This window comes from Staphylococcus caprae, assembly GCF_002902725.1.
Lineage (GTDB): Bacteria > Bacillota > Bacilli > Staphylococcales > Staphylococcaceae > Staphylococcus > Staphylococcus caprae.
Map to the genome: position 1 here is coordinate 67,152 of NZ_PPRT01000043.1, position 44,477 is coordinate 111,628.

General features: G+C 34.9%; 38 protein-coding genes and 1 pseudogene. 25 read left to right on the top strand and 14 right to left on the bottom strand.

The annotated features are described in order from the left end of the window. Positions 1–51: 51 nt before the first annotated feature. A protein-coding gene (locus CD155_RS09385) for an IS3 family transposase (protein ID WP_103213166.1) occupies positions 52–1,193 on the bottom strand; the annotation gives its coding sequence in 2 pieces (ribosomal slippage) (positions 52–923 and positions 923–1,193; 1,143 coding nt in all). 70 nt (positions 1,194–1,263) lie between these two features. On the opposite strand from CD155_RS09385, the gene CD155_RS09390 reads away from it, so the two are divergent. The 10 genes from CD155_RS09390 (at position 1,264) to galU (ending at position 12,970) form a co-directional block, all read left to right on the top strand. After that, a complete protein-coding gene (locus CD155_RS09390; RefSeq protein ID WP_103213167.1) occupies positions 1,264–2,523 on the top strand; it encodes a pyruvate MFS transporter in 1,260 nt (419 codons plus the stop codon). Between the two features lie 316 nt (positions 2,524–2,839). Further along, a complete protein-coding gene (locus CD155_RS09395; RefSeq protein WP_172605806.1) occupies positions 2,840–4,768 on the top strand; it encodes an FUSC family protein in 1,929 nt (642 codons plus the stop codon). Between the two features lie 75 nt (positions 4,769–4,843). Next, positions 4,844–5,257 (top strand): DUF2188 domain-containing protein, encoded by a 414-nt coding sequence (locus CD155_RS09400; protein ID WP_103213168.1) that lies wholly within the window; start codon positions 4,844–4,846, stop codon positions 5,255–5,257. 152 nt (positions 5,258–5,409) lie between these two features. Then, a complete protein-coding gene (locus tag CD155_RS09405) occupies positions 5,410–6,108 on the top strand; it encodes a GTP pyrophosphokinase (RefSeq protein ID WP_103213169.1) in 699 nt (232 codons plus the stop codon). A gap of 183 nt (positions 6,109–6,291) precedes the next feature. Next, positions 6,292–7,164: an alpha/beta fold hydrolase gene (locus tag CD155_RS09410; protein ID WP_103213170.1), complete on the top strand. Its 873-nt coding sequence runs from the start codon at positions 6,292–6,294 to the stop codon at positions 7,162–7,164. Between the two features lie 97 nt (positions 7,165–7,261). Continuing rightward, positions 7,262–7,990, top strand: a complete 729-nt coding sequence (locus CD155_RS09415; RefSeq protein WP_103213171.1) for a MerR family transcriptional regulator — start codon at positions 7,262–7,264, stop codon at positions 7,988–7,990. A gap of 141 nt (positions 7,991–8,131) precedes the next feature. Next, positions 8,132–8,812: a GntR family transcriptional regulator gene (locus CD155_RS09420; RefSeq protein WP_103213172.1), complete on the top strand. Its 681-nt coding sequence runs from the start codon at positions 8,132–8,134 to the stop codon at positions 8,810–8,812. 26 nt (positions 8,813–8,838) lie between these two features. Continuing rightward, entirely contained in the window at positions 8,839–10,380 is a 1,542-nt protein-coding gene (gene gntK, locus CD155_RS09425; protein WP_103213173.1) for a gluconokinase, read from the top strand. A gap of 64 nt (positions 10,381–10,444) precedes the next feature. Beyond that, positions 10,445–11,803, top strand: coding sequence for a gluconate:H+ symporter (locus CD155_RS09430; RefSeq protein ID WP_103213174.1), 1,359 nt, complete (start codon positions 10,445–10,447; stop codon positions 11,801–11,803). A gap of 297 nt (positions 11,804–12,100) precedes the next feature. Further along, positions 12,101–12,970: a UTP--glucose-1-phosphate uridylyltransferase GalU gene (gene galU / locus CD155_RS09435; protein ID WP_070830190.1), complete on the top strand. Its 870-nt coding sequence runs from the start codon at positions 12,101–12,103 to the stop codon at positions 12,968–12,970. 49 nt (positions 12,971–13,019) lie between these two features. Here galU and CD155_RS09440 read toward each other — a convergent pair whose 3' ends face one another. Next, positions 13,020–14,981 (bottom strand): glycosyltransferase, encoded by a 1,962-nt coding sequence (locus CD155_RS09440; protein WP_172605863.1) that lies wholly within the window; start codon positions 14,979–14,981, stop codon positions 13,020–13,022. 430 nt (positions 14,982–15,411) lie between these two features. Here CD155_RS09440 and CD155_RS09450 point away from each other — a divergent pair, with 430 nt between their 5' ends. Next, positions 15,412–15,603, top strand: a complete 192-nt coding sequence (locus CD155_RS09450) for a hypothetical protein (RefSeq protein WP_037541655.1) — start codon at positions 15,412–15,414, stop codon at positions 15,601–15,603. A 447-nt stretch (positions 15,604–16,050) separates the two neighbouring features. On the opposite strand, the gene CD155_RS09455 is transcribed toward CD155_RS09450, so the two are convergent. After that, a complete protein-coding gene (locus tag CD155_RS09455; protein WP_103213176.1) occupies positions 16,051–16,353 on the bottom strand; it encodes a DUF1413 domain-containing protein in 303 nt (100 codons plus the stop codon). Positions 16,354–16,564: 211 nt separating this feature from the next. On the opposite strand from CD155_RS09455, the gene CD155_RS09460 reads away from it, so the two are divergent. Then, positions 16,565–17,257: an SDR family oxidoreductase gene (locus tag CD155_RS09460; protein ID WP_103213177.1), complete on the top strand. Its 693-nt coding sequence runs from the start codon at positions 16,565–16,567 to the stop codon at positions 17,255–17,257. Between the two features lie 110 nt (positions 17,258–17,367). Further along, on the top strand, positions 17,368–18,600 hold the full coding sequence (locus tag CD155_RS09465; RefSeq protein ID WP_172605807.1) for an acetylornithine deacetylase: 1,233 nt from the start codon (positions 17,368–17,370) through the stop codon (positions 18,598–18,600). A gap of 103 nt (positions 18,601–18,703) precedes the next feature. On the opposite strand, the gene CD155_RS09470 is transcribed toward CD155_RS09465, so the two are convergent. From CD155_RS09470 to CD155_RS09480, 3 genes are all read right to left on the bottom strand, one after another. Continuing rightward, positions 18,704–20,869 carry an RNA degradosome polyphosphate kinase gene (locus tag CD155_RS09470; protein WP_103213179.1) on the bottom strand — a complete coding sequence of 722 codons (2,166 nt, stop codon included), beginning with the start codon at positions 20,867–20,869 and terminating at the stop codon, positions 18,704–18,706. A gap of 63 nt (positions 20,870–20,932) precedes the next feature. Beyond that, positions 20,933–22,465, bottom strand: coding sequence for an exopolyphosphatase (gene ppx, locus CD155_RS09475; RefSeq protein WP_103213180.1), 1,533 nt, complete (start codon positions 22,463–22,465; stop codon positions 20,933–20,935). 338 nt (positions 22,466–22,803) lie between these two features. Further along, positions 22,804–24,339 (bottom strand): AbgT family transporter, encoded by a 1,536-nt coding sequence (locus tag CD155_RS09480; RefSeq protein WP_103213181.1) that lies wholly within the window; start codon positions 24,337–24,339, stop codon positions 22,804–22,806. Between the two features lie 278 nt (positions 24,340–24,617). On the opposite strand from CD155_RS09480, the gene CD155_RS09485 reads away from it, so the two are divergent. Next, entirely contained in the window at positions 24,618–25,436 is an 819-nt protein-coding gene (locus CD155_RS09485) for an SDR family oxidoreductase (protein ID WP_103213182.1), read from the top strand. An 80-nt stretch (positions 25,437–25,516) separates the two neighbouring features. Here the strand turns inward: CD155_RS09485 and CD155_RS09490 are convergent, their stop codons facing one another. Then, positions 25,517–25,705 (bottom strand): hypothetical protein, encoded by a 189-nt coding sequence (locus CD155_RS09490; protein WP_070830201.1) that lies wholly within the window; start codon positions 25,703–25,705, stop codon positions 25,517–25,519. 25 nt (positions 25,706–25,730) lie between these two features. After that, a complete protein-coding gene (locus CD155_RS09495; protein ID WP_103213183.1) occupies positions 25,731–26,807 on the bottom strand; it encodes a M42 family metallopeptidase in 1,077 nt (358 codons plus the stop codon). Positions 26,808–26,987: 180 nt separating this feature from the next. Between CD155_RS09495 and CD155_RS09500 the strand changes: the two genes are divergently transcribed. Then, entirely contained in the window at positions 26,988–27,455 is a 468-nt protein-coding gene (locus tag CD155_RS09500) for a YehR family lipoprotein (protein ID WP_103213184.1), read from the top strand. 68 nt (positions 27,456–27,523) lie between these two features. On the opposite strand, the gene CD155_RS09505 is transcribed toward CD155_RS09500, so the two are convergent. Beyond that, on the bottom strand, positions 27,524–29,101 hold the full coding sequence (locus tag CD155_RS09505; protein ID WP_103213185.1) for an FMN-binding glutamate synthase family protein: 1,578 nt from the start codon (positions 29,099–29,101) through the stop codon (positions 27,524–27,526). 158 nt (positions 29,102–29,259) lie between these two features. Between CD155_RS09505 and lnsB the strand changes: the two genes are divergently transcribed. The 5 genes from lnsB to CD155_RS09530 all read left to right on the top strand — a co-directional run bounded on the left by lnsB (position 29,260) and on the right by CD155_RS09530 (position 33,763). After that, positions 29,260–30,042 (top strand): CPBP family lipoprotein N-acylation protein LnsB, encoded by a 783-nt coding sequence (gene lnsB, locus CD155_RS09510; RefSeq protein WP_103213186.1) that lies wholly within the window; start codon positions 29,260–29,262, stop codon positions 30,040–30,042. A gap of 19 nt (positions 30,043–30,061) precedes the next feature. Beyond that, the gene (locus CD155_RS09515; RefSeq protein ID WP_103213187.1) at positions 30,062–30,853 is read left to right on the top strand and encodes a CPBP family intramembrane glutamic endopeptidase; all 792 of its coding nucleotides are present in this window, start codon (positions 30,062–30,064) and stop codon (positions 30,851–30,853) included. Positions 30,854–30,998: 145 nt separating this feature from the next. Beyond that, a complete protein-coding gene (locus tag CD155_RS09520; RefSeq protein ID WP_172605808.1) occupies positions 30,999–31,661 on the top strand; it encodes an ABC transporter ATP-binding protein in 663 nt (220 codons plus the stop codon). Beyond that, positions 31,654–32,430, top strand: a complete 777-nt coding sequence (locus tag CD155_RS09525; protein ID WP_070830205.1) for an ABC transporter permease — start codon at positions 31,654–31,656, stop codon at positions 32,428–32,430. Before CD155_RS09520 ends, CD155_RS09525 begins: the two co-directional genes overlap by 8 nt. A 166-nt stretch (positions 32,431–32,596) precedes the next feature. Further along, positions 32,597–33,763, top strand: a complete 1,167-nt coding sequence (locus CD155_RS09530; RefSeq protein ID WP_103213189.1) for an MFS transporter — start codon at positions 32,597–32,599, stop codon at positions 33,761–33,763. A gap of 42 nt (positions 33,764–33,805) precedes the next feature. Here CD155_RS09530 and CD155_RS09535 read toward each other — a convergent pair whose 3' ends face one another. Continuing rightward, complete coding sequence (locus tag CD155_RS09535) at positions 33,806–35,164, bottom strand: carboxylesterase family protein (protein ID WP_103213190.1); 1,359 nt, start codon at positions 35,162–35,164, stop codon at positions 33,806–33,808. Between the two features lie 85 nt (positions 35,165–35,249). Beyond that, positions 35,250–36,929 carry an APC family permease gene (locus tag CD155_RS09540; protein WP_002444186.1) on the bottom strand — a complete coding sequence of 560 codons (1,680 nt, stop codon included), beginning with the start codon at positions 36,927–36,929 and terminating at the stop codon, positions 35,250–35,252. 184 nt (positions 36,930–37,113) lie between these two features. Between CD155_RS09540 and CD155_RS09545 the strand changes: the two are divergent. Further along, positions 37,114–37,713: pseudogene (locus CD155_RS09545) on the top strand (YdeI/OmpD-associated family protein). 158 nt (positions 37,714–37,871) lie between these two features. Here CD155_RS09545 and CD155_RS09550 read toward each other — a convergent pair. Further along, the gene (locus CD155_RS09550; protein WP_002444182.1) at positions 37,872–38,924 is read right to left on the bottom strand and encodes a 2,3-butanediol dehydrogenase; all 1,053 of its coding nucleotides are present in this window, start codon (positions 38,922–38,924) and stop codon (positions 37,872–37,874) included. 513 nt (positions 38,925–39,437) lie between these two features. Between CD155_RS09550 and CD155_RS09555 the strand changes: the two genes are divergently transcribed. Genes CD155_RS09555 through CD155_RS09570 form a run of 4 tightly spaced genes read left to right on the top strand, consistent with a single transcriptional unit; the run spans position 39,438 to position 42,996 of the window. Then, positions 39,438–40,709 (top strand): betaine/proline/choline family ABC transporter ATP-binding protein, encoded by a 1,272-nt coding sequence (locus CD155_RS09555; protein WP_103213191.1) that lies wholly within the window; start codon positions 39,438–39,440, stop codon positions 40,707–40,709. Then, a complete protein-coding gene (locus tag CD155_RS09560; RefSeq protein WP_002444179.1) occupies positions 40,709–41,344 on the top strand; it encodes an ABC transporter permease in 636 nt (211 codons plus the stop codon). The genes CD155_RS09555 and CD155_RS09560 overlap by 1 nt, the downstream gene beginning before the upstream one ends. Positions 41,345–41,368: 24 nt before the next feature. Continuing rightward, on the top strand, positions 41,369–42,310 hold the full coding sequence (locus CD155_RS09565) for an osmoprotectant ABC transporter substrate-binding protein (RefSeq protein WP_103213192.1): 942 nt from the start codon (positions 41,369–41,371) through the stop codon (positions 42,308–42,310). Then, the gene (locus CD155_RS09570) at positions 42,310–42,996 is read left to right on the top strand and encodes an ABC transporter permease (RefSeq protein ID WP_002444175.1); all 687 of its coding nucleotides are present in this window, start codon (positions 42,310–42,312) and stop codon (positions 42,994–42,996) included. Before CD155_RS09565 ends, CD155_RS09570 begins: the two co-directional genes overlap by 1 nt. 257 nt (positions 42,997–43,253) lie before the next feature. Here CD155_RS09570 and lrgB read toward each other — a convergent pair whose 3' ends face one another. Together lrgB and lrgA are read right to left on the bottom strand one after the other, a co-directional pair. Continuing rightward, the gene (gene lrgB, locus CD155_RS09575) at positions 43,254–43,955 is read right to left on the bottom strand and encodes an antiholin-like protein LrgB (RefSeq protein ID WP_002444173.1); all 702 of its coding nucleotides are present in this window, start codon (positions 43,953–43,955) and stop codon (positions 43,254–43,256) included. 3 nt (positions 43,956–43,958) lie between these two features. Then, a complete protein-coding gene (gene lrgA / locus CD155_RS09580; RefSeq protein WP_037541652.1) occupies positions 43,959–44,405 on the bottom strand; it encodes an antiholin-like murein hydrolase modulator LrgA in 447 nt (148 codons plus the stop codon). Between the last annotated feature and the right edge of the window lie 72 nt (positions 44,406–44,477).

The following is a 44,477-nucleotide window of genomic DNA, read 5'->3' on the forward strand; positions in this document are numbered from 1 at the left end:
AATGTACGGCACTGAACCCCTAAAATGGGAACTTAATAAAAACACCATGTTCTAGGCTATTAATTCTCTGTATTTTACAGGGGATAAGTAGCCTAGTTTTTGTTGAATTCGATTATTATTATAGTTTTTAATGTACTTTTCGACAATATCTATTACAATATGATTAGAGCGATTAAGCTCATTATTGATGTAAAAAGTTTCAGACTTTAGCGAGGAATGGAAACTTTCTATCGGGGCGTTATCGGCAGGTGTTCCCTTTCGGGACATACTTCTGATAATGCCTTTTTCTTCGCACAATTGATAATAAGCATAAGATGTATAAACGCTGCCTTGATCACTATGTAATATACAACCCTCAGGTATATCGATTTGATTTAATGTATCATTAACTAAACTTTGGTCTTGTTTATCATCTATTTTATACGCCACAATTTCTCCGTTATAAATATCCATTATCGAAGATAAATACAACATAGAATGACCAAATGGTAAATAAGTAATATCGGTTGTTAATACTTCCATTGGACAACTCGCTTTAAATTGTCTTTGTAATAAATTGTCCGTTTTATAATACGGTTTACCTATTCTTGTCGTCTTTTTAGGTCTAACTCGGCAGTTCAAATGATGCTTCTGCATCATTCTCTGTACTCTCTTATGATTAATTGGTGATGTATAACATTGATTAATCAATGCTGTAATCTTACGATAACCGTAGGTATAGTGGTTAGCTTTACATAATTCAATGACTTTTTGTGTTACGGTATCATTTTTATGGGTTTTGTTTTTCCATCGGTAATATGTTGATTTAGGTATGTTTAATACTTCTAGTATCAATTTGATTGAATATTTTACTTTTAATTGATCCACTAAACCTATGACTACTGTTGGTACCACTTCCTTTCCAATGCCTTGTACTTTTTTAAAATATCCAATTCTATATCTTTTCTCTTATTTTCTAATTTTAATTGTTCTACTTCTGTCAACTCTTCTAATCCTTTACCGTAGGTATATTGTTTACCAACTTGTTGTGAAAATCTATAACTTTCCCCATTTCGATACCATCGCCACCAAGTTTTCACTTGTGTTCTATTTCTAATATTTAATTCTTTCATAATTTCTTTTGTTGAAAATCTTGCTGCTTTCATTTCAACTGCTTTATACTTTGTTTCTACTGAATAAGAAACTCTTTTCATAGAAAAAACACCTCCGTATGATTCATTTTAATATGAATTCAACGAAAGTGTTTTTATATAATTCCCACTAATTGGGGTCAGTCTAGTACGTTGGTATTTCGCAATAGGGTTCTTCTTCATTGGCGTTATTGCATATATGGATAGGTCTAATATCTCATATATCGCTGCTCCGATGATGAAAGATTTAGGTTTAACCAAAACACAATTCGGACTACTTGCCTCATTCTTCTCGCTAGGTTACGCATTTATGCAAGTGCCATCAGGGATGTTAGCTGAGAAGTTTGGACCACGTAAGATGATTACGATTGCACTTGTATGGTGGAGTGCTTTCACAATTTTAACGGGAATGATTAAACACCACGGATTATTATACTTTATAAGATTCTTATTTGGCGTAGGGGAAGCTCCAATGTATCCATCTAATGCCGTATTTAACTCTTTCTGGTTTGCTAAAAATGAAAAAGGAAGAGCATCTAGTGCATTATTAGCAGGCTCTTACTTTGGTCCTGTGCTTGCGCCAATCATTACGATTGCTATCGTTAATGCGTTTAACTGGCAAGCGGTATTCTATATCTTCGGTGCGATTGGTATCGTCATGGCTATTCTTTGGGCGATTATTGCTAAAGATTTACCTGAACACCATAAGATGGTTAGTGATGCAGAGAAGAAATATATTTCTGAACATCGTGATACAGTTGCGACTGAAAAGTCTTTACCACCATGGAAACGCTTCTTAAGTCACTTCAGTTTCTATGCCATTGCTTTACAATATTTTGTAGTACAATTCGTTATCGCATTATTCTTAATCTGGTTACCTACATATTTAGCCGAACAGTATCATGTAGATTTCAAAGATATGTCAATCAGCTCTCTGCCATGGTTATTCATGTTCTTTTTAATACTTTCAGCAGGAGCGATATCAGACAAGATTTTGAATTCAGGAAGTTCCCGATTTGTAGCTCGTGGCGTAATTGCTATTGCAGGATTCGTTGTATTCTCTGTATCTATTTTCTTAGCTGTCCACACAGACAACTTATATATGACGATTATTTGGTTATCACTTTGTTTAGGTGGCGTTGGTATTTCAATGGGTATGAGTTGGGCTGCAGCTACAGATTTAGGACGTAACTTCTCAGGTACAGTCTCTGGTTGGATGAACCTATGGGGAAATATCGGCGCATTGATTAGCCCATTACTTGCCGGTATTGTCGTAGATCAACTAGGCTGGTCAATGACATTGCAATTATTAATTGTACCTGCTGTCATTGCTGCTACTTTATGGTTCTTCGTTAAGCCAGATAAGCCACTTGTTGTAGATGAAAAACATTAATTCAATTAATTTCAAAACATACTAAGATTTCCAAACCACTCGTCTTAGTATGTTTTTATTTTTTTAAAAGTTAAAAAGCATTTATAATGAATCTAACATGATTCATTAAAGAGCCAGAGATTAATGTGAGTGAAACAATCGAAAAATAAAATCATTTAGCCCAATATTGAAGATATGAGTGTTATAATTAAATAATTGAATAGATGTATCAACTACAACTATGTTTACGACGAGCGGAACAATATTAGAAACACCTCATTTGTTCCGTTCTTTTTTGTGTTTAATTTGGGGAATGCTTTAGAAAGGAAGGTAAAAAATGAATCAAATCTTGAATTCTTTGATTCGCTTTGATACGTCAAAGATTGATTATTTTAAGGGGATAAGACAAGGTCTACTTATGGTATTACCTGCATTGATAGGTTATCTATGTGGTTTCTCAAGTTTTGGGTTGCTCATTTCCACTGGTACACTTGCCCATATCTATGTCTTCAAAGGGTCTCCGCAGTCTATGCTTAGAACCGTCATCATATGTGTGCTATCGTTTACAGTTTGTATGATATTAGGCACATTGACTGTAACACAGCCTATTTTATTTGGCTTATTACTATTAATTGTGGTTGCGGTGCCTTATTATAGTTTCAATGCACTTAAACTCGCTGGTCCATCATCGACATTCTTTTTAGTAACATTTTGTTTACCTATTAATTTGCCAGTTGCGCCTGATCAAGCGCTCATTCGTGGATTAGCCATCTTTATTGGTGGTGTGTTAGCTACAATTACTGTACTTTTAACCATCTTTTTCACAAAGGAGAAGGCCGAAGATCGAGCGATTAAAGCTGACTTTAAGACACTTCATAATTTATTACATCATTTTAACGATGCAGAACAATTTAAGAGATATGCCCGTAATGCTGTAACGGAATTTAGAACTTCTGAAAAGTTATTAATCACTTCTACATCAGGTGGGAACGGTAATTTAAGTAATAGATTCCAAAAATTGATTTTACTACATATATCAGCACAAGGGATTTATTCAGAGCTATTAGAATTAAATGAGAAAAATATCCGACCATTACCTGAAGATTTAGTAGAAATGATGGATTATATTATTAAAAATGTAAGATACCCACAACAACTTCGACCTTGGACAAAAACAGTTGATGTGGCACCAGAATTCCAAAATCTTATGAATCATATTTTGAAAATAGATGAAATGATTCACGCCAATGAACATCACATTGAATATGAAGCGGATATTCGAAAGCCATTATATAGTAAGCGCATATATCAAAACTTAACGTTTGATTCAATCGTCTTCAGAAACGCCTTACAATATACGGTGATTATGGGGATCGCGATTTTTATAGCACTGGCATTTAATATACAGAAAGCATATTGGGTGCCATTAACAGCGCATACAGTCATGTTAAGTAATATGACTACAATTCGAACACTCGACCGTTCACTTGCAAGAGGACTCGGAACCATAGTTGGTGCCATCGTATTGTCTGGAATACTTGCATTTAACATTAACCCAGTTGTCGCTATATTGATTATGAGTATTTCAGCACTCATGACGGAAGCATTTGTTGCATCAAACTATGCATTTGCAGTTATCTTCATTACAATTCAAGTCATTATGTTAAACGGCTTAGCATCTCAAAACTTAAGTATCGAGATTGCTTACACACGTATTATCGATGTACTTGTAGGTATTATTATTGCAGTTCTAGGTATACTTTTCCTAGCTCGTAGAACAGCGTCATCCATGTTGCCAAATGCAATTGCCGAACTCGTCCGTAAAGAAAGTATTCTATTTCATTATTTATTTTCCGAAAATAAACAAGAAAATAACGACCGCGATAAAGTTGAAAAATTAAATTTATCAGTAAAAATTAGTAATGTGACGCAAATGTATAACTCGGCAAATGGTGAATTGTTCAGTAATAAAGAAGCAGTACGTTATTATTATCCTAGTATCTTCGCATTAGAAGAGATCAGCTTTATGTTAGAACGTGCGATGAATAATAAACATAGACAAACGATAGATGATCAACAAATGGGTGAATATCTCGTCGTATTTGAAAATATTGCTAAGCATTTCCAACTCCAAACGGATTTAAATATGAAAGAGATGAGTCATTTACCTCAATATAATTATATTCGTGCGGCACTGATGAATATCCAACGAAATTGTAGCGAACAACGTAAAGATATTACGCATAGTGAAGAAGGTGCACATTAGTTCTCGTATGTTACTCTGTTTCAATCTTATATTTTAGTGGTAAATATTTACTAAAAAAATTGAGGAGGTATGACGATGCCTTGGACAATGAATGATTATCCGCAAAGTTGGAAGAACTTTGATGAACTTGAACGTAAAAAAGCGATTGATATTGGCAATGCCATGTTGAAAGATGGCTATAAAGAAGGCGACGTAGTTCCAATTGCTACACAACAAGCTGAAAAATGGTACAAAGATGCATCTAAAGAAGAATTAGATGAATTGAAAAACAAACATATTACGGAGCATCAGAAAGATCAATCTGCGAATCCGAAACTTAATGAAGAAAATATCCATGTCTATTTTGAAGATGATGAATGGAAAGTGAAGACTGAAGATGCAAAGCAAGCGTCAGATACTTTCGATAAGAAACAAGATACTGTTCAACGTGCCAATGAAATTGCTGAAAACAAAAATACTAAAGTTATCGAACATAAAAAAGATGAATAAATAAGTGGAATGAATTTAAACCGTATAGGCTGCGTGCTTATACGGTTTTCGTAGTTCTATGGCAATAAAACTAAAGTATGATGGGCTAACGTTTCTCACTTAAAATTAATTTCGATATAATGAGGGTGTATAGAAATCGGAGGTCGAGAAGTATGTACGTAGAAAGAAAACCTTCATTATATGTCGAAGATTTAAAAAATGAATTTAAAAATAGTTTATCTCAATTTCAAGATAGTGATGCTGCTTTCGATACATTAGTAGGATTTGTAGAATTAGATCATTTGTATTCCTCTGCTTTAAAGGAAATTAGTACAAAACTCAGTATTTTAGACGAGAATTTTAATCATCAATATAAACATAACCCGATTCATCACATGGAAAGACGCGTAAAGGAAATGCATAGTTTAGTAAATAAACTGAATCGAAAAGGTTTAGAAGTAAGTGCTCAGAGTGCCAAAGACAATATTATGGATATTGCTGGCATTCGAGTTGTATGTAACTACCTTGATGATATTTATGTCATTGAAAAAATGTTATTAAAACAAGAAGATGTGACATTGTTGAAGCGTAAAGATTATATTGAGCATCCTAAAGAGAATGGCTATCGCAGTTTGCATATTGTTGTATCGATTCCAGTCTTTTTAGCAGATTCTGTAGAAGTCACACCTGTAGAAATTCAAATTCGTACGATAGGTATGGATATGTGGGCAAGTTTAGAACATAAGATTCGATATAAGAATGACGCTGACACTGAAAAATATAAAGGACTACTTGAACAATGCGCAACTGACATTACAAATGTCGAAAGTAAAATGCAGCAAATACACTCTGAAATCTCGAATAAAGATTAAACTGGAGATATAAAGTCGCTTTGATAAATGTTCAAAGTTTATATGATTAAAAGAAGCTCATTTGATGGGCTTCTTTTTTGCGCTTAATTTGAATAAATATTTAATTTATTATTACAATAATTATATGAAAAGAACTTATATGATATTATAATTTTAATTGATATTAGAATAACGAGGTTTTTTATGATTAAAGAGAATTTTACAACTAAGGTTTATCCACTTAAACAATTTAAAGATGAGTATAGTGAAGTCGCATTTGCAGGCAACTCAAAATCCGATGATGTGATTGTGTTCATTCATGGGGCATTATTAACATATAAAATTATGACGATGTTTGAACCTTATTTCAGAGAATATCAATTGATATTCGTCAATTGTCCTAGTAGAGGTAAAAGTTCACAACTAGATAGAGATTCACATACACTTGATGATTATTCGGAACGTATTTATGACGTTTTAACTCAAGTCGTTGAAGAACAACACATTCAAAAATTAAGTTTAGTGGGCTATTCTATGGGTGGAATGATAGCAACGAGGTTGCTTAAATATAATACACTCCCAATCACTCATATGATTTATTTACATAGTGCTGCTAAAATCACTCCTGATGCAAGTATGTTGGCCCGTCTTTTTACAAGAAATAGTAAAAGAGATACATTAAAAGATGAAGTGAAAGCTGTAAAGAATTTGCCTCAATACATATTAGATAAAACAATCTATGCCCATAAGGAAAATGCATTAGATCTTATTCAATTTGTAGCACCAATTAAGACGATTATTACTGATATCATTTACACTATTAATACGGATTATCTACCAGATATTGATGAGATTAGACAGTTTCCTAAGATATTATTTATGTCTGGTAAAGAGGACCAAATTATTCCCTATACAGATTCGCAAGCGACACTTGAAAAGTTTAAACAACTTGGCGGAGAAACGAAAGAAATTATTTATCCTGGCATTGGACATATAGATTTTCCAAGTGTTCTGGAAACCAATTCTCAAGATCAAATTGGCGTAGTAGATCACATTAAGGATTGGATTTCAAATTAATTAAAAAAATAAGACGGTAGGGCGTCTTAAAATTGATAAAAGGTGTTGCTAATGACGTAACGTCATTTAATAAAGTGTAATTAGGAGGTGAAAATCTATGTCAACTTATACAACAGGAGATATAGCTAAAAGATGTCATGTTTCAGTACGAACTGTTCAATATTATGATAGACAAGGAATCTTGAGACCTAGTCAGATGTCAGATGCAAATCGGCGCGTTTACACGGACGAAGAAGTTAAAAAACTTAAACTTATTATTGTACTTAAAGAATTAGGGTGCTCACTCAAAGACATCAAGTTATTATTGAGAAATGAAGAAACACTCAAAACACTTAGTTCTATGTTAAAAGTGAAAGAGGATGAACTACAACAAGACATAAGCAAAAAAGAAAATGTAGTCAAAAGAATTAAAGAAGTTTGTAAATACTTTAACAAGATATCAATTTCTCCAATTACACATTTATATGACATAGATCATATTATGAAAGAATCATTAAATTTAAAAAGTATCAGAAAGAAATTATGGCTAGCCACTGGGATAGTAGGAATCATTCAATACACTGGACTTGTTGCTTCAATTGTAACGAAAGAGAAAGAACCATTCTTATCAGTGACGCCAGTGACAATCGTATATGCGCTCGTATTAACGTATTACTACAAAAACAATGTTTCTTATTTATCCCCTAATTGTCAAAATGTATTTAATCCTAACACTTTAGACTTTATTAAAGCACAACACACGCCTAAAACTAGAAAGCTCACATGCCCAGATTGTCATGAAACACACTTTTGTATCGAAGTTCCTAAAAATGAAGAACAATGTTAATACAAGCCCCAACGTAACTTTGCGTTGGGGTTTTTTATCGTTCATAGTAGCCAAAACTAAAAGAAAGCGCTTGCAATTATAAATTTCGTATATTAACATACTTGTATACAAGTTAAGTCGTTCGACTTTGGGGGTGGAAACATGACTTATGGTTATCCTAAAAAGTGGTTAAAAGGTTTAACAACAGGAGAATCAATTGCAGCCGAAATACGACTTGGTATTATAAGTGGTGCAATTACTACTGACACATTACTTACAGAGAACCAAGTTGCAAAGCAATTTAATGTAAGTCGTTCTCCAGTAAGAGATGCTTTCAAATTACTTCAAACTGATCAGCTGATTCATCTTGAACGTATGGGCGCACAAGTGTTGCCTTTTGGAGAACAAGAAAAGAGAGAAATGTATGACCTTCGATTAATGCTTGAATCTTTCGCATTTTCAAGGTTAAAAGATCATGATACACAATCAATTGCTAAAGAAATGAAGAAGCAACTAGAGATGATGAAAGTCTCTATACAATTTGAGGATGCAGAAGCTTTTACCAAGCATGATTTTGAATTTCATGAAGTCATGATTTTTGCGTCTAATCATCAGTATTTAAAGACATTTTGGAACCACTTAAAGCCAGTCATGGAATCACTCATTTTACTATCAATGAGACATCGAATGGATACAGACAAGCAAGATTTCGAACGTATCCATCGTAATCATCAAGTATTTATAGATGCGATAGAAAATTATGATTCTGAAAAACTAAGAGAAGCGTTTCACTTAAACTTCGATGACGTTGGAAAAGATATTGAAGGCTTTTGGTTACGTTAATGAAATAGAAAAGAGGGGGACCTATAATGAAGTACATGATTGGTGTAGATATTGGTACGACAAGTACGAAATCAGTACTTTACGATGAAAACGGAAAGTTCATAATGAAACATAATATAGGCTATGACTTACATACTCCCAATGTAGATGTCTCAGAAGAGAACCCGGATGAATTATTCGATGCCGTATTAATGACTGTGAAATATATCGTCAGAGAAGCGGGTGTTTCGAAAGAAGATATTAAGTTAATTTCATTTAGTGCTCAAATGCATAGTTTAGTAGCTATGGATGCACAGAATAAGCGTTTAACAGAGAATATCACTTGGGCAGACAATCGTGCGAGTCGTTATGCAGATTTAATTGAAAATGACCACAACGGATTCGATATTTATCATCGAACTGGTACACCGTTACATCCAATGTCACCATTATCAAAAATATTTTGGATGAAACACGAACAACCTGAAATATATAATCAAACAGCAAAATTTGCGGATATAAAGACTTACATTTTCTACCAATTATTTGAAAAATATGTCATCGATTATTCAATGGCATCTGCGACAGGTATGTTTAACCTTGAACAATTAGATTGGGACGAAGAAGCACTAGAATTATTAGGTATTACTAGAGAACAATTACCTGAACTTGTTCCAACTACTCATATTTTAAAAGGAATGAAAAAACGTTATGCCACACTCATGGACATTGACGAAAATACACCAGTCATTGTAGGTGCAAGTGATGGTGTGCTATCAAATTTAGGGGTGAATAGCTATAAAAAGGGAGAAGTAGCAGTCACTATCGGAACATCTGGTGCAATTCGTACGGTTATCGATAAACCACGTACTGATGAGAAAGGTCGTATCTTCTGCTATGTGCTTGATGAAGATCATTACGTAATTGGCGGGCCAGTGAATAACGGTGGCGTTATACTCAGATGGCTTAGAGATGAAATCCTCGCAAGCGAAGTAGAAACTGCCAAACGATTAGGCGTTGACCCATATGATGTTTTAACTCAAATCGCAAGTCGAGTGAAACCGGGAGCAGAAGGGCTTATCTTTCACCCATATCTTGCCGGTGAACGTGCGCCACTATGGAATGCAGACGCAAGAGGTTCATTCTTTGGATTGACCCTTCCCCATAAAAAGGAACACATGATACGCGCAGCATTAGAGGGTGTACTTTATAACTTATACACTGTTTATCTTGCGTTAATCGAAGTGATGAACGAAACACCAAGTACGATCAAAGCGACAGGTGGTTTCGCTAAAAGTGAAATTTGGCGTCAAATGATGGCGGATATCTTTGATACAGATCTTATCGTGCCAGAAAGTTATGAAAGTTCATGTTTAGGTGCATGTGTGCTTGGATTAAAAGCATTAGGCGAGATTGAGGATTTCTCAATAATTGAAGAAATGGTGGGTACAACGAATGCGCATCATCCAGAAAAGGACACAGTTGCTATTTACCAGAAACTCGTAAAAATCTTTATCAACATTAGTCGCTCTATGACAGAAAATTATAGTGAAATTGCGAATTTTCAACGTGAACATATGAATAGTTAATCGCAATGCCAATTAACCATATAACTTGCAACTCAGACATTAAAAGAGAAAGAAGGGGAATGTTATGTTTGGAGAAATTTGGCCACTCATAAGTGTTGTATTAGGAATTGTTATATTACTTACTTTAATTATTTTTATGAAATTATATACCTTTATTTCGCTAATCATTACTTCAATGATTACTGCGTTACTACTTGGTATGCCACTTAACAAGATTATGGAAACCATCGAAAATGGAATGGGGAGTACATTAGGACACATTGCATTAATCTTTGGGTTAGGTGCGATTCTAGGTAAACTACTTGCCGACGGCGGTGGCGCAACACGAATTGCTGACACACTCATCGCAAAGTTTGGACAGAAACACGTGCAATGGGCAATGCTTATTGCTGCCTTTATCGTCGGTATTGCATTGTTCTTTGAAGTGGGATTAGTATTACTTATTCCGCTTGTATTCACAGTAGCTAAACGTGCGAATTTTTCAATCTTGAAACTTGGACTACCAATGGTGACAGCTTTATCAGTGACACATGGTTTCTTACCACCACACCCAGGTCCAGTGGTTATCGCTAAAGAACTTAAAGCAAATATTGGTGAAGTCTTACTTTACGGTATGATCATTGCTATCCCAGTTACACTGATTGCAGGTCCTTTCTTTAACCGCATGGCTCAGAAGATGATACCAAGTGCATATACGCGTGAAGGTGACATTTCATCTCTTGGCACACAAAAAGAATTCAAAGAAGAAGAAATGCCAAGTTTCGGCCTCAGCTTATTAACAGCTATTTTACCAGTGATTCTGATGCTTATTTCAACTATTGTTCAACTTGTCACAGGTCATGAAAAGCCGACAAACTGGTTTGAACAAGTGATTTACCTCATTGGTACAGCTGGAACAGCAATGTTAATCGCAGTTATCTTTGCTATCTTCACAATGGGTATTATGAGGCATCGTAAAATGGAAGACATCATGTCCTCAGTAACCAATGCTATTTATCCAATAGGCATGATGCTCCTTATCATTGGCGGTGGTGGTACATTCAAACAAGTACTTATTGATGGTGGCGTTGGCGATACAATCGCTAAAATGTTCGAAGGCTCACATATGTCACCTATATTACTTGCTTGGATTGTTGCAGCAGTGTTGCGTATTGCACTTGGTTCAGCAACAGTTGCAGCCGTTTCAACTACAGGTATCGTATTACCATTACTCCATCACTCAGATGCGAACGGCGCACTTGTCGTACTCGCTATCGGTGCAGGTAGTGTCATCTTATCTCATGTGAATGACGCAGGCTTCTGGATGTTTAGAGAATACTTTGGCCTTACGATTAAAGAAACATTCTTAACATGGTCACTACTAGAAACTATTATTTCAGTATCAGGTATTATCTTTATCCTGTTTATTAGTTTATTTGTATAAAAACAAGTCGAGGTCGGGACAAAAGTGTTTAGGATTTGAGCAGAACCGAACGATGAGCAAAATTGTTTCTCAAGTTTTGTCGAATTGTGTGTGTTACTGCCGAAAATCCTGCCTTTGGGACGCTGTTAATTGGTTTCCCAGAGCATAAACTATAAAGTTCCCGACCTCGTGTTTTTATATGTTAAATTTCAATATTCTCATTTATTAAACACCACTACAATTACTATGAAAGCATTTTAAATAATGATAAACTTTACAATGAATGCGATACATAACATTGATAAAGGGGTTTGAATATTGAGACAAATTAAAAAAGCAATCATACCTGCTGCTGGGTTAGGTACACGTTTCTTACCAGCAACAAAGGCAATGCCTAAAGAAATGCTTCCAATTTTAGATAAACCAACAATTCAGTACATAGTGGAAGAAGCATCTCGTGCAGGCATCGAGGATATTATTATCGTTACTGGTAAACATAAACGTGCAATCGAAGACCATTTTGACAATCAAAAAGAACTAGAAATGGTACTTGAAGAAAAAGGTAAAACTGAATTACTAGAAAAAGTACAATATTCAACAGAATTAGCTAATATTTTTTATGTACGTCAAAAAGAACAAAAAGGTTTAGGGCATGCAATATACTCAGCACGTCAATTTATTGGTGATGAACCATTTGCGGTTCTTTTAGGTGACGATATTGTTGAATCCGACACACCTGCAATTAAACAGTTAATGGAGGTTTATGAAGAAACAGGCAACTCTGTTATTGGTGTCCAAGAAGTCCCTGAATCCGACACGCATAGATATGGTATTATAGACCCACTTTCAAAAGAAGGGCGACGTTACGAAGTTCAAAAGTTTGTGGAGAAACCTAAACAAGGTACTGCACCATCTAACTTAGCAATTATGGGACGCTATGTATTAACACCTGAAATATTTGATTATCTTAAAACACAGAAAAAAGGCGCAGGTAATGAAATTCAACTTACTGACGCCATCGAACGTATGAACAATGATCATCAAGTATTTGCATATGATTTTATCGGCAACCGATACGATGTTGGTGAGAAATTAGGCTTTGTCAAGACAACTATAGAATACGCACTCAAAGATGAGAGTATGAAAGATGAGCTGAAACGTTTCTTAAAAGAACTAGATAATAAATAACATAAAGAGGCACGCAGAAAATTAACATTCTGCGTGCCTTTGTTATGCGTTAATTTAAAACTTCAACAAAATTAATGTTAGCAATAATGTAGTAGCCGTCTACTGTTTTTAATCTTGGAGTAAAGTTTTTTGTATAATCAATATCAATAATATTTAATTCTTCATTAGGTTGCAACGTTCGAATCGGTTCATTTTTGAAGGTAACATCAGTATACAGTTTACATCTTTTTATTACTTTAATTCTCTTAGGTATTGTTGAAACATACCCATCTTTCTTTTGTAATTCAGTAGGATTTACGAAATTTACATTAGCAGTAATAAAATGATTATCTTTTTTAATTAATCTTGGTGTCCCTTTAGATGTTTGTCCCATTCCAGAAATAGCAACCAAACTACCTTTACTAATTGAATTAAATTCCTCTTTGAAATCTGCATCCATATAACTTTTTATAGATTTTGTAGTAATGACATAATTAGGTGCCTCGCTTAAATATTTATTTACTTTCGTTTCTTTAGTAGACGTATTGGAACCTTTAGTGTCCTTAGACTCTTTATTTTGACTATTTACAAATTCTAATTTAAAGTTTTGACGTTTTAAATTTACTTTGTCGTTGAAGTTTGGATAAGTAGCAAAGACGAGTGCTGATTTATGATGAATAAATTGAACTGCGATATTAAAGTCGTATTTATAAAAGTTAATGTCATCAGACTTTATATAAATGTAGTTGTCTTTAAGTTCATAATTGATTTTCTTAGAATATCTTTCATCGTGAATTTTTATTAGTTCCACATATTCAATTTTGACATCAGCTTTAGCGAACAATTCAATAACTTCATAAAACGTATCATCTATCATTTCTGTTCCTTTATAAACTGGTATACATTCTTCTTGAAGTTGAATTAAATGATTGAATTTATCAGGATACTTTAGATAAACCATCTTATCTTTAATATATTTTTGTTTACTGGAATCATAAATCATATAATGAATATATTCTTGTAATGCTTTTTTATCTGAATGAAAGAGTTGGTAGATATTTTTGTATTTATCAGTAATGAGTAAATCTTCTATATTAAACCCAGCTTCTTTAATAATAGTTTCCACTTTAATAATAGTTTCCACTTTAGAAAATTGATTAAAGAAGAACGCTTTATCCTCAGATTTTAAGAATGTTTTAGACACTAGAAAACGTTGCATGTAGTCTATCTCAACGATACGACTTAAAATTCCTTCCATAGCTATTTTTGGAATTTCCAAATTGACTATTTGACGAAGTACTTCTAAATTGATTTTAGATTTTTCAATAACATCTGTAGATTTTACTAGTGAAACATTGTCTGTATATCTATTGATATGATATACGGCTGAAGTAGTCATTGATGCACTTTTACACTTACTTATCAACTCCGCAAAGAATAATTTATCTTCTCCAAATTTCATATGTTGAAATTTAATATCATTATCTATTACTGTAGAGCGCTTGAATATCTTTCCTGGTGGCCCTACAGCTCGGAATACTTTATTGATTGTATAAGGAACTAAACCATTAGCTTCTTGGAAGGAAGCAAAACGAGCTAGTTTAGAAATCGTGTTATCCGTATGTTTAAAGCATTGACCAAAGCCAAAGTCAGCCTCATGTTCAACCATCTGTAAGACTAACTTTGGAAATCCCTTACTGTCTAACCAGTCGTCGGCATCTAATAATGCAATATACTCTCCATTTGCAACCTCGATACCCACATTACGAGGTTGAGATGGACTGCCTGAATTTTCTTCTAATTGAACACACTTAATGAAATCATATTTCTTCTCGTAATACTGCAGAATTTCATATGAACGATCTGAAGAAAGATCATTTACAAATATAGCTTCAATCTGAGTATGATCCATTTCTAAATCAACTAAAGATTGCACACATCTCTCTATAAACGGTTCCTTATTATAAACAGGAACAACAATTGAAATTAATTTATTAATTTTAATCTCCCCTAAAAAGCAAAAATTTAATATAAAACAATTTTAGAATTACAAAATAGTTATACACTACTAAAAGGCATTTTACAAGAGGTATAATTAGTGAAAGAATAAAAGCGTGCTAAATATTAAATTCTTAAAACTAGAAATTATCGCTAATGAATATAAGATTTTATGCCGAATGGTAATAGTGTAGTAACAATGAATTTATCTTTAGAAACACCAATACGTGATGATATTTATAGATACATTACCTGATAAAATTTAACAATATATTAAGTAAGTACCGATAAAGCTAGATATCCATGATATATTATTAGCTCTATTGGTGCTTTTTAACTAAAATTTACATTAATATAAATAAGTGATGATTTTGTGAAAAGTATCACAAAATACTTTTAATTTACATGAAAAGGTGTAGTATATGAATTGTAAGGAATAAGAAATAAATTTTGGAGTGATGACTATGAGAAATATAATTGAGGATTTAATATTCTCAGATGCAAGTAGTTATGACATTTATGTACACACTGGCGTAAATCAAGGTCTTATTGGTGACCTTAAAGATGGTTATTTAACAATTGACTCAATCCCTTATGTTGACGCCGAAAGATTATATTATTATAGTCTCGAACGTAAATCCCTTGTTACTAGTTAACCTAAGCTATTGATAACTCCCGAAAATGATGAAAACGCGCCTTGCTCTCAAAGAGTAATTGAGGGCAAACATACTCTATATACCCCTAAAATCTAGAATAATGTGTTTGAAGACCACATCTTACTTCCCCGTGAGATGTGGTTTTCACTATGCTTTGTTATTCAATTGAATTTAGATATACAAGGACTTCTACAAATCGAACAAAAAATAAGGTCATCCGACTCCTGTGGGAACAGGACAAGTCGACAACTTGCATAGCAAGGTTGAGACTGTCCCCACGGAAAGCGTGATGACCTAAAAAATGTTTCATCGAAAACCGTTGCGTGACGCTTGGCGGAGAAGGAAGTGAGAGTGACTACAGGCACGAACCTCCCTCGCAAGAAAGCGTCGTAACTAGGTTGAGAGATGTTCATCGAATAATTGAATATACTTATACTAGCATTTAAACTATTGAACTATTCGACCTCTTGGGTTTTCTTTTTTATCGTTTTGTTTAAAGTTCTTTTTAATGCCATTGTAGGCATATGTGATATTGAATAACTTATTCTTCGCAGCATCTCTACTCGCAAATGGTAATCTCACATCACTCATTTTCTCAACTGCGCTTCTAAAAGCCTTTTCCTCTTTTTGTCTTTCTTTCAAAGACATATTTAACCATTCTTCTTCAGTAAACAAATCTTCAAAGTGAAATTCAAATGCAGTACGATGCTTCATTTCTCTTAATTCTAAAACACGATTATGATAAGACATCTCTTACATTACCTCCCTCTATCTTCTTCATATATATATGCCCATATATGTAAGTTACATATCTACTTTATAATGATTATTAAGAACATACAATGAAATTATAACACTTTTTAATATAGGTAATCACTTCAATTTTCTAAAGTAATGAAAAGCGTTAAGATGAACTTAAATACGTTGAAATTCATTTTCAGCAATAAAGGAGTCGAATAAAATGGTAGAGTTAAAAGATAAAGTAGCAGTGATTACAGGCGCAGGTATTGGCATAGGTGAAGCCATCGCGAAGGCCTTAAGCAATAACGGGGTAAGCGTTGCACTTGCCGGACGTAATGAAGATAAATTACAAGCTGTTGCACAACAACTTAACGTCGATACCAAGGTGATTCCAACTGACGTAACGAAGAAAGATAGTGTGGATCAAATGCTACAAGTAGTGAAAGGGCACTTTGGCAAAGTTGATATCGTAGTGAATAGCGCTGGTCAAAGTTTAACTTCAAAGATTACAGATTATGATGTCGAACAGTGGGATACGATGATAGATGTCAATGTGAAAGGTACACTTTATGTGTTACAAGCAGCCTTACCGTACTTATTAAATCAATCAAGTGGACATATTATAAACATTGCTTCAATTTCAGGATTTGAAGTTACAAAATCAAATGCAGTTTATAGTGCAACTAAAGCCACGGTCCATACAATTACTCAAGCTCTTGAAAAAGAACTCGCCCGTACAGGTGTCAAACTGACAAGTATTTCACCAGGTATGGTTGAATCGCCAATGACAGAACATATGGATTTCGGCGATCGTAAGAAATTAGAAACACGAGATATTGCTGAAGCAGTAGTGTATGCATTGACGCAACCAAGTCATGTAAATGTAAATGAGGTAACGGTCAGACCTGTTTAAGAAAAATGGACACAAGGTCAGAAGCGAAAAATCACAATAGAAAAGATAATGTTAAACTTGAATTGTAAATGTTTAGATTCATTTATTTTACATAAAGGATGGGATTTAAATTGAATAATCGTCAATTTGAGATTTTAGATATGCTTGTTGGATTTAATACTGAAAGTCCTCCAGGTCGTAACACGGATCCACTTCAAGATGAAATTGAATCTTTATTGAGAGATTTAGGGTTTTCAATTCAACGTGAACATTTATATGACAATGATAGTGTGATTGTTGCGACATTGAAAGGTGAAGATTCAAACGCACCGAAGTTGATTCTCAACGGTCATGTAGATGTAGCTTCAGTTGATGATGATCAGTATTGGCAGTATCCTCCTTTTCAATTAACGGAAGTGGATGGCTGGTTATATGGCAGAGGCGTGAGTGATATGAAAGGCGGCATGTCATCATTATTCTATGTTCTGGAAAGGTTAAAACAAGAAGGCCGACGACCTAAAGGTGACATAATCGTACAATCAGTGGTCGGTGAAGAAGTTGGCGAGGCAGGGACCAAACGCGCATGTGAAATAGGTCCTAGAGGCGACTTGGCATTGGTTCTGGATACAAGCGAAAATCAAGCACTAGGCCAAGGTGGCGTGATCACTGGTTGGATTACAGTGAAAAGTAAAAATACGATACACGATGGCGCACGTAGTCAGACGATTCATGCGGGCGGTGGATTATTCGGTGCCAGTGCTATTGAAAAAATGATGAAAGTGATCCAAGCATTAAACGAACTTGAACGTCATTGGGCTGTGATGAAAGAAAGTCCAGGTATGCCTCCAGGTGCGAATACAATTAATCCAGCAGTGATTGAAGGTGGTCGTCATTCAGCATTTATCGCTGATGAATGTCGTTTATGGATTACGGTTCATTATTTACCTAACGAGCGATATGAAGATGTTGTTAAAGAAATTGAAGATTACTTAAATCGCGTGGCAGAAGCGGATATTTGGTTGAGAGAGAATCCACTTGAGTTTGAGTGGGGTGGAGAATCTATGATTGAAGATAAAGGAGAGATCTTCCCAAGCTTTACAGTGCCAGTAGAACATCCAGGCTTTAAACAGTTAGAAAATGCGCATGAACACGTTCATGGTCGTTTATTACAACATGGCATGAGTACGACAGTTACTGATGGCGGTTGGATTGCTCATTTTGATATTCCAACTATATTATATGGTCCAGGTAGTCTAGAAGAGGCACATAGCGTTGATGAAAAGATTGAAAAAAGTGAATTAGAACAGTATAGCAATGTATTATATGAGTTTCTGAAACATTGGTATGAAACACCTAGTAAATGAGGAAACTATTATTTATGAAGAGAGCGGGATAGAACATAATTTTGCTAAATTATATTTCTATCCCGCTCTTGCTTATTAATATTATTTTATAAGGTTATTCATTCTATCTTTTAAATGTATCTCTTAATCTGCTCATCCAACTACCGCCACGTTTTGAACGAACGGGTTGACCTGTTGGCTGAGCAGTCTGCTTTTTTAGCTCTTTACCATATTTAATTGCTTCTTGCATGAGATAAGCTTGAGAATTTAATGGTGATAAATTGTTTTGAACATAGTGATAGACACCATTTTCATCTTGGAAGCGACCTTTTTCATTATCTGAAAGTTGCAAGTTCATGTAATTCACTAGACGTTTTCCAATATTTTTATCTTCAACAGGGAATAAGATTTCGACACGTTTAATCATGTTACGTGTCATCACGTCTGCTGATGAAAGGTAGATACGTTCATCACCATTATTATGGAAATAATAAATACGTGAATGTTCGAGTAGTCGTCCTACGATACTTACGACTTCGATATTCTCGCTGATGCCAGGTATACCTGGTTTAAGACAACAAATACCACGAATGATAAGTTGAACCTTCACGCCGGCTTGAGAAGCTTCAAAGAGCTTTTCAATAATCGTTTTATCGGTGAGTGAATTCATCTTCATCATAATCTTGCCATTTCCATGTTCTAAATGACTACTAATCTCTTTGTCGATACGGTCAATAAAGACGTCACGAATATCAAATGGCGCTACAATCAGTTTATTATACTCAGGTTTAATAGAGTAACCACTTAAATAATTGAAGAAATTAATCGCATCTTCAGCAATGTCTTTATTTGTAGTAATCATCCCCATATCTGTGTACAGTTTAGCTGTTTTGTCATTATAGTTTCCTGTACCAAGATGTACAAATGATGTTAGCTCTCCACCAATACGTTTAACGACAAGCGCAATCTTACTATGTGTCTTTAGATGCGTCATACCGTAAATCACATGGCAACCTGCATCTTCAAGCATACGTGCCCAATGAACGTTATTCTCTTCGTCGAAACGTGCTTTCAATTCTACAAGTACAGTGACTTGCTTACCATTTTCAGCAGCTTCCTTCAAACTGTTAATAATCGGTGAATCTTTACTTACACGATATAAAGTTTGCTTAATGGCAATGGTGTTTGGATCATCGGCCGCTTCACGTATGAAGTCTACAATAGGTTCAAATGATTCATATGGATGATGGAAGAATATATCTCTTTCTAGAGCTAATTTATAAATATTGTTATTTCCTAAAGATCTCGGTACTTGGGGCGTATATTTCTCATACGTCAGATATTTGAGTTTATTAGAGAGATGGCTCACTAAACCGAATAAAAATGTTAAATCAAGCGGACCATTTAAGAAGTATACGTCATTCTCTTCAACTTCTAATTGGTCAATCAGCCATTCGATATTCTCTCTTTGTGCAGTGCGACCATCGACTTCTAAGCGTACAGCTGAGCCGCTTTTACGTTCTTTTAAGAAGCGCTCGATTTCTATCAGTAAATCTTCGGCGCCATCTTCGTGAATCGTCAAATCTGCATTTCTTGTGATTCTGAAGGTAAAAGTATTTAAAACTTCATAACCGGTAAATAGATAGTTGATAAAGTAAGTAATGACATCTTCGACCATTACAACATATTGTTTAGCACCTTCATTAAGTGTTAGAAATCGAGGAATTAATGATGGAATTTGTACGATTGCTGAGTTAATGGCATCTTCAGTGTCGATATCGACAAATATGTTTAAACTTTTATTGTTTAATTTTGGAAAAGGGTGATACGCATCAATACCTAATGGTGTAAGTGTAGGTAGAATGCGTGATTTAAACTCTTTTTCTAATCTTTCGATGAGCGTTTCAGATAAACAGTCGGGTTTGACCATTTCAATATCATAATGTCGTAACTCTTCAATCAGTTCATTATAGCGTTGATATTGAGTATGAACATATTCTGTATTTTTTATCTTTATCGCATCAAGTTGTTTTTGAGGCGTCATTTGAGCTTTATTTTCAGGTTTGTCATAGCCTAACTTCACTTGGTCTTTTAAACCAGCTACGCGCACCATAAAGAATTCATCTAAATTCGAACTAAAAATAGAGACGAAATTTAACATTTCGAGTAATGGATTATTCTTATCGTAAGCTTCCTGAAGGACTCTATAGTTAAAATCGAGCCAACTTAACTCCCTGTTATTATAGTACTGTGGTAAATTAATATCCTTTTCTCCCAATTGAGTTTGCATACTCTCAATACACCTCATTATTTAATCTTTGTTCTTGTGTAGTCTAAAAATATCATACGAATTTTAAGATTTTGTAAAGATGATTGCTACTTTCCCCTTTAAAATCTTTTCAATATGTTTCTTCTGCCTATTCGCTTGATACTCTTCAGCAATAGGCTCTCCTTTGTAGTAAACATAGAGTTCGTATTTATCGTCTTTTTTCTCTTTGAGTTTAACTTCTTCTACAAAACTGGTATGTGAGATATTTAACGCGTTTACGAATTTAATAATGCCACCTAAGGCTTGAATGGTATCAACTTCTTTTCCACTGAACCATTGCGTTTCTTTACAGTAAAATTTAAGTAATGATTTATTTTTAAAGCTTGCGAGAAGGGCTAACTTCACACGATCTTTATGAGGGAACCCGTTAATCATTGAATTCGCAATAAGGTAATACGTGTGTGGTGAACTTGAATCTGAATCGATAAAGCTACCTAAGTAATACATATACGCACCTTCAACGAATAAGTGCTTATCATGATCTGTAATTTTTAAATCACTATGTTTTAATAGTTGATCGAGTAGGGATTGTGCTAATTTTAAGCGACGCTTCGCACTTTCTTCCTCGATGTGATATTCATTGGCTAAATGTTTTAAAGCATCTCTACGCACATGTTCTTTTTTAAATTCATGAGGATGACGTTTGCGAATCAGATTCATTGCAAATCCTTCACGAATACCATTTCTTGAGAAAGTGAATTGTGTCGCATCTATTTTTTTGAAAAGTGTCTTAAACACAGACACGGCAGGTAGAATAATGTCTACGCGATCTCGACTTAAGCCGTCTAAATTGGTTAATTCATCGCGAGAACTTTTACGAATGATATCGTAAACTTCATCTATATCCTTTAATGACATGGTATAGTTGTGAACGCCACCGATAGGATAAGAATGTTCAGATTGATGAATACGAGCAACGTTACGTGCTGAGCCACCTACACCTACAAGCGCGATCTCTTGATCTTTTAACCAATCTAATTGATTGAATTGTTCGGATAAGAATTTTTCCATACTTTTAATTGCTGGTTTATCATTATGGTCTTTATCCCCGAAGAACTGACGTTTCAATGTGACAACGCCAAATGGGAAGCTATGTGCTTCTTTTAATTTCTTATCTTTAAAAAGTGTCACTTCGGTAGAACCACCACCGATATCAACGGATATACCATTTTCAATATCTGTGGTATGTGAAATCGCATAATAACCATAAAATGCTTCGTCTTCTTCAGGGACGATTTGAATTTCAATATTTAGTTCTTTTTTGATTTGTTTGATAATGTCGTTACTGTTTTTAGATTGACGAATCGCAGCTGTCGCAATAGGATGAAGCTCTTGAACTTTAAATTTGTCGGCAACTTTCTTGAAACTTAAAAGTGCTTCTTTCAAAACGGCGATACCGTCATTATTCATTTCAGTGTCACTGGTCAAATACTGACTTAGACGTGCGGGCGTCTTAATATTTAAGATTTCATTCAGACCCGTTTCTTTAGTGAAACCAAAAATCACGAGTCGAATTGTATTTGAACCAATATCTATTAATCCAATTCTTTCTTCCATCTCTGCCTCCTGTGTTTGATACGGGAAGTTCTAAATACCCCTGTTTAATTTTATTTTACATGATATAGATAAATTGAAAAGATTTTTAAGAAACTTTTTGTTAAAGATTTAATGTAATTTGAGACAATTATAATATTTTAGGCAATATGTATATAAAAAAGAGTAAAGAAGATAGGATGAAGGGCATCATTGTCCGATTGATTTATTGAAGATTTAAAATTGAAAGTAAATATAAAAGCGGGCGTGGGAGAGAAATATCATTGAGCGAAATTAATTTCATCGTCCCACACCCAACTTGCAATGTTTGTAGAATTTTGTAAAAAGAAATTCTCTTTGCTTTACATTTTAATTGGTCCGCCTGGTCCCACAGGAATTCCGAGTAAGAACCAAATGAGGGTAAAGGCAATCCAAACAATTGTAAGTGCGATAGAGTACGGCATTAAGCTTGATAGTAATGTGCCGAGCTTCATCTTTTTATCATATTTTTGAGCGTATGAAAGTAATAAAGGTAAGTATGGCATCATAGGTGTAATAGGATTAGTGATGGAATCACCTACACGATAAATGGCTTGAGTGAATGCAGGGTGGAAGCCGACTAAAATGAGCATCGGTACAAAGATAGGTGCTAAGATGCCCCATTTTGCAGAAGCACTACCAACCAACATATTGACCATTGCACTTAAAATAATAATGCCGATAATTAACACAATGCCATTCTGATGTTGTAATAATTTCGCGCCTTTAACCGCAGCAATCACACCTAGATGACTCCATTCTAGAAAGGCAAGTAATTGTGCAGCAAAGAATACAATCACGATAAAGGAACCCATCGAACCTAGAGAATCTGCAATCATGCTACCTAAGTCTTTAGTATTTTTAATTTCTCCACTTAATATGCCGTAAATCGTGCCCGGTACCAAGAACACGACTAAGATAATTAATCCCACGCCATTGATGAGTGGGGCGTCATCTAACAAACTGCCTGTTTTCGCATTTCTCAAAAAGCTATGTTCAGGTATTGCGCATATAATAAGTAACACGATAAGTACGACAAAACTAATATTTGCAAAGAAGAGCGCTTTATTTTCTTTGGGTGTGATATGTGAAGAGGTTTCTTCTGTATCTTCGTGTGCTTGGCTGTCGTCATATTTTCCTAATCTAGGGATGATCAATTTCGTTGTAACTAAATGAATCGTTGGCAATAGAACGACTACGCTCGCAGCGATGAAGTACCAGTTCATAGCGACATTGGTTTTAATATTTTTGGATACAATGCGTGCGGCTGGATCTGTAAACGAATAGACTAGAGCATCTTGCATGCCTACGACTAAGTTCGCCGCGAATCCTCCAACGGCAGATGCATATGCCATGGCTAAACCTGCAATAGGGTGGTAACCAATCTTTATAAATAACATTGCAGCGAGTGGTGGCAGGATGATTGTTGCTGCATCTCCTGCGGTACTGCCTAATATTCCGATAAGTATAATCGTTGGAACGATCAATTTCTTTGGTGCTCTGTTGACGACTGAAATCATTAATTTATCGAAGTAGCCAGACTTTTCAGCTGCACCGATACCGATCATAACGCCTAACACTAAACCGAGTGCTGGGAATTCGGAAAAGTTTTTAATCGCGTTGTTCATGATATAAGCAAATCCATCATGACTCAGAATGCTCTTAATGTGAATGGTCTTTCCGTCACCTGGATGTTTGACTGACACATTGAATAAAGAAACAATCCAAGTGATGATTGCGAGCCCTACACACATTAAGAAGAAGAGTACTGCTGGATCAGGTAATTTATTTCCTACAAATTCAACGCCATTTAAAAATTTACTTACAAAAGACTTTTTCTCCTTTGTATTTGCCACCATCAATGACTGCCCCCTTTGTTTAGTTATAACAACCATACCCATATTTGCCATTTTTAGGTAAGAATTTTCTGAAATTTAAAACTTAGCATACAGGATTATTGATGATATGTAAACGTTGCCACTAATTGAGGAGTTCATTTTACGGAAAATGGATATCACATATTAAAGCGTTATCATTGAGATGTTGGCGTTTAAGGTAAATTTAAATGTGGAATATACATTGTAATTAACGAAAAAGTTTCATGTAGAAATCTAAAAATTCGGGAGAGTGACAGATAATGAAACGATTAGAGAACAAAATTGCAGTGGTGACTGGTGCAAGTACAGGTATCGGACGAGGCTCTGCAATGGTATTAGCGAGCGAGGGTGCGCACGTATTAGCTTTAGACATCTCTGATGAGTTGGACAATACGGTGCAAGAAATTAATGACGCAGGTGGAAAAGCAACAGCTTATAAAGTAGATATATCTGACGATCAACAAGTGCAACAATTCGCAGATGAGGCGAAAGAGAAATATGGTCGTATTGATGTGATATTTAATAATGCCGGAGTGGATAACGGAGCAGGACGTATTCATGAATACCCAGTAGAGGTGTTCGATAAGATTATGGCAGTAGATATGAGAGGGACGTTCTTAGTCACTAAATTCTTATTACCATTGATGATGGATCATGGCGGTTCAATTATAAATACGGCTTCTTTCTCAGGACAAGCTGCAGACTTATACCGCTCAGGTTATAATGCCGCAAAAGGGGCCGTTATTAACTTTACGAAATCGATTGCGATTGAATATGGTCGCGAAAATATTCGTGCAAATGCGATAGCTCCAGGTACGATAGAAACGCCACTTGTTGATAACTTGGCAGGTACTTCTGAAGATGAAGCGGGTCGCACATTCCGTGAAAATCAAAAATGGGTGACACCTTTAGGACGCTTAGGTACACCAGATGAAGTGGGGAAACTTGTTACATTCTTAGCTTCAGATGATAGTTCATTCATTACAGGTGAAACTATTCGTATCGATGGTGGCGTCATGGCATACACATGGCCAGGAGAAATGCTCAGTGACGACAGTTGGAAAAAATCAACGAAATAAATGTTTTGATTGAAGTTAAACCCCAGTCAATGTTCAGATGACTGGGGTTTATATATGATATTGAATATTGAGTTCTGTAGTTATTGGGCGCAATCTTCACATAGTTTGTATTGTGCATCAGCCCAATTTGCTAAATGCGTATAACCTTTCAAATCCTTTGCTTTTACTTTAAGCGTTAATTGTTCCTCTTTACCTATCTCTTTTCCACAATTTGAACATTTCATTGCTCCAAAAATTGATGTTTTTTTGTCATCATTTTTAGAAAACATGATTAGCCTCCTTAATTAATTTGAATTACCACATTAATGCTTGATAACTTTCATCATTAAGTGAACGGACAATTTCTGCTACAAGACGGACAGAATTTTCATAGTCATCCGTGTTTAAAACTGAAACATTAGAATGCATGTATCTGAGGGCGACACCTATTGTAATCGTTGGTATACCTTCATTGGCAACGTGAATACTACCTGCATCCGTTCCACCACCTGGAGTTGTAGCCCATTGAACAGGAATATTGTGAGCTTGAGCTACCGATTTAATATGTTTACGGAAACCATCGTGGGCAATACTAGTGGCGTCCATCATAATTACAAGTGGTCCATCGCCTAATTTACCTTCGTTCTTTTCATTTGTCATACCTGGAACATCGAAGGCCACACCAACGTCTACTGCGATGGCTAAGTCTGGCTTGATAAGATTGGCCGCAACTTTGGCGCCGCGTAAACCAACCTCTTCTTGAACTGTTGCGCCAGCGTATAAGTTAATATCAATGCTTTCATCTTTAAGACGGTTGAGAACGTCTACAGCTAATGCGCAACCGTAACGATTGTCGAACGCTTTCGCAGTTAAATATTGCTCATTCGCTAGCGTTTCGAATTTACTATAAGGTGTAATCATATTGCCAAGTTCTACGCCTGCTGCTTTAGCTTCTTCTTTACTTGCCACACCGATATCTATATACATATGTTTAATTTCAACGGGTTTCTTACGTTCTTCAGGTGTAAGTGCATGTGGCGGTTTTGAACCTATGAGACCTCTAATTTCTTTACCATCCTCAGTAGTGATCGTTACTTTTTGAGATAACATCACTTGGTTCCAACAACCACCGATAGGCGTGAAATAAATATAGCCATCTTTATCAATTTGAGTTATGATAAATCCAATTTCGTCTAAGTGGCCGGAAATCATTAAAGATTTTGAGCCATTTTGAGCGTTCTTTTTCCCGAAAATGCCACCCAAATTGTCTTCAATGATGTTATCACTCACAGGTGTTAAATAGTCTTTCATTAATGATTTTACTTGCTGTTCATGTCCAGCAATGCCATTAACATCGGTTAATGACTTGAGTAATGCTTTAGATTCTGGCATAACCATTGCCTCCAATAATAAGTCTTTGAATATAGTATAACATTTGTGAGAATTGCTATTTATGTTTGTGATGTTTTGAATTTAATTTTCCGAAAAAATGAATGGAGTGAATAAGTAACATATTCGAGGGGAAGGTGGTATAATTTATATAAGAAAAATAGACGAGAGAAGGCGACAACAATGAAAAAAGTGATTTCACTTTTAGTAGTGATAGTCTTAAGTACTGTTGCACTTACAGCATGTAGTAAAGAACGTACGAAGACATATGAAGGCGATGTCAATGGTAAAAACATCATTACGTCACTGACATATAAAGATGATGAAGTACTTAAGCAGTCTACGATTGGAACGTTGAAGTACGACGATTTAGGCATTGATAAGATACAAGCGAAAGAGATATTTAAGAAAGATGAGAAAACGTTTAAAGGTCTTAAAGGTGTGACATACAAGGTTGATTACAAAGATCAAAAGGCTGTAGAGCATATTGAAATTGATTATAAAGACGTAGACGTTGATAAATTGAAGAAAAATTTAGGATTTGAGTCTGCTAAGGCTGTTAAAGATGATCATGTGAGTATGCATAAAATTGTTAAACAGCTCAAACGTAATGGTCTAAAAGAAAAAAGTAAAATGAATGATGAAGAATAGGTTATACAATAAACCTATAGTTATAGAAAGAGTGCGATGTTTCAGTTGAATCACCGCACTCTTTTTATTTATGAAATTAATTTAAGTTTATAATCTTTTATTTTTTGTGTAGCGCCATCAAGTTCTCTATAAATGATATGATCTGCTGAAATTTCAGTAGGGCTTGTTACGCCGACAGCCGCTGCGATGTTAAACAATCCTTCATGTAAACTTGTCACGTAGTTCGTCACACGGTATTGCTTCTCATCTACGATAAGTGCTTTCTCTTTTTTAGGGTCTGTCGTTGCTACGCCTACAGGACATGTATTAAGGTGGCACTGTTGACTCATAATACAACCTACACTAATCATCATGCCTCTTGCGACGTTAACTAAATCCGCACCTAATCCTAATGCGATAGCGATCTTGTCTGGTGTAATTAATTTACCTGAAGCGAAAATTTTAATTTTATCTCTGATACCATACTTTTCTAACATACCTGAAACAATTGGAAGGGCAGTTAGTAAAGGTAAACCAACGCCGTCTTCAAGTTCTTGGAAGGTAGCCCCTGTACCACCTTCGCCACCATCTACAGTGATAAAACTTGGATAAATATCGAGTTCTACCATTGTTTTTACAAGACTTTCAATTTCTTCAACTTTACTTACGACAATTTTAAATCCTGCAGGTTTCTGACCTAAATCTTTAATATTTTGTACAAAGTTAAGTAATTCTTCTGGATTATTTATAAAGTCGAAGCGGTTAGGTGAATTAATTGTTTCGTGTGGTTTAACATTTCTAATTTTAGCGATTTCTTCTGTGACTTTATTGCCTTCCATATGGCCACCACGCGTTTTAGCACCCTGAGCTAATTTTAATTCGAATGCACGAATATTTTTACGATCTGCCAATTGTAAAAACATGTCTTTGTTAAAGCGTCCTTCCTTATCTCTCACGCCGAAAAGCCCAGGCCCAATTTGGAAAATGATATCACCATCACCTTTAAGATGATAATCAGAAAGGCCGCCTTCACCTGTATTCATCCATGTGCCTGCTTTAGATAAGCCTTTAGATAATGCAGTAATGGCATTTTTTCCTAGGGCACCATAACTCATCGCTGATTGACCGACGAGACGTTTAATCTTAAATGGATGTTTGAGCTCAGCTCCTAATACAATTGCATGTTCATCTGATAAGAAGAAAGGATCAATTTCTGATCTTTTTCTGTGTTCATCACGACTAAATAATCTTTCATTTTCTATTTTGTATAAAAATGTTGAAATTAAGTCTGGATTATCGACATGTAATTCAGTTGCTTGAAGTGGAAACATTGTATTTTGTATGTAGAATCCATCTTTATACTCAGTCTGAGTACCATAACTCGTCATTCGAGAGTTATATTTACCTGCAAGCACAATGTGTTTATAATCATTTCTTGAAAATGGTTTTCCTTCATTATCATCAGCGAAGAAATATTGTCGTAGTTCAGGACCGACTTTTTCAGAAATATAACGAATACGTCCTAAAACAGGAAAATTTCTAAGTACACTATGTTGATCTTGACCTTTATCTTTAAATAGCCAGATTAACCCTATAATAACGACGCTTAATAGCACAACCATGATAATGATATTGACTATAAATTGCATCGTAGTCAATAAAGACATAAACATTCCCCCTAAAACAATTTATATAGTTTTATGATACAACAATGTATGCGTTTTACAATGAAAGAGAGTAAAATTATTTTAAAAATTAGATTGAAATTATTACTTAAGTACATTTAAATGGTAATGTAATGATATTGGATGATTAGAGGTGAACTATGAATAGAGAACAACAGTCGACAAAGAAAGAACAACTTACGCCGTTATGGGGAAGTAATCATATAGTCAAAAAAGACTTCATACTCATACCCGCATTTATCATTTTTCAAAGTATCATACCTATTATCATTGTTTTCGGAACACTTGGCGTTACTGCGATGCTTACACAACATGCACCGCCAGAGTGGTTTTATAATCTTTCATTAAGTATCAGTTTTGTACTAGCACAATTTTTAGTCTTATTTTTATTTTATGCTATACATAAACGGTATATTGCGAATGTTGCACGCCGACAATTTTATTTTGCCAAAAAGCATGTAAATCGCATCGTTATTGTGGTGATGATTGTATTTGTGCTAATGTTACTTATTGAGTGGCTAGTACAATTCTTACCACTGTCATTGAATTATAATGCGACACAATATGAACGTCGCGTGGAAGGCTTATTTTTACATCCTATCGCAATAGGTTTCACATTTATTTCAATGGTTATTTTACGCCCAATGGTTGAAGCGTTGATTTATCGTCACCTTGTTATTCATGAACTAGGTAAGAAATTGAATAAAAAATTAGCGATTGCTGTTTCAATTGTTGCAGAAGCATTGGTTCATGTTTACGATATGGCATCCGTACTTGAATTGATACCTTATTTGTTAATTGCGAGCGGGGCGACATATATTTATGTGAAATCAGGTGAAAATCTAGCTTCAGCATATATTTTTCAGGCGAGCATTCAATTGCTCATTTTTATAGAAATGCTATATAAACATTTTGTCTTATAAAAAATAAAAGGAGTATGAAATGGTTAGCGAATCACAAGAACAACATCATCAAGCTTATCCTTCATTTAATAATGAATTTGCTTCAAAAAGAATAGTTAAAAGAGATTTTTGGTTAATCCCAATTTATGTATTTTCGTACATGGTATTACCGATAATACTAGGATTTTTAATTACTATTTTTTGGGGAGCATTAAATCCGCTTTTATCAGAGAAATATCTATTTGACTACTTTATGAACGCGACATCAGTTTGTACAATAATAGGACAATTACTTTTCCTATTATCTTTTTATCTTATGCATCGTAAAACAATTGTACCCATTGCGATATCTCGTTTTAAAGCACTTAGAAAACATATTATATTAATTATAGGCACAATCGTACTCATTTATTTATTCAGTGCATTATATGGATACGCTATGGAATTTTTACCAGAAAGGTTCCAATTTGAAGATACTGAAAATAATAAAGAAATAGCGAAAATGTTCACGCATGGATGGTTAATTCCATTTCTATATATTGATATCGCAATTCTTACACCATTTGTAGAGGAATTATTATTTAGACATTTACTGATTCACGAATTAGGTAAGAAACTGACGTATGGTGTGACGTACGTGATATCTATCGTTGTATTTGCGGGCGTACATTGTATTGATGCGAAATCACCTTTTGAAATAGGACCATACTTAATTATTGCGACAGGTATCGTTGCCGCATATCACTTTAGTGGTCGGAACCTTGCTACTACAATTACTATGCATATGACGATTAATACAATATCATTTATTATGATGGTATTTACTTTATAGAGTGAGGGCACACGTTGAGGCGTGTGCTTTTTTATTTTCAAGATAAATTAAATAATCAGAAAATATAAATATTTAATGACTCTAGTTAAAAATCTTATATTAGGGAATATAAATATGAATGGGTTCAGAGAAAGGAGCGTTAGTCTTGCTATTAAAAGTAGAAAATCTTACATATGAAGCGGATAAGCGAACAATATTAGACGACATCAACCTTAATATTGAAAAAGGAGAAACGATTGCTATCATTGGGCCTTCTGGAAGTGGGAAGAGTACGTTGTTAAAACAGCTTAACAATTTAATTAGCCCTACAAAAGGGAAACTCTATTTGCATGATAAGTTGTACGAAGAATACTCTCCAGAAGAATTAAGATCTCGTGTAAGTTATCTTATGCAACAGAGTGAGTTGATTGGCTCAACTATTGAAGATAATATGAAATTTCCTTGTGAAGCAAGAGGGGATAAGTTTGATAAGGAAAAGGCAAAGCAACTCATCAATCAAGTAGGTTTAGGCAATTATGATTTAGATGCTGAGATAGAACACATGTCAGGTGGGGAACGACAAAGAATTACGATTGCACGTCAACTTATGTATGAACCTGAAGTCTTACTGTTAGATGAGTCAACAAGTGCTTTAGACACTGAAAATAAAGAAAACATCGAAAAGATTATTTTTAAATTCGCTAAAAAGGGGATAGCGATTCTTTGGATTACTCATAGTGATGACCAAAGTATGCGTCATTTTCAAAGAAGGATTACAATCACTGATGGTAAAATTTCGAATGATGAGGAGTTGAGCGGGCATGAGTAGTACAGCATTGTGTTTAACAGCACTGTTATTATTAATTCCAATATTTATTTCGTACAAGGAAGGCTTACATATTATTAAAGATTTAGTTATAGCTACTATAAGAGCTGCTATACAATTAATAATTTTAGGCTTCTTACTACATTATATTTTCAAAATTAATGAAAAATGGTTATTAATGATTTGTGTGTTAGTGATAATTATTAATGCATCATGGAATACAATTAGTCGTGCTTCACCAGTGATGCATCATGTGTTTTGGATTTCATTCGTAGCCATCTTTGTAGGTACTGCATTACCATTAGCGGGTACGATTGCTACAGGCGCGATTAAGTTTACAGCTAACGAAGTCATTCCAATCGGAGGAATGTTGGCGAATAATGGCTTAATTGCGATTAACCTAGCTTATCAGAATTTAGATAGAGCATTTGTTCAGGATATTTCAGGTATAGAGTCGAAGTTAACTCTTGCTGCTACACCTAAGTTGGCATCTAAATCTTCTATTAGAGAAAGTATACGTTTAGCTATTGTTCCTACAATTGATTCAGTTAAAACGTATGGTCTTGTTTCAATTCCTGGTATGATGACTGGTTTGATTATAGGGGGCGTACCACCTTTGCAGGCTATTAAATTCCAATTGTTAGTTGTATTTATACATACAACCGCAACGATTATGTCAGCATTAATCGCAACTTACATGAGTTACGGACAATTCTTTAATGCACGACACCAACTCATCGCAAGAACCGCAGATGTTAAAGAAGATGATTAATCTTTAAGAATTTGTCTACAGGTTTATATAAACTTTTTCACACCAAAAATGAATTTTATATTATATAATGAAACAGTTACGAATCTTTAAAATAGTTTGTAGCTGTTTTTATTTTTGGCTACAAATCTTTCTAAGACAATCTATTTTTTGAGAAAGGAGATTAATTATGTCTATTGTGCGAATTGCAACTTTTATATTGAGTGTTTTTATTGTGGGAATGGTCGAAATGATGGTTGCTGGAATTATGAATTTGATGAGTCAAGATCTTCATGTTTCAGAGGCGGTCATTGGACAGCTCGTTACGATGTACGCCCTCACGTTCGCAATTTGTGGTCCAATTTTAGTGAAGCTGACAAACCGATTTTCAGTACGACCGGTTTTATTGTGGACGTTATTCGTCTTTATTATTGGTAATGGTATTATTGCGATTGCGCCAAATTTCCCAATTCTAGTGGTTGGACGAATTTTATCTTCAGCAGCAGCGTCGCTAATCATCGTTAAAGTCTTAGCACTTACAGCCATGCTGACTAAACCTAAGAATAGAGGCAAGATGATAGGCGTGGTTTATACTGGATTTAGTGGTGCGAATGTATTTGGTGTGCCTATTGGAACGATGATAGGCGACTGGGGTGGTTGGCGTTTCACGTTCTTATTTATTATGCTGGTCAGTGTTGTAGTTGGTTTACTAATGATGTTGTATCTTCCTAAAGATCATGAATTAGCACATGCCAATCCTTCTTCTGAAAATGAAACGCAAACACCATCACGTATTTTAAGACCTGCTGAAATAGTAAAATATCTCATTATCACATTTCTCGTGCTTGTAGCAAATTCAGTGACATTTGTGTATATCAATCCATTGATATTATCTAAGGGACATGAATTGTCATTTGTTTCTCTCGCATTACTCGTTAACGGTGTTGCGGGTGTCATTGGCACATCACTTGGTGGTGTCTTTTCAGATAAGATTACAAGTAAGCGATGGTTAATCATCTCAGTATCGATATTCATCATCATGATGCTTATATTAAATCAAATTCTAGCTGGAACTGTGATATTACTGATTGGGTTATTTATTTGGAATATTATGCAGTGGAGTACGAATCCAGCTATTCAAAGCGGTATCATTGAACATGTTGAAGGTGATACGAGTCAGGTTATGAGTTGGAATATGTCCAGTCTTAACGCGGGAATTGGATTTGGTGGCATCGTTGGTGGATTAGTCATGTCACATTTATCCGTTCAAGCTGTGACGTATACAAGTGCAATTATTGGATTATTAGGCCTGATTGTTGTTTTAACTTTAAAGAATATTCATTATGCTAAAAATTAAAAACTGGTACGCTCATGAATAGAGAAGATGAGCGTACCAGTTTTATTTGTATATAAAAGTAGATTGCGTATCACGTTGATACGGAGACCAATGCATTTCACTATATCTTGCAAAATATGCTAAATCTGATATCATGCGCTGACTTAAGTCTATATCACTTTTAATGATGTCATATTGATTTGTAGTTAAAATATCTAAATGGCCAAACCAAAACACGATATCGAGAATATGATAAGCAGTTTTAAAATGTGTACTATTCGGACGGCACCAATCAAAACGTGCGAGCCATTTATGAGGTGTATGTATATGTTGTAAAAGGTCGATTGTTGGTTCTTTAAAGTAGTATTGAGTGATGAGCTCTCTTTGTTGTTGTGCAGTTCGTGCATTTATTTCAGAGATTTCAATATCATACAATTTCATTACTTCAACAAAACGTGAAGGTGAGAGTGTTCTTGATTCATTTTCAATATAAATGTCACCTTCAGAATTTGTAAAACTCATAAATACTGGTTTCGGAAAGTCATCTATCGTTCTTGTCATTATAGGGCTTTGAATAGGGCGATAAATTAAATCTAGACTTCTCGATTTACCTCGTTCTGATTCATGTAATTCCATAAGACGTAAGATGTCTTCGTGAGTAAGAGATTCAAGAGATTTTCCTGGGTAATAGGTATTAATCAACGTCAAAAAATGATTCGCCTTTAATTGAGCGTTCTCTTTAGTTTCATTAAATAACGCACCACTTAACAACATAACTTTATGATAATACGTATCTAATTCAGGTACTTGCATTAAAGCATGGATGCTCATACTCCCTGCAGATTGTCCCATTAAAGTCACATTGTTAGGATCACCACCAAAGTATTCAATATAATGATGCACCCATTTTAAAGCATTCATCTGATCAGAAAGCCCGTTGTTATAATCAAATTGAGGGTTTAGCGCTGACCAATCTAGAAAGCCTAATGCACCTAGGCGATAATTAAATGTAATGACAATGATATCTTCTTTTTCAACGATATGGTAAGGATTATATAACTCTGCTGTTCCATGGCCCTGCGTAAATCCACCCCCGTAAAAATAAACAACTACGGGTTTTATCTTACTGCTACAACTTTTTCTCCATATATTGAGATACAGACAATTTTCATTTTGTATAAAACTGTTAAAACCATTTTGTTGAGTTGAAAAGAAATCTTCAAGCGCATTATAAGGTTGAGGTGGAATAGGTTGGACCTTCCTTGCATCAATATTTGAGTTGCCGATTCCATGGTTCAATTGAGAATGTTTGAAACGTGAAGCTGCATTGAATGGTTGTGCATAGGGGATACCTAAGAATCTATCAATTTGACCATCACTGATTCCTTTAATCGTTCCACCCTTAACGTTAACTTCTACCATCTCTTCATCTCCTTAATGATCTTATTTTAAATAGTAACATTAAAAAACGCTCGAGACATTGATCTCGAGCGTTAGGTCATGTGATTTAGTTGTTTTGTTCTTGGCGGTCTCTTTCTTTCCAATCTTTATGTCTTGCTTTTCTACGGCGTTTTCTTAATTTATCGCCCATCTTCTTGTTCAATTTATTAGCACGTTTGAAGTAGATACTTTCGAAATAACTTGTCGTACCTAATTGATAGAAGATTAATGCGACGATTGCAATCACTAAGAAATCCCATGGATAATGAATCCAGTTCATACCTTTGAATTCTTTACTTCCTATGAATGATAAGAAGGCTAGAACGATAAGATAAATGATGATCCATAAACTACCGCCGATTTGTTTTTTAGTGTTTTTCCAATTCATCTTATATTCATAGAAGAAATAAATTGGTAAACCTAAAATAATAATGAAAATAACTTCTGCAGTTGTCGGCCACATTGCCCAATAAATTGCAAGTGACGCAAGAACGAATGACAATGGTGCCATAAATTTTAAGATATTCGCTTTGAAAGGACGTGTCATCTTAGGTGCCATTTTACGTAATGAAATAACTGTTGTTGGACCTGTTAAATATGCAACGAGTGTTGCAGTAGAAATAACAGCTGCCAATGTACCCCAATCACGGAATAATGTAACCATAATCATACTTACAATCGCGTTAAATGCAATGGCAACACGAGGAATATTATATTTTTCATTCATTTTTCCTAAGAATTTAGGAATATGACCATTCTTTTCCATAGCGCGTAAGACACGACCAGTAACTGCGACGAATGATACGCCAGTACCAAAAGGAGATACTACGGCTTCAACATATAATAAAATTGCAAGCCAGTTAATTCCTAATAAGATTGCCATATCCGCGAATGGTGAATTGAAGTTGATACCATTCCAACCATGTTCATGAATCATAGAACTTGGCATTGAAGTAATAAATGTACTTTGAAGAATGATATACAATACTGCACTTAATGTAAGCGAAATCGCAATACCACGTGCAATATTTTTCTCAGGATTTTTAATTTCAGAACCCATATTAATGATTGTTTGGAATGCATTAAATGAGAAAATGATACCTGATGTTGTTGTCGCAGCAAAGATTGGTGCACTGCCATATGGCATGAACGTACTTGCTGAGTGACCATAGTTGTTTGTATCAAATCCTGAAATCATTAACATAATGATTGTTAATAAAGGTACTCCCAATTTAAATACTGAAATTAAACTTGTAAATGAAGTTAATAATTTAACTGACCAGTAGTTTAAAAGTGAGAAGATTGCGATAATGATGTAAACGGCAAATAAACCAATCGTACTGATGGAACCGTCTTTCATTAAAGCTCCCATAGGTTTAGCCCAGTCCCAAGGCCAAGAACTCATATACTGTACAGCAGAAACAGCTTCAATTGGGATAATTGTTACGAGTGAAACCCAATTGGCCCATGCTGCAATGAATCCAAGTAGTGATCCGTGAGTATACTGTGCATAGTTACTCATACCGCCTGATTGAGGGAACATTGTTCCGATTTCGATATAGTTGTAAGCTATCGTACCAATAACTACGAAACCAATAATCCAAGAAATGATGGCGGCTGGACCCGCGATAGATGAAGCCTCCCATGCACCGAATAACCAACCAGAACCGATAAGAGAACCAAGTCCTAGTAAGACGAGTTGCGAGAGGTTAATCTTACTACTTTTCGATTTATTATTTTTTTCCATAATTACTCCTTTTTATATGCTGAAAAATTCAACAAATTACTACGCTACAATTATACGCTAGATTATTTAATAGTCAAATTGTGTATTTGTATAAATTTAATAAACTTTGCATAATTCGATTTTTCTGAAAATTAATTATATAATAGGCTTTAATACTAAATAAAAGGATTGGAAAGATTAAATAATGGTGAATAAACAAAAAAATGAAAAAGTAGAAGAATTTTTGAATAAAGATAGTCAATGGCAAGAATGTTATCAATTTCTTAGAGATTTAATTTTTCAAGATACAGAACTTGAAGAAACTTATAAATGGATGCACCCGTGTTATACATTAAATGGAAAGAACGTGGTTCTCATTCATGGCTTTAAACATTATGTGGCGCTTCTCTTCCATAAAGGTGCCATATTAGAAGACAAATATGGGACATTAATTCAACAAACTGAAAAAGTACAAGCAGCACGTCAACTACGATTCGAAAGTTTAGATGAAATTAAAAATCGCGAAGAAGAAATTTAATATTATTTAAATGAAGCAACTAAAACTGAAAAAGCAGGTAAAAAAGTTGAGATGAAGAAAAATGAAGACTATGAAGTACCTGAAGAATTAGAACAGAAATTTGCAGAAAATCCACAACTTAAAGAAGCTTTTTATCAGCTAACACCTGGACGACAACATCAATACCTGTACCATTTCTCACAAGCAAAACGCAGTCAAACACGTATTAATCGCATTGAAAAGTATGTGGAACATATTTTAAATGGAAAAGGTATGCAAGATAAATAAAACGGAATTTATCTAAAGTACGACAGTACGACAAAATCACATCGACTCAACCCGAATCAAAATAAACTGTCGATAAAGCCAAAGACTTTATCGACAGTTCTAAGTGAACAGATTCCAACTTGTTCACTCTTTTTATTTCACTCTAAATTCGTATAGAATTATTTTTGGTCGCCATTCAAACGTACTAAAATTTTAGCTTGAGATTTGTCATTTACAAGTTGATTAAATCCACTTTCAACGATATTATCTAATTCAATTTCATCAGTAACTACATCTTTAACATTTAAGCTACCGTTTGCGATTAAGTCGATAGTTTGTTGGAACGTTGTAGGTGTGTAAGCAATTGTAGTTGTTAATTTAACACCTTTATTCATTTGTAGTAGTGGGTTAAATTCTACCGGATGACCGAAAATAGCCACAATCACTGATGTGCCTCGAGGACGTGTCACTTCGATAGATTGTTGTAATGTAATACCTACGCCAGCGACTTCAAATGATACATCTACACCATTGTCAGTATGTTCGTAAACTGCTTTCACTGGGTCTACATTTGCAGAATTGAAGGTATGTGTTGCACCAACGCTTCTCGCTTTCTCTAAACGTTCTTCAGATAAATCGAAGACAAAGATTTTACTTGCGCCAGCCGCTTTCGCTGCGATAACAGTTAATAAACCAATTGGTCCTGCTCCAAATACTGCGACAGTGTCACCGAATAATAATTCGCCTTCCTTAACTGCTTGTACTGCAACGGCAGTTGGTTCTACAAGTGCGCCTTCACGTGCTGTTACATTATCAGGTAAATGATATACATTTGTTTCAGGTGCATTAGTGAATTCAGCAAATCCACCGTCTGAGCCTAAACCAATAAATGAATAACCATCATATAAATCGATGTTTTCTTCTTTTTCACGTTTAGAAACTGTAGGATTTACAACAACACGGTCACCTTTTTTGAAACGCGTAACGTCTTTACCGACATTTTCTACTACACCTGAAAATTCGTGACCTAACGTCACAGGTGCTTTTTGACCTAATAGTGGGTCGGGTTTGTCTGTTGAAATGAAAATAGGTCCTTCTAAATATTCATGTAAGTCTGTGCCACAAATACCTGTCCATGATACTTTCACTTGAACTTCATTATCTTTTAATGCTTTAGGTTCGCGATCCTCTACACGTACATCTTTTTGTCCATACCAGACTGCTGCCTTCATATTTAACAACCCCTCAATTGTAAATTTGACATCCGAAACTTCTTCAGTCTTTTGATTAGCGTAATAATTCTTATTACACTTTGAGAATAATACTATTATTATGGGATTTCAATAGTTTATGACAAAATTATGTGAAATAATTCACGAAATTTTAATTTCCTATTTTTTCTCACTGAAAATTAATTTTCCAATGTTATAAATATAGATATCATTGCCTTTTTATAAAAACTTTAACTTAAAAAATTGTTACTATGTGCCCGTGAGCAATGTTTAATAAAATAATATAGGGTATATAGTTATGTAACGGTCGAAGTTCAAGCCAGCCCATGAGTGTACAGTTTTGAGCAAGCTTTGTTATTACTCGTGTATGATTACATATTTAAAATTTTAAAAGCAAAGGCCTCTGCGCTCTTGTTTAACTTATGAAACTATTTGTTTAACAACTGCTCTTGAGGTCTTTTATTTTTGAAAATGAGCTTCGTTACTTTAACCACAAGAAAGGGGAACACAACTATGTTAAGTATCAAAAACTTAACCAAAATTTATTCAGGGAATAAAAAAGCGGTTGATAGTATCTCTTTGGATATTGAATCAGGAGAATTTATCGCATTTATTGGGACAAGTGGTAGTGGAAAGACGACTGCCTTACGTATGATTAATCGTATGATTGAGGCAACTGACGGCCAAATTACGATGAATGGGAAAGATGTGCGTAATATGAATCCTGTTGAATTGCGTAGAAGTATTGGTTATGTCATTCAACAAATCGGATTAATGCCACATATGACTATTAGAGAGAACATTGTTTTGGTACCTAAACTCTTAAAATGGTCTAAAGAAAAGAAAGATGCTAAAGCGAAAGAATTAATTAAATTAGTAGATTTACCTGAAGAATATTTGGATCGTTATCCTGCAGAATTATCAGGTGGTCAACAACAACGTATCGGTGTCGTACGTGCACTGGCTGCTGAACAAGACATCATTTTAATGGATGAACCGTTCGGAGCACTGGATCCAATTACTCGTGACACGTTACAAGATTTAGTTAAAGAATTGCAACAAAAATTAGGTAAAACATTTATTTTCGTCACACATGATATGGATGAAGCCATCAAATTGGCAGATAAAATTTGTATCATGTCAAAAGGGCAAGTCGTTCAATACGATACACCAGATAATATTTTAAGAAATCCAGCTAATGATTTCGTTAAAGATTTCATTGGTCAAAATCGTCTTATTCAAGATCGTCCGAACATGAAGACAGTAGAAGGTGCCATGATTAAGCCGGTAACTGTTCATGCAGATGATTCATTAAATGATGCGGTTAATGTGATGAGACAACGTCGTGTAGATACGATTTTCGTTGTGAATAATCACAACACGTTGCTAGGGTTCTTAGATATCGAAGACATTAATCAAGGTTTAAGAACAGGTAAAGAACTTATCGATACAATGCAACGTGACGTATATAAAGTACATATAGATTCGAAATTGCAAGATTCTGTGCGTACCATTCTTAAACGTAATGTAAGAAATGTGCCAGTCGTCGATGATCATAATCAACTCATTGGCTTAATTACCCGCGCCAACTTAGTAGATATCGTTTACGATTCTATCTGGGGTGAAGACGAAAGTGAGACTACTAAGGCTGAGACCTCTTCTGAAAATGGTTCCCACAATCGTGTACAACAAGAGCAAGAAGAGAATATTGCGCAAGAATCGGAGTTACAACATAAAGGAGCCAACGAGCCTCACGATACTCAGAAAACGGGAGTTGATCAATAATGGGTGCATTCTTCCATGAGTATGGCGGTCAACTTGTATCAAAAACGATAGAACATTTTTATATTTCTATTATTGCGTTACTCATCGCAATTGTTGTAGCAGTACCTATAGGCATCTTGTTATCTAAAACGACACGTACAGCCAATGTTGTGTTAACAATCGCAGGGGTGCTTCAAACAATTCCTACGCTCGCAGTGTTAGCTATTATGATTCCGATTTTCGGTGTAGGTAAAACACCCGCAATTGTAGCTTTATTTATCTATGTATTATTACCGATTTTAAATAATACAGTATTAGGTGTGAAAAATATTGATAAAAACGTCATTCAAGCAGGTCAAAGTATGGGAATGACTAAGATGCAGTTAATGAAAGATGTGGAGTTACCACTTGCGTTGCCTTTAATTATCAGTGGTATACGTCTCTCAAGTGTGTACGTCATTAGTTGGGCTACACTTGCTAGTTACGTTGGTGCAGGTGGCTTAGGTGACCTTGTATTTAATGGTTTAAATCTCTATCAACCACCTATGATTATTAGTGCAGCAATTTTGGTTACACTTTTAGCATTAATCGTCGACTTTTTACTTTCATTAGTTGAAAAGTGGGTAGTGCCTAAAGGTCTTAAAGTATCTAGATAATTAAAAAGGGAGGAAACGTCATTGATGAAACATTTGAAATATACAGTTATTCTCATTGCATTGTCTCTCTTAGTATTATCTGGATGTAGTTTACCAGGCCTTGGTGATGGCAATGCAAAAGATGATGTCAAAATTACAACAACTGAAACAAGTGAAACAAAGATTATAGCTAATATGGAAAAGTTAATGATTGAACATGAAACAAAAGGTAAAATTAAGCCAACTTTAATAGGTAACTTAGGATCTAGTATTATCCAACATAATGCGTTGCAACGTGGAGATGTTAATATGTCAGCGGTTCGTTATACTGGCACAGAACTTACGAGTGTACTTAATGCGAAACCGACTAAAGATCCTAAAAAAGCGATGTCAGAAACACAACGTTTGTTTAAGAAGAAATATGACCAAAAATATTACAATTCTTTAGGTTTTGCGAATACTTATGCATTTATGGTCACAAAAGAAACTGCTAAAAAGTATCATTTAGAAAAAGTGTCCGATTTAGAAAAGTATAAAGACAAATTACGTTTAGGTATGGATACACAATGGATGAACCGTGCTGGAGATGGTTATCCTGCTTTCGTTAAAGATTATGGATTTAAATTTGATAGTGCACGTCCTATGCAAATTGGACTTGTATATGATGCACTTAAAAATAAAAAGTTAGATGTAGCAGTTGGTTATTCTACTGATGGTCGTATCGCTGCTTATGATTTGAAAATCTTAAAAGATGATCGTAAATTCTTCCCACCATATGATGGTAGTCCTTTAGCTACAGAAAAACTTGTGAAAGATAATCCAAAAATCGATAAAGCTTTGAAAAAATTACAAGGTAGAATTACGACGAAAGAAATGCAGAAATTAAATTATGAAGCAGATGGTAAAGGGAAAGAACCAGCAGTGATTGCAGAAGAGTATCTGAAGAAACATCATTATTTTGATGATGAAAAAGGAGGTCAACAATAATGAAAGGTAATTTATTACATTCAATATTAGAGTATTATTCTCTCAACTGGGCCTTCCTTTTAGAGTTATTCTTTAAGCATTTATTGATGTCAGTGTATGGCGTCTTATTTGCATGTATTATTGGTATACCGGTTGGTATTTTTATAGCGAAATATAAACGTTTATCATGGATCGTCATAACAATTGCAAATGTTATTCAAACTGTACCAGCCATTGCGATGTTAGCCATTTTAATGTTAGCAATGGGACTTGGACCAACGACAGTGGTAGTGACCGTATTCCTATATTCATTACTTCCTATTATTAAAAACACGTACACAGGTATTGTTGAAGTAGATGACAATATTAAAGATGCTGGCAAAGGAATGGGGATGACAGGTAACCAAGTACTCCGTATGATTGAATTACCACTCTCATTATCGGTAATTATTGGAGGAATTAGAATTGCGCTGGTCGTAGCCATTGGTATTGTAGCTATCGGTTCATTTATCGGGGCACCGACACTCGGAGATATTATTATTCGCGGTACGAATTCCACTGATGGTACAACATTCATTTTAGCTGGCGCCATTCCAATCGCATTAATAGCTATTATTATAGATATTGGCTTACGTTTCTTAGAAAAACGTTTAGACCCAACCCGTAAAAATAAAGGACAAGAACACCAAGTTCAAAAATTAAGCTAATATCAAAAAATGAATACTTAATACAAAATATAGCTCCTAAAAGAAGTGATTACAAAACTTCATTTTAGGAGCTATTATCATGGGAGTGAGACAGAAATATAATTTATCAAAATTATTTTCGTTGTCTCACCCCGGCAAGGATGGCTAGGATTGAAAGAAGCTTGATGTAAGCACACTTTCAATTCAGACATCTACTGCCAATATGTTGAAGAAGGCTGAGACAATTAATTATGTCTCAACCTCATGATATAAATTTTTTATAGTAAGATGGGTGCGAGTATAGGCACAACAGCTACCACAATAACACCTACGATAACTACGGCAATACTCCCCATTGATTCTTCCGTTTCTCCTAAATCTTTAGCAGCAGCGACACCTAACGTATGACCACTTGTTCCTAATGCTAAACCTCTCGCTATAGGATTAGAAATTTTAAATAGTTCAACTATTTTAATACCTAGCGCAGAAATCACAACCGCATTAAGAATAACGGCTAACGACGTTAATTCTTTAACCCCGCCGATACCTTCAGATACAGGTAAGGCGATAGCTGTTGTTGCAGCTTGAGGTAACATTGATGCAATAATTTGTGAACCAAATTGGAATATTTTAGCTACTAGGTAGATGAGCATCAGTGCACTCACTGTTCCAATTGCAATGCCACCAAAGATTTCAAGCCAGTATTTTTTCAATACTTCACGTTTTTTATATAACGGAATAGCGAAACTAATTGTAGCCGGCTCTAAGAAGAAGAAAATAACGTCACCACCAACTTTATATTGTTGATAGCTGATGCCAGTTACTTTTAAAAATACAATCCCCACAACCATACTAACAAATAAAGGTGCTAATAAAAAGAACCCGTTCGTCTTTTTATAGAAATATGTAGCAATCACAAATGGAATTAAGGACAGTAAAATTCCAAAGTAGGGTGTATTGATTCCTAAATGTTCAATCATTGTTTAACCTCCGATTTGACTCGTTTCTTTATTTTTCTCTCTAGAAGGGAATAATGATTTCGTCACTAAGAGTTGAGAGGCGAAACCAGTGCAGACGAGTAACAAGATAGTAGAAATAATAATCAATAATATAATTAATATTGGGCTCTTGCTTAAAATAGGCAAAGAATTGATTACTGAAATACCAGCTGGAACGAATAAGAAACTGATATTATTCGTTAGTGCTGTTCCTACTGTTTCAACTTGTTCTAGTTTGACGATGCCAGTACATAATGCGATAAATAGCAAAACGAGACCAATCACTGAAGCTGGCATTGGAATCGGAATAAATGATTCGATAATTTTAGCAATAAGTAAGACGGCAGCTAATGTTAAAGCTTGTTGGAAAAAATGATATGTTTTTCCTTGTTGAACTTTCGTATCTTCATTATTCGAATTAGAGTTTATCAAAACAATAATTCCTCCTTTACTTTCTATAAAACACATTGTAATACTTATTATTTTTTAAGTGGTGTTTAATTT

Coding starts and splice junctions, on each gene's coding strand:
- CD155_RS09490 (WP_070830201.1), bottom strand. CDS start 25,705: ATGTTTTCTAAAAATGATGACAAAAAAACATCAATTTTTGGAGCAATG.
- CD155_RS09455 (WP_103213176.1), bottom strand. CDS start 16,353: ATGTCTTATCATAATCGTGTTTTAGAATTAAGAGAAATGAAGCATCGT.
- CD155_RS09420 (WP_103213172.1), top strand. CDS start 8,132: ATGACTTATGGTTATCCTAAAAAGTGGTTAAAAGGTTTAACAACAGGA.
- CD155_RS09525 (WP_070830205.1), top strand. CDS start 31,654: ATGAGTAGTACAGCATTGTGTTTAACAGCACTGTTATTATTAATTCCA.
- CD155_RS09505 (WP_103213185.1), bottom strand. CDS start 29,101: ATGTCTTTATTGACTACGATGCAATTTATAGTCAATATCATTATCATG.
- CD155_RS09500 (WP_103213184.1), top strand. CDS start 26,988: ATGAAAAAAGTGATTTCACTTTTAGTAGTGATAGTCTTAAGTACTGTT.
- CD155_RS09555 (WP_103213191.1), top strand. CDS start 39,438: ATGTTAAGTATCAAAAACTTAACCAAAATTTATTCAGGGAATAAAAAA.
- lrgB (WP_002444173.1), bottom strand. CDS start 43,955: ATGATTGAACATTTAGGAATCAATACACCCTACTTTGGAATTTTACTG.
- CD155_RS09430 (WP_103213174.1), top strand. CDS start 10,445: ATGTTTGGAGAAATTTGGCCACTCATAAGTGTTGTATTAGGAATTGTT.
- CD155_RS09480 (WP_103213181.1), bottom strand. CDS start 24,339: ATGGTGGCAAATACAAAGGAGAAAAAGTCTTTTGTAAGTAAATTTTTA.
- ppx (WP_103213180.1), bottom strand. CDS start 22,465: ATGGAAGAAAGAATTGGATTAATAGATATTGGTTCAAATACAATTCGA.
- CD155_RS09550 (WP_002444182.1), bottom strand. CDS start 38,924: ATGAAGGCAGCAGTCTGGTATGGACAAAAAGATGTACGTGTAGAGGAT.
- CD155_RS09450 (WP_037541655.1), top strand. CDS start 15,412: ATGAGAAATATAATTGAGGATTTAATATTCTCAGATGCAAGTAGTTAT.
- CD155_RS09410 (WP_103213170.1), top strand. CDS start 6,292: ATGATTAAAGAGAATTTTACAACTAAGGTTTATCCACTTAAACAATTT.
- CD155_RS09535 (WP_103213190.1), bottom strand. CDS start 35,164: ATGGTAGAAGTTAACGTTAAGGGTGGAACGATTAAAGGAATCAGTGAT.
- lnsB (WP_103213186.1), top strand. CDS start 29,260: ATGAATAGAGAACAACAGTCGACAAAGAAAGAACAACTTACGCCGTTA.
- CD155_RS09460 (WP_103213177.1), top strand. CDS start 16,565: ATGGTAGAGTTAAAAGATAAAGTAGCAGTGATTACAGGCGCAGGTATT.
- CD155_RS09530 (WP_103213189.1), top strand. CDS start 32,597: ATGTCTATTGTGCGAATTGCAACTTTTATATTGAGTGTTTTTATTGTG.
- CD155_RS09565 (WP_103213192.1), top strand. CDS start 41,369: ATGAAACATTTGAAATATACAGTTATTCTCATTGCATTGTCTCTCTTA.
- CD155_RS09485 (WP_103213182.1), top strand. CDS start 24,618: ATGAAACGATTAGAGAACAAAATTGCAGTGGTGACTGGTGCAAGTACA.
- CD155_RS09400 (WP_103213168.1), top strand. CDS start 4,844: ATGCCTTGGACAATGAATGATTATCCGCAAAGTTGGAAGAACTTTGAT.
- CD155_RS09415 (WP_103213171.1), top strand. CDS start 7,262: ATGTCAACTTATACAACAGGAGATATAGCTAAAAGATGTCATGTTTCA.
- CD155_RS09570 (WP_002444175.1), top strand. CDS start 42,310: ATGAAAGGTAATTTATTACATTCAATATTAGAGTATTATTCTCTCAAC.
- CD155_RS09405 (WP_103213169.1), top strand. CDS start 5,410: ATGTACGTAGAAAGAAAACCTTCATTATATGTCGAAGATTTAAAAAAT.
- CD155_RS09540 (WP_002444186.1), bottom strand. CDS start 36,929: ATGGAAAAAAATAATAAATCGAAAAGTAGTAAGATTAACCTCTCGCAA.
- CD155_RS09470 (WP_103213179.1), bottom strand. CDS start 20,869: ATGCAAACTCAATTGGGAGAAAAGGATATTAATTTACCACAGTACTAT.
- CD155_RS09515 (WP_103213187.1), top strand. CDS start 30,062: ATGGTTAGCGAATCACAAGAACAACATCATCAAGCTTATCCTTCATTT.
- CD155_RS09395 (WP_172605806.1), top strand. CDS start 2,840: ATGAATCAAATCTTGAATTCTTTGATTCGCTTTGATACGTCAAAGATT.
- CD155_RS09495 (WP_103213183.1), bottom strand. CDS start 26,807: ATGCCAGAATCTAAAGCATTACTCAAGTCATTAACCGATGTTAATGGC.
- CD155_RS09560 (WP_002444179.1), top strand. CDS start 40,709: ATGGGTGCATTCTTCCATGAGTATGGCGGTCAACTTGTATCAAAAACG.
- gntK (WP_103213173.1), top strand. CDS start 8,839: ATGAAGTACATGATTGGTGTAGATATTGGTACGACAAGTACGAAATCA.